The sequence below is a fragment of the Clostridium swellfunianum genome (assembly GCF_023656515.1).
GTDB lineage: Bacteria > Bacillota > Clostridia > Clostridiales > Clostridiaceae > Clostridium_AT > Clostridium_AT swellfunianum.
In genome coordinates this window covers 235,001-292,671 of sequence record NZ_JAMOFV010000006.1, presented here as the reverse complement: position 1 = coordinate 292,671, position 57,671 = coordinate 235,001, and the positions used below count along the sequence as shown (strand labels likewise).

Below are 57,671 nucleotides of genomic sequence, written 5' to 3'. Positions count from 1 at the left end.
ACAGTTTATAAAATTTATGCTTCATTAATTTATAATATGAAATATTTTAAAAATGGGAATTACATAGTTCTTTTTGCTTAAATAAAATTGAAGTAGTAAAAGAGAGTAGATGTGCTAGCATCAATAAGATAGAATTAACAATATCAGAAATCAAGTAAAAAAATATAAGGCTGCAAGTTTAAACTTGCAGCCTTAAACAACAAATATTATTCTGTTGTGAATGGTAGTAAAGCTATGTTTCTAGCAACCTTGATTGCTTGAGTAAGCGCTCTTTGGTGCTTAGCACAGTTACCGGAAATTCTTCTTGGAAGAATCTTTCCTCTTTCAGTAACGTACTTTCTTAGCTTCATTACATCTTTGTAATCTATATGAGTAGCTTTATCAGAGCAGAAAGCACAAACTTTCTTTCTAGCTCTTCTCATTCTTGAGCCGCCTCTTTTACCAAAATCTTTTCCATCTCTACCATTGTCTCTTGCGTTATCTCTTGGCATTTTTTCTTCCCTCCTTACCTATTTTTAAAATTAGAACGGAATGTCTCCATCATCAACTGGAGTCATTTCATCTTCATAAATGGACCCACTAAAGTCCATTCCTGGAAAACCTGAATTACCTTGTTGTGATGCTGCTCTGTTAGGTTGTGGACTTCCGCCTTGGCTTCCGTTTCCATTACCCCACTCAAGGAATTGTACTTCCTCAGCAACTATCTCTGTAACATATCTTTTACTACCATCTTTAGCGTCGTAGGATCTAGTCTGTATTCTACCGCTAACCCCCATAAGCTTTCCTTTGCTCATGTAATTAGCTGTAGATTCAGCCTGCTTTCCCCAAACAACTATTGGTACAAAGTCAGCTTCTCTTTGACCGTTTTTGTTAGGAAGTCTCCTATCAACAGCCAAAGTAAAGGTGGCAACAGCAGTTCCGGTTCCTGGAGTAAATTTAAGCTCCGGATCCTTAGTAAGTCTACCAATTAAAACTACTTTATTCACTTAAAACACCACCTATTTCTCTTCTTTGATTATGATATGTCTTATAACACCATCAGTAATTCTGAAGACTCTGTCTAATTCTTTAGGTAAGTCTGAATTTGCACTGAAGTTTACAAGAGTATAGAAACCTTCATTGATTTTGTTTATTTCGTAAGCAAGCTTTCTCTTACCCCAGAAATCAACATTATCAATAGTTCCTCCACCATTCTCTATTACACCTTTAAACTTTTCAATGTTAGCTTTAACAGCTTCCTCGTCTAATGATGGGTGTAATATGAATATAGTTTCATACTTTCTCATTAGATTTCACCTCCTCCCTCTGGACTAACGGCCGTGATTTTCACGGCAGGGACTACAAATAATAATTATAAGCTTAATTATTCATTAAATCAAGCATTTTCTTCAGGAATATTCTGTTTAATTATTTTTTTAACATCTTTTTCAAATTTGCTTCTCTCAAGCATAATTAGCCTGCCGCAACCACAGCACTTTATTTTAATATCTGCGCCTAGTCTCACAACTTCCCAGTTCTTGCTGCCACAAGGATGAACTTTTTTCATTTCCACTATATCACCTAGGTAAAATACTTTTGCCACAATCATTTCCTCCTATTACATATTAGAACTTAACTTTACTTCTGCATATAAACTCTTTTTGGATAAGGTATTTCAATATTTTCTCTTGTTAAGGCCTTCTTAATTTCTTTTCTAAGGGCTACTTCGCAGTCAAAGTTTGTTAGTGGTTTAGCTTTGCCAACAAGCCTTAGGGTTAACCCGTTGTCCTTTAAAGCAGTAACCCCTACAACTTTAGGTCCTTCCACCATATTCTCGCTGCTGTTTTTAAAAGCCTCACAGACACCTGATAAAACCTCAATAGCCTTATCAACATCTTCCTCATAAGCAATATCAACATCTACTAAGACCCTTGCATTGCCTCGAGAATGATTTGTAATCTTTGAAATTAGCCCATTAGGTATTATGTGAAGATCTCCGTTAAAATCTCTTATTTTCGTAACCCTAAGCTCTATACTCTCAACAATACCACCCTTATCTTCTATATTTATATAATCTCCAACAGCATACTGATCTTCAAACAGTATAAAGAAACCGTTAATTATATCTTTGACCAAACTCTGTGCTCCAAAACCTATTGCCACACCTCCGATACCTGCAAAGGTTAAAGTAATTGCGCTAAACAGCTGTGAAAATATAGCTACAATACCAAAAAAATATACTGCGTATCTTAATACGCTTTTTAAAATAGCCTCAAGAGTCTTGCTTCTTTTTTCATTTAAGGTGAATTTAAAATTGCTTTTTCTCTGCCTCTCCATGAACTTGTGTATTATTGTACTTCCAATTTTTATTGCTAAATACATCAATATAATTATTGCTGATACTCTTATTAACTTAACTAATGCATAGGTAAGCTGCTCCGAGGTTATATTAAGATTTCCTATGCCGATACCTCCCTTGTTTAACTCCAAACCTGCATCAAATATATTATTCAAACTCACCATCCTCCTTTGTAACTTTTACCTACTAATTCTATCATATTATAAGCTTTTAACTCAACCAAATGCCTCCAAATGGATAAACTTGACTTGTACTACAAAATCTAAAGTGGTATGCTTTTATATGGGTTTAAACTAATTATCTTTATGTAGGGAGGCATAATCATGTTTGTTCCAAAATTATTTACTTGCTTAAAAAATTATTCAAAGGAACAGTTCGTAAAGGACTTTGTGGCTGGTTTAATAGTGGCAATAATAGCTTTTCCACTTTCCATTGCTCTAGCAATAGCTTCTGGTGTTTCTCCTGAAAAAGGGCTTTATACCGCAGTTATAGGAGGTTTTATTATATCTCTTTTAGGCGGAAGCAGAGTTCAAATTGGAGGACCAACAGGAGCTTTTATTGTAATTATATATGGAATTATAAGCAAATACAGCTTTGAAGGTCTAATAGTAGCTACACTCATAGCTGGAATTATTTTAATACTAATGGGGCTTTTAAGGTTTGGAAATGTTATAAAATACATACCTTATACAATCGTAACAGGCTTTACAAGTGGTATAGCTATAACAATATTTTCTACTCAGATTAAAGACTTTTTAGGTCTTAACATAGAAAAGGTTTCTTCTGAATTTATTCCAAAGTGGGTTGAATATATTAAAGCGCTTCCCACTATGAACTATAAGATTTTGTTTATAGGTATTATTTCAATTTTTATAATTTTAATTTGGCCAAAGATAACTAATAAGATACCTGGAACACTTGCAGCAATCATTATTTCAACTATTATAAATCTGGTATTTAAACTTAATGTTGAAACCATAGGAAGTCGTTTTGGTTCCATATCAGCATCAATTCCAAGCTTTAACTTTCCAGACATTAACGCTGAATTAGTGTACAAGCTACTTATGCCTGGGATAACTATAGCAGTATTAGCTGGTATTGAATCTTTGCTTTCAGCCGTTGTAGCAGATGGAATGGTTGATGGCAATCATCGTTCAAATATGGAGCTTGTAGCTCAAGGAACAGCTAATATTTTCTCTGTTCTATTAGGTGGAATTCCAGTTACAGGTGCAATAGCGAGAACAGCAGCTAATGTGAAAAATGGCGGCAGAACTCCTATGGCAGGAATAATTCACTCAATAGCTTTATTTTTTATAATGCTTGTATTTCTTCCTTATATGAAACTTGTTCCCATGACTACTCTGGCAGCAATATTAATAATTGTATCTTATAACATGGGTGAATGGGAATTTTTCAAGAAACTTTCTACCTTATCAAAGGGCGATACTTTAGTTTTTCTAGTGACCTTTAGCTTAACAGTTTTAGTAGACCTAGTAGCAGCTATAACAACTGGAATAGCGCTTCACTTTGTTCTATTGTTTATTAATAATAAAGGAATTAGAGTTTCAGACTTAGCCCAAGAAAAACAATCCGCATAATTTGAATATAAAAAGGACTATATAGAAGTAGAATTTATGTTAAAATTCTACTTCTATATAGTCCTTTTTTGTTTATAATTAAAACAATTTAACTTCTCTAAAATTACTTCCATCTTTAAATATTGCTGACTTAACCTTAATCTTTTCCTCTGCTATAAGCGGCTTAACCTTTTCTACCTCTTCCTCAGTGAGCCTAAGACTTATGCCACAGCTCTTAGTTACAAAGGTTGGTGTAGGCATGACGATTGCCTTAATATTATTAGCTTTTAAAACACTTTCTCCGTTAATTGCACTGTGGGTGTTTTCAAAAGTTAGTATATAGTATTTATCCATTTAGGGCTTTCCTCCCCTCTATTGTTTAGCTATAGCTTAAAGCTTTATTGTATTTGATGCTGTGTTCATCTTTTCTATTATAGTATACATATTTGTTATCTCTCCAACAGCTAATTTTTCCTTTATTCCATAGTAGTCTAAGCATATTCCACAGCTTGCTATGTTAACTCCTCTTTCCTGAAGCTTATTTAAGCTATCTAAAACCGCTGATCCTTCTGCTACAAGCTTTACTCCCCCATTTAAAAACAATAAATCTGTTGGAAGCTTATCGCTTTCAGAAAGAGCATACATGTAGCTTTTCATCAGTGTTGCACCTAAGGTATCATCACCTTCTCCAAGTTTATCACTTGCAACTAATATAACTAAATTTTTATCATCAAAGTCCATAACTTCACAATTACAGTCTTCTTTTGTTATTTTAATGTAATAAAGTCCTTCTTTTTCATCTACTGCAAATTTTAGATTATTACTTTGGCAGAACTTTGATATATTATTCTTAGCTACCTCATTATCAACTATAACTTCTGCCTCACCTTTTTCTATTGAATCAAAATATTTCTTAGTATTTATAACTGGCTGTGGGCATCTTAGCCCTTTGCAATCTATCATGTTCATTCTGTACCCTCCATGTATTATTAAATTTACCTTAATATAATTGAAACTTCATATACAACCTTAAATTTTTGGTTTATAATAATGTCAGAATATTTTCCCATAGTTTATTATTTATAACACTTTATATTATATCAGATTAATTTTAAATAAAATAACTCATAAAAGCTACTATTAGTATTTCAAATATCCATCCATTGTAGTATTTGTATTCTTAATAATTGCAATCGATAAAGGAGATTTACATAATGAGAATTTATCTAGACAATGCAGCTACAACCTTTCCAAAACCTCCTGCTGTATATTCTTCTGTTATGAACTATATGATGAATATTGGTGCAAACCCAGGTCGTGGCGGCCATGCAGCTTCTCTTGAAGGAAGCAGAGTTGTTTTTAAGTGCAGAGAAGCTCTAATGAATTTATTTAGCTTTGATAAAATTGAAAATGTTATATTTACATCAAATATAACAGCCTCCTTAAATATACTTATAAAAAGCATCGTAAAGGATGGTTGGCATATTATTACTACCTCAATGGAACATAACTCTGTTCTAAGACCTCTTAGCAGTCTTCAAAACAGCAAAAATATTGAGGTTGATATACTGGAATGTTCAAAAGACGGTATTTTAGACGTTGAAATATTTAAAAACAAAATAAAAAGTAACACAAAACTCGTTATAATGTCACATGCTTCTAATGTTGTTGGAAGTATTCAGCCTTTAGAAGCTATAGGGAAAGTATGTAAGAGCCATGGTGTTTATTTTATAATCGATAGTGCTCAAACTGCAGGAGTTGTGCCTTTAGATTTTTATAAGCTTAATCTAAGTGCTTTAGCTTTTACTGGCCATAAAGGGCTCTTAGCTCCACAAGGCATTGGAGGCTTTTTAATATCTGATGAACTGAATCAGGAAGCTGAAGTGTTTATTGAAGGGGGAACTGGAAGTCTTTCAGAAAGTATACTTCAACCTACCTTTTTGCCTGACAAATTTGAAAGCGGAACTATGAATACTCCTGGTATTGCTGGGCTTCTTGAGGGAATCAATTATATAAATTCTGAAGGGATAGCAGCTGTAAGAGAAAGAGAAGAATATCTAACTCAGAAATTTTTAGATGCTGTGCTTAATATGAAGGATGTAGCTGTATATGGCACTAGAAATTCTAAGAATATGACTGCTACAATTTCTATCAATTCAACGAGAATAAATAATGCTGAGCTTGGCTATATTTTAGATAACGAGTATGGAATTATGACTAGAACTGGCCTTCACTGTGCTCCTCTTGCTCATAAAACTATTGGAACCTTCCCTGAAGGTACTTTGCGCCTTAGCTTTGGACCATTCAATGAATTAAGTGACATTAATTATGCCATAAATAGCCTTTACAATATTTTAGAAAGGAAGTGAAGCTTTTGGAAAAGCTCTTTGAAAAATTTGATAAGCTTATTGTGTTTTTTGTTCTTTATACTATTACAATAATAGTATTTGCCAAAACTTTAGGGTACACATTACCTTTCGTACTAGCTTTCATTTTTGCAATGATACTTCAGCGGCCAACAAAATATTTAGTAAAAAAGTTCAAAATGAAAAACTTTTTAGCATCTATTATTACTGTTATTACATTCTTTGCAATTATAACCTCACTGCTAACAGTAGCAATAACTTCTCTAATTACGGAATTAGTTCAATTAGGAAAAAACGCTCAAGTATATATTGCTAATAATACTCCTCTTCTATACAAGTACTTTGATATAGTTAGAGAGTATTATACTAATTTAGATCCAACTATAGCTCAAACTATTGAACAAAACCTGACAAAATCTATTAGTACCTTGCCAGATATAGCAAAGACAACTGCTGGTGTAATCTTATCAAGCGTACTTAACTTTGTTGGTTCTGTACCGTATATTATAATGGTTATACTATTTACCTTACTGGCAACATACTTTTTCACAAGAGATATGACATCTGCCAAAAATAAAATGTTGCATATACTACCATCTGAAAACAGCAGCAAAATGCTTCATATAGTTAATGAAGCAAAAAAAATGCTTGGTGGTTATGTATTCTCATATGCTTTTATTATATTTTGTACCTTTTTAGAAACTTTAATTGGTTTTTCAATTCTTGGAATAAAATATGCTGTACTTTTAAGTGTGGTTTCTGCTTTTGTTGATGTACTCCCTGTTCTAGGTGTTGGCAGCGTATATGTACCTCTAGCAATATTCCACTTTATATCTGGAAAGCCTGTTCTTGGGTTTGGTATTCTTATACTTTATGCTTTAGTATTTATTATAAGGCAAATCCTTGAGCCTAGAATACTTTCTTCCTCTCTTGGGCTGCATCCGGTAGCCGTACTTGCAGCAATATTTATTGGTCTAAAGGCAAATGGAGTTGCTGGAATGTTCTTTTGTATGTTTCTTGTAGTATTTTACACTATATTTAAAAAAGTTAATGTAATATAGGTTTTAATCTTTTTACAAATTATGTATAAAACACTTTCTTTATGGATAGAATTTCATATAGGAGGTGTTTTTATTTGAACGATAAACTTAGTATAGATTCAAGAGAGAGTGGCTCAGCCATTAAGTTAAGAGATATTCTATGCAATGAATTATATCCTATTATAAAAGAGGACAGACCAATTGTTTTTTTATGTATAGGAACTGACAGGTCTACAGGTGATAGCTTAGGACCATTAGTCGGGGATAAGCTTAGATTTTTAGTTAGAGACCGAATACATCTATATGGGAACTTAGAGTATCCAGTTCATGCTAAGAATCTGCGTGAAATTATTGATGAAATTAAACTTCAATATACTAATCCCTATATAGTTGCAATAGATGCATGTCTTGGAAGTCTTCAAAATATAGGAAAAATATTTGTAGAAAAAAAGCCTCTAACACCCGGAGCTGCCATGAATAAGGATCTTCCTCCTGTTGGAGATTTAAGCATAACTGGAATAGTTAATATATCTGGAACCTTAGAGTTTATGGTACTTCAAAACACTAGACTTTATACTGTAATGACATTAGCAGATGTCATATCAAAAGGGATTTATCATTTTGTTTTAAAATCTATTGGAGGCAGGAAACTTGAAGGTGAAAAAATAGCAGTAGATACCTTAGAATTACAGCTATAAATACTTTTTAAAACAATGAACTATATACTCTGTTGTTTAAAATATATTCGATTTCATCTATATTTTTGCTCCCTGAATCAATTATTAGTGTCCCTTCTCTTTTTGCATTGCTTTGAACATTTAAATTAACTAATCCACCATTTTTGAGATCACATATAATAACATCACAGGGCACATTAGTATTGGATACAATATGATAACCTCTATTTATTAATTCATCTCTAATATAATTTAAGTCAACAGATACGCATATTGTCATACAAAAAAACCTCCTTTATAGGTATTATTACCACAAAGGAGGTTTTTTATTCTAAAGCTTATTCATAGCTTCGTTTAGCACTTGTTGTTCTTCTTCTGACAAGTCATATCTTGATATACCTTTATCTATTGGCTTAGCATAGGTATTACTTGCATGTCTTCCATATATTCCTGTTAATATCACACCATTACTATTCTCATCTAACAATGCTATTGAAAAGCTTAAATCACTTCCCACATCATCAAATGCTCTGTATCTCACAACAGATATTTTTTGTATACAACCTTTAATTCTTTTATCTAATTCTTCATAAGAAATAGATAATTTTTCAGAGTTACTCTTAACCTCATCAATTTTATCTAAATATCCTACTATAAGCTCTTCTATGTTTTTATTACTTGCTCCTCGCATAAACTTTCTATATCTTTTTTCAAGATTACTGATAGATTTAAATAAAACCAGTATCATTATAAATAAAATTATTACAAGCGCAGCTAATCCTATAAGTATATAGGACTGAAAAGTATTTAATATACTCATAATTTCTTCCATTATGTTCTCCCTTCTAAATGTTTCACGTGAAACATCTTATTGCAATTCTAATATATCTAATATTCTTTGCAAATCTTCTTCAGAATAATATTCTATTTCAATTTTCCCTTTATTTTTCTTGCTAACTAAAGATACCTTTGTTCCAAAATAATTTTCTAACCTATCCTTAATATCTGTATGATAAATATTTTGCTGTTGTTTGTTAACTTTTTTTTCTTTTCCAAGAGACTTAATTAACTTTTCAGTATCTCTAACATTCAGACTTTCATCTATTATTTTTTGAGCAAAACTGTATTGAATATCCTTATCTAAAATTGCAAGCAAGGTTCTTCCATGGCCTTCGGTTATTACTCCATCAATAAGGTAATCTTGAACTCTTTCATCTAGATTCAAAAGCCTTAGGCAGTTAGTAACAGCAGTTCTAGATTTACCTATTCTTTTACTTAATTCCTCTTGAGTTAACTCAAATTCTTCTATAAGCTTCCTATATGCAATAGCTTCTTCAATCGGATTTAAGTCTTCTCTTTGGATATTTTCAATTAATGATATTTCTAAGACCTGTTTATCAGTTAAATCCATTACTACAGCAGGTATTTCCTTTAGCCCAATGCTTTTAGAAGCTCTCCATCTTCTTTCACCTGCTACTATTGTATATGTATTACCTTCTTTTTTGAGCACAATAGGCTGTACTACACCATGTTCTTTTATTGATTCAGCTAATTGCTCAATCTTCTCTTCGTCAAAGTTTTTTCTAGGTTGATTTTCGTTAGCCTTTATCAAATTCATCTCTATTTTCATTACTGCATTATCATCTATAGAGCTTTCTTCTTCAGGTATTAATGCCCCGAGCCCCTTACCCAAACCAAACTTTTTACTCAAGCTTTATACCCCCTTTTGTCGTTTTAAAAATTCTTTAGCTAAATTTTCATAACACTCTGCACCTTTACATTTATCATCGTATAACATAATAGGTAAACCAAAGCTTGGGCATTCTGCGAGTCTAATATTTCTTGGAATGGTTATATCATACACCTTTTCTTTAAAGTACTTTTTAACTTCTGATACAACTTCATTAGAAAGATTAGTTCTAGCATCGTACATTGTAAGAATAACCCCTTCAATTTCAAGGGTTTTATTTAATGACTTTTTAACTAGTTGTATTGTATTAATAAGTTGTCCAACACCTTCTAATGCATAAAATTCACATTGTATAGGAATGAGTACTGAGTCAGCTGCGCTTAGCGCATTTATAGTTAGGAACCCTAGAGATGGCGGGCAATCTATAAATATAAAATCATATTCATCTTTTAACTCAGCTATTTTATCTTTAAGAATACTTTCTCTTTTCTCTTGAGCTATGAGTTCTACTTCTGCACCAGCGAGTTCCATTGTAGATGGCGCTAAGTAAAAATTATTAACTACCTGACATTCTCTAATAACATCCTTCAGACTAACATCTGATGTTAGCACATCGTATACTGACTGATCAATTTTTCTCTTATCAAAACCAAGTCCACTTGTTGTATTCCCCTGCGGGTCCATATCTATAGCTAATACCTTGTAACCTTCTAAAGCTAAGTAGGAGCATAGGTTAATATTCGTTGTTGTCTTACCAACTCCGCCTTTTTGATTAAAAATACATATTGTTTTCAAAGTTTCACCCCTTTTTCTTGTGTACTCACTAAAAACCATAATATTATTATATAGTTTAATTATAAATTATTAAAGTGTTTAAAAGTGGAATTCATTAATAATTTGAAAAATAACCTAATAACTTTGAGAAAGATAGAAAAATATATCAATAATTTCTTGTAACATAAAAAACATCTTAAGCATTGCTTAAGATGTTTCACGTGAAACATTTTATTTTTTAGGTATTTTTACTGTAATCTCAATAAAATCATCTAAATCCTTAGATGCATATTGGGCATTGATTCCATACTTATCAAAAACTTGTCTTACAGTATTTATGTAAACCTTTGGTGAAAATACACCCTTAATTCTCTTTTTACCATCAGCTGCAACTTCTTGATGTGTTAGCTTTAATAATTCTTTTTCAATTAACTCTTCTGTCTTTTTTACGTTAAGGTTTTTAGCCAAAACAAGCTTCAATATTTTAACTTGAAGTTCTGGTGAAGGAAGTTTAAGTAACGCTCTAGCATGTCTTTCAGTTAACTTGTTTTCAAGTAATATTGCTCTAACTTCAGTATCAAGCTTTAACAATCTGATCTTATTTGCAATAGTAGATTGTTTTTTTCCTATAACTTCAGCAAGCTGTTCTTGAGTATAATCATGATCCTTTATTAAGTTATAGTAAGCTTCAGCTTCCTCCATAAAATTTAAATCCTCTCTTTGAAGATTTTCAAGAAGCGCTATTGCTGCAGAATCTTTGTCAGTTATATCTATTAATATAACCGGAACCTCCGACAAGCCTAGCTTTTTAGCAGCTCTTAACCTTCTTTCCCCAGCAACTAGCTCATACCTGTCTCCACCAAGCTTTCTAACTGAAAGCGGTTGTATGATTCCATACACACTGATTGATTGAGCTAATTCTTCAATAGTTTCTTCATTGAAATGCTTTCTCGGCTGATAAATATTTGGTGAAATAAGTTCAGGAGATATATAACAAATACTTTTTTCCATAGTGCCCTCATCCCTCTAACGTTTTCCTTATATTAACAAATTCTGTATAAAACCTTAAATTCCTTCTTTTTTTCTATTGTTTTCGTATGACAAATTACTACACCTATTACTATTTTATAGGTTTTTTTGCTGCTGTGCCAGCTTTTCTTGGATATGATTTAGGTGTATTTTTTACCTTTTTTACTACTACAAGATTATGATTCAAGTCTGTTCCTTCAACCTGAACTTCTATAACATCTTTAATAGTTCCACCCAAAGTTTCAACCGCTTTAGTTCCAGCTTTTATTTCCTCTTCAACAGCAGGTCCCTTAAGCGCTATAAAATAACCATTAACCTTTACAAAAGGGATGCAAAATTCGCTAAGTACAGCAAGGTTTGCTACAGCTCTTGATACTGCTGCATCAAATTTTTCTCTATAGCTTGGATTAGCTGCAAAATCTTCTGCCCTACCATGAACAGCAGTTATGTTTTTTAATCCTAAAGAATTTATAACTTCATTTAAAAAATTTACTCTTTTATTTAAAGAGTCTAAAAGCACTACTTCTAGCTCAGGTATAACTATTTTTAATGGGATTCCAGGGAACCCTGCCCCTGTACCCACATCAATTATTTTTTTTGCATTCTTAAGCTCAGTAGACTTTAAAGCTTTTATAGAGTCAATAAAGTGCTTCTTAATTATTTCTTCGTCTTCAGTTATTGCAGTTAAGTTTATTTTTTCATTCCATTCCTTAACCATATCTTTATATCTTATAAATTGATTATACTTTTGCTCATCAAAAGATAAACCCTCATTTCTACAGGCTTCATTTAAAATATCAAAGTAGTCCATTACTATTCTCCATCCCTTTACGTTAATTTTGCATACCCCTGTTCAAGATAAATAAGTAACACAGAAATATCCGCTGGAGATACACCCGATATTCTAGATGCTTGCCCAATGCTTATTGGTCTTATATGATTAAGCTTTTGCTTTGCCTCAGTACGAAGACCATAAACCTCATCATAATTTATATCAGTAGGTATAAGCTTCTTTTCAAATTTTTTAAATTGCTCTACCTGCTCCAACTGCTTCTCAATATATCCTTCATATTTGGAAATTATATTTACCTGCTCTTGAACATCTCTTCTAAGTTCTGACCTATCAACATCCAATGGCGCAACAAGATAATAATCAAGCTCTGTCCTCTTAATAAGCTCATAAAGGCTTGTAGGCTTCTTAAGTTCAGCAGAATCCAGTGTTGCTAGAAATTCATTGACTTCTCTCTTATTTGTAATTTGAACACCCTTTAATCTTTCAAGTTCACTATCAATTGCCTGCTTTCGCTCAATATAACGCTGATATCTATCTTCTGTAACCAAACCTACTCTATATCCCATTTCAGTTAATCTTAGGTCAGCGTTATCCTGCCTTAGTAAAAGCCTGTATTCTGAACGCGAAGTCATCATTCTATAAGGTTCAGAAGTTCCTTTAGTTACTAGGTCATCAATAAGCACTCCAATATATGCATCGCTTCTGCTTAATACCAAAGGTTCTTCTCCCTTAATTTTTAAAGCAGCATTTATTCCTGCTATAAGTCCTTGTGCCGCGGCTTCCTCATATCCCGAGCTTCCGTTCATTTGTCCAGCACTAAATAGTCCCTCTATGCTCTTCAATTCAAGCGTAGGCTTTAACTGAAGAGGATCTAAACAATCATACTCAATTGCATAACCTGTTCTCATTATCTCAACATTTTCGAGACCCTTAATAGTCCTAAGCATCTTTAACTGTACTTCTTCTGGAAGAGATGTTGACATACCTTGAACATAAAGTTCCTCTGTATCTTCTCCTTCTGGTTCAATAAACACCTGATGCTGTACCTTTTCAGGGAATCTCATTACTTTATCTTCTATTGACGGACAATATCTAGGTCCAACTCCTTCAATTGTTCCATTGTACATCGGGGAACGGTGAATATTTTCCCTTATAACATTGTGAGTTTCTTGGTTTGTATAAGTTAAATAACATGAAACCTGTTCTCTTTCAATATTTTCATTTAAAAAGGAGAATGGAACTACTTTTTCATCCCCTGGTTGCTCTATCATATTTGAAAAATCTATAGATCTCCTGTTTACTCGTACTGGAGTTCCAGTTTTAAACCTTCGTAGGCTTATTCCAAGTCTCATTAGGTTTTCTGAAAGCTCATTAGCTGGAAATAAACCATTTGGCCCACTGCTGTAGTCAATTTCACCTATAATAACTCTTCCTTTAAGATAAGTTCCACTAGCAAGCACTACAGTTTTGCAAGGAAAATACGCTCCATTTTTAGTTAAAACACCTTTAATTTTGCCCTCTTCAACCTCTATATCAATTGCTTCAAGCTGTCTTAAATATAAGTTTTCTTGTTTTTCTAATATATGTTTCATTCTAAATTGATATTTTTTCTTATCAGCTTGAACTCTTAGGGAGTGAACAGCCGGGCCCTTTGAGGTGTTTAACATTCTTGACTGAATATAACTGTTATCTATGTTAATACCCATTTCTCCGCCAAGAGCATCAATTTCACGCACCAAATGTCCCTTTGAGGTTCCTCCTATATTAGGATTACAAGGCATTAGAGCAACGCTATCTAAATTCATAGCTAAAACAAGTGTTTTTAAACCAAGTCTTGCTGAAGCTAATCCAGCTTCACAGCCTGCATGACCTGCTCCTATAACCACTACATCAAATTGTTCTGCAATATATTTCATAATCTCACCACTACTTTCCAATACAAAATTCTGAGAATATCTTATCTATTATATCTTCTTCCAAGGTTTCTCCTGTTATTTCTCCGAGACTCATCCACGCATCTCTAGCGTCAATCGAAGCTAAATCTATAGCAGAAGTATTTTTTAGTGCTTCAATCGCAGCAGCACATCCCTCTCTTGCTCTGATTAATGCCTGCTTATGCCTAGCATTTGTTATCATAGCATCCTTAGAGGAAACTTCACCACTAAAGAATAATGATTTAATAGCATCCTTTAATTTATCTATACCCTCTCCAGTTTTAGCTGAAAGCTCAATAATAAGCTCGGATTTTAAAGCTTCAAGCTTACTCCTATCAAGCTTGCTTGGAAGGTCGCTTTTATTTAATAAAACTATATACTTTCTATCCTTGATATAATCAAGGATTTCTATATCTTCAGTATCTAGTTCTCTACTTAAATCAAGCATTAGTATAATAAGGTCTGCCTCATTTATCTTTTCCTTTGATTTTTCAACACCAATTTTCTCAACAATATCCTGAGTTTCTCTTATACCAGCAGTATCTATAATCTTTACAGGAACACCGTCAAGATTGATATATTCTTCTATAACATCTCTAGTAGTTCCTGGTATATCCGTAACAATAGCCCTAGTTTCCATTAAAAGTGCATTTAACAAAGAGGACTTACCAACATTTGGTTTACCAACTATAACTGTATCCAAGCCTTCTCTTAATATTTTTCCTTCATTTGCAGAGCTTAAAAGCTTCTCAATTTCTTTGAGAACGCTATTTAATTGTGACGAAGTAATGACTGAGGTAGTTTCCTCCAAATCCTCTTCAGGATAGTCTACTGTTGCCTCAATATGAGCAATTATTCCTAAGAGCTTATGTCTTAAAGTCTTGATTTCCCGGGAAATCCTGCCCTCTGACTGTGCTAATGCAGACTTCATAGAAAGCTCAGTTTTTGCTCTTATAATATCTATAACTGCCTCTGCCTGGCTTAAGTCAATTCTTCCATTTAAAAAGGCTCTCTTTGTAAATTCTCCGGGTTCTGCGAGTCTTGCACCTGCTTTAATAACTTCCTCTAATACCCTATTTGTAGCTATAACTCCACCATGACAGTTAATTTCTACAGTATCCTCTGCTGTAAAACTTTTAGGCCCTTTCATGAAGCTTACTATAACTTCATCAATAACCTCAGAACTTTCTCTATCTATAACATGGCCATACCTCATAGTATAGCTCTTTATATCTTCAAGACCCCTATTATCTTTTCCTCTAAAAATAGACGAAACCAATTCTAAAGAATCCTTACCAGAAACTCTAATTATTGCTATGCCACTTTCTCCAAGACTTGTGGCAACAGCAGCAATAGTATCAAATTCCTTCATTTGTTTCACCACCATTCAATTTTGTTTTGTACTTTTTATTATTATATCCTAAAAAACGAAAAAAGAAAGCCCTTAGGCTTTCTTTAAGTCGATAACAACTCTTCTGTAGGGCTCATCGCCTTCACTATGTGTTTGGACATAACGGTCATCTTGAAGGGCAGAATGTATTACTCTTCTTTCATAAGGATTCATAGGCTCAAGCCTTATGAGCTTTCCTGTCCTTCTAACTGTACCAGCAACCTTTTGAGCGAGTCTCTTTAAGGTTTCTTCTCTCTTTGATCTATAGTTCTCTGTATCTAAAACAACTCTCTTATAAGCTGTTTCATGTCCCTTGTTTACAACAAGACTAACTAAGTACTGAAGAGAATCTAGAGTCTCCCCCCTGTAACCAATGAGAATGCCCATATCAGGACCTGTCATTGTAATATTTACAGTATCAGCCTCTTCTTTTATTCTAATTTCAGCTTTAATCCCCATCGTATTTAATACATCTCTTAAGAAGTTCTTTGCTTCGTAAATGTAATCTCTTTTAACTTTTACTCTTATTCTTGCTGGTTTTGCACCTATTAATTTGAACAAACCCTTACTGCCTTCGTCTAGAACTTCAACTTCAATTTTATCTTCAGTAAGCTTCAATTCCTGCAAGGCATTTTTTATAGCTTCTTCAACAGTTCTACCAGTCATTTCAATAATTTTCATACCCAAGACACCCGCCTTCCTATTTTAAAAATAATTTATAGCTTAAGCTTAATCTCGCTTTGCATCTAATCTCTTCATAAGAACAGTCTGGCCCATTTGAATTAAGTTATTAACTACCCAGTATAAAACAAGAGCAGCTGTAAATTTCCATGCCATGAACACCATAAATATTGACATACCTATATTCATGGTACTTGTCTGCTTTGCTTGAGCACTATCTGCTGCTGGTGTCATCATACGTGAAGACAAGTAGGTTGTTAAACCTGAAAGTATAGGAAGGATAAATAATGGGTCATAGTCAAATAGATTCTTTAGCCATAAAAATGAAACAGTAACAGCCTGACCTGTTGCAGGGTCTATTGGTTTAATGTTTCTAAATACATAGAAAAGCGCCCATAATATAGGAAGTTGGACTATTAAAGGCAGGCAGCCTCCCATAGGATTAACTCCCTTATCTTTATAAAGCTTCATCATTTCCTGCTGGGATTTTTGTGGATCATTTTTATATTTTTCCTGAAGCTTCTTAACCTCAGGTTGAATTTCTTGCATTCTAACCTGTGATCTTGTCTGCTTTATATTTAATGGAAGTAAAATTATTCTAACTATAATGGTAAATAAAATTATAGCCAACCCGTAAGATACATTAACATTATGTATTATTGCATACACGCCGCTATGTATAAAGTTAAAAAACCTTTCCAAACCAACATTTAAAAAGTTCAAATCATACCCTCCTAGTAGTTTTATTGTTGTATGAGCATTTGCAACCATTATACTGTAACCATATAAATATAAAAATATATAAAAAGATAACAAGTTATCTTTTTATAAAGAAATATTCTTAACTTCTTATATTTTTATATTTTTATATTTTTATATTTTTAACTTGTTGCACTGCATTAATTTTAGATATCTATCTAACCGGATCATATCCACCCTTATTAAAAGGATTACATCTTAAAATTCTTTTAGCAGCCATAAAGCTGCCCTTTAAAGCACCATACTTTTCTATAGCCTCTATTGCATACTGAGAACAAGTTGGATAAAATCTACAGCCAGCATGTTCCCCTGAGGTTGGTGAGAAAACATGAAGCAATAATCCCTTTACAGGCGAAAGAAACCTTCTATAAAATTTGATTATTAGAATCAACAGTTTTTTCATCAATTAATAAACCTGCCTTTTTGAACAGATTTTTTAAAGACTTCTCAATTTCAAAGTAGCTTTTATCATTTGAAGCTACTCTTGCTATAAATACTAAATCATAACCTTTTTTTATGCTATTATTATTAAGCCTGTAGCTTTCACTAATAAGCCTCTTAACTCTGCTTCTAATTACACTCTTACCTACTTTTTTACTGACGGATATTCCAACTCTATTAATTTCTTTCTTATTCTTAAAGATATAAAGAACTAACAATTGATTAGAAAAAGATTTGCCTCTTCTGTAAACAGTTCGAAACTCTATATTTTTTCTTATCTTCTCTTCCTTCATAGTGGCATTTTGCTCCTTTTTTTCTGCAATTACAGAAAAAGGCCACTAAAGCGGCCTTATGCTGTCAATCTTTTTCTTCCTTTTGCTCTTCTTCTCTTAAGAACGTTTCTTCCACCTTGAGAAGCCATTCTCTTTCTGAAGCCATGCTCTTTCTTTCTTTGTTTCTTTTTTGGTTGATAAGTCATGAACATCTGTGCTACACCCCCTTCTACTCTGAATATGTATAGCAAATTTCTTACTACCTAAATAAAACTTAAAAAATAACGCCTGTTGGATTATATTTAATTATATCCACATTTATCAAATTTTTTACAGACCTTAAAGTTTTACTATTAAATTATATATTTCAACGCTATTTCTGTCAAGAATAACAGTCTTGTTGATATTTTTTATATTTCTACACATTTTTTGTGGATAACTTCTTGAATAGCTTATGTTGTTTTGATATTATAGATAAAGGACTGTGAATAATTTAAAAATGTGACAAGTTATCCACACCTGTTGATAACTTTGTGCATAACTTGTTAAATACATTTGGATATTCTACTCAACGTCCTATATTTTTAGCTAAATATATAGTTTTATTCATAGTGTATAATGTTAATATAAAATATTCTTCACATTGTTAATAACTTCTGATTTCAAAAATAATCAACAATGTTATTTACATGTGAATATTTTTTTCAACATTTGTCAACAAATTATAAAGTACGTTTAACTATACTTATAAAGCTGTGGATTATTATTTTTCTAGTTAAAAATTATTTTTTTATATTTCTACTGGAGGATAAAAGATGGATGGCGGACACAAAGAACTTTGGGAAAAAACCTTAAATATAATGAAGGGCGAAATGTCAGAAGTAAGCTTTAACACATGGATAAAGAGTGCTGTTCCTCTGTCTATAAGCAATGATACTCTTAAATTAGGCGTTCCTAATAATTTCACGAAAGAAATATTAGAAACTAGATATGAGGATCTTCTTATTAATGCTCTAAAAATAGTTTCTTCTAAAAGATATAGGATAGAATTTACTATTGCTTCAGAGGAAAGCGCGGATCTAGATGAAAAGAAAAACAAGAGGGAATCAAAATCTGTAGTTACAGCAAGCGATGATATGTATGCAACATTAAATCCTAAGTATACATTTAATTCCTTCGTTATAGGTAATAGTAACAGATTTGCCCATGCAGCTTCTTTAGCCGTTGCAGAGTCTCCAGCCAAAGCATATAATCCACTATTTATTTATGGGGGTGTAGGGCTAGGAAAGACTCACTTAATGCATGCTATCGGCCACTACATTCTTGAAAATAACTCTAAGTCAAAGGTAGTTTACGTATCATCAGAAAAATTTACAAACGAACTTATTAATTCTATTAAGGATGATAAAAACGAAGACTTTAGAAATAAATATAGAAATGTAGATGTACTATTAATAGATGATATTCAATTTATTGCTGGAAAAGATGCTACACAACAGGAGTTTTTCCATACTTTCAATGCACTGCATGATGCAAACAAGCAGATAATTCTCTCAAGTGACAGACCTCCTAAGGAGATTCCTACACTAGAGGATAGGCTTAGATCCAGGTTCGAATGGGGTTTAATAGCAGATATCCAACCCCCAGATTTTGAGACAAGAATTGCAATATTAAAGAAGAAAGCAGATGTTGAAGGCATAAACGTTTCAAATGACGTTATGGTTTATATAGCAACTAAAATAAAGTCCAATATAAGAGAGCTTGAAGGCGCACTTATAAGAATTGTTGCTTATTCTTCTTTAACTAATAAAGAAATTACAGTAGATTTAGCTGCTGAAGCCTTGAAAGACATAATTTCAAACAAGCAAAGCAAGCACGTTACTATAGAACTTATACAAGATGTAGTCTCAAGCTACTACAATCTTAGAATTGAAGACTTTAAGTCTCAAAGAAGAACAAGAAATGTTGCCTTCCCAAGACAAGTAGCTATGTATCTTTGCAGAAAGCTTACAGATACCTCTCTTCCTAAGATAGGTGAAGAATTTGGAGGCAGAGATCATACAACAGTAATACATGCTTACGAAAAAATTAATGAAAATCTTAAAGAAGATGAAAGCTTGCAAGAGGCCATAAATGATATAACTAAAAAGATACAGCAAAAATAACTAACACTTGTTTTTAATTGTTTAGTTTTAACCTGTGGATAAAAAATAAATACTTAAATGTTTATAACAATGTGGATAAAGTATAAATAATTTGATTTACTTATCCACAATTATTTTTACTTAATTTAAGAGTGTTTTCTAAGGCTGGAAGTGGTTATCCACATATAAACAGCCCCTACTACTACTGTTACTAAATATTTTATTATCTATCTAATCTATCTAAAGAAAAATCTCTGTGAATAAAAGGAGCGGATAAGATGAAGTTTATATGCGAAAAAAGCAAATTACAAGAAGCTATATCTACAGTGCAAAAGGCTGTAACTGGAAAGTCTACAATGACCATATTAGAAGGAATACTTTTAATTGCTAAAAGTGGTGAACTAACACTTATAGGATCTGACATAGATTTAAGTATAGAAACAAAGATTCAAGTTGATGTTTTAGAAGAAGGCAGCATTGTTGTTGACTCTAAGCTTTTTGGTGAGCTTATTAAAAAGCTTCCTAATGCAGAAGTTCAAATTGAAACCATTGAAAACAGCTCTCTTGAAGTAATTTGTCAAAAATCAAAGGCAGTGCTTAAATATATGAGCCCTGATGAATTCCCTAGTCTACCGAAGATAAATGAAAATATGCTTTTTGCTGTTTCTCAAAAACTTCTTAAAAACATGATTAGAGGAACTATTTTTGCTACAGCTCAGGATGAAATAAGACCAATACTTACTGGAGTTAAGTTTGAAATAAAAGACGGAAAGCTTAATCTTGTTGCACTTGACGGATTAAGACTTGCTTTAAGAAGTGAACAAGTTGACAATGATAACACTATAAGTGCTGTAATTCCAGGAAAAACACTTAATGAAGTTTCTAAGATTTTTGATGATACAGAGGAATCAGTAAACATTACCTTCACTCCCAACCACATTCTTTTCAATCTTGGAGACACGAAGATGATTTCGAGACTTCTTGAAGGTGAGTTTATTAACTACAACTCAATCATACCTGACGAGTATAACTTAAAAGTTACAGTTAAACGAAACGAATTTTTAGATTGTATCGAAAGAGCTTCACTTATGGCTAAGGAAGGAAACACTAACCTTATCAAGCTTGATATTAAAGACGATCAAATAATTATAACTTCTGATTCTCAATTGGGAAAAGCTAGAGAAGAGTTGAATGTAATTATGCAAGGTGAACCTTTAAAAATTGCATTCAACGCAAGATTTTTAATAGATGTATTCAAAATTATAGACGAAGAAGAAATTATGCTTGAACTTACAAGTAGTGTAAGTCCTTGTGTTGTAAAAAACAAAGATAAAAATAATTGCACTTATCTAGTGCTGCCAGTAAGATTTGTTGGAAACTAAATGAAAATTAACTAAAAGGGGATACTATATACTGGTTAAATTTTTATCAGTGTATTATCCCTTGTTTTATTTATAACGAACTTGAAAGGATGAATGTACATGACAGAGGTAAAAATAAATACAGAAATGATAAAATTAGATTCCTTCCTAAAATGGGCTAGTATTGCAACAATGGGAACAGAAGCTAAGTTTTATATTCAGGAAGGCCAAATAAAGGTTAACGGAAGTATAGAACTTCAAAGAGGGAAAAAGCTTTATAAAGGCGATATTGTAGAATTTGAGGGCAAAAGCTATAAAATTATTTAAGTTTTTAAAGGTTTTTATGTTATAATATAATAGGTGTTTTGTATGTATATTAAAAATTTACAGTTATTAAATTTCAGAAACTATGATCAGCTTAGCATAGAGCTTACTAATGGAGTTAATATTTTTATAGGTGATAATGCCCAGGGAAAAACAAATATTCTTGAGAGCATTTATTATTGCAGCCTTGCTAAGTCACATAGAACGAGCAAGGATAAAGAACTTATAAACTGGGACAGTGAAGAAGCATACGTTAAGGCCTATATATCCAAAGAAAGATTGGATAAAAATATTGAGATTAAAATTTTCAAGGATGGAAAAAAGGGTATAAGAATAAATAGTATTAAAATTAGCAAGATTCAGGAGCTTATGGGTGTCTTTAATGTTGTTCTTTTTTCTCCGGAAGATCTTAAAATCGTCAAGGAATCGCCTTCACATAGAAGAAAATTTCTTGACATTGAGTTGTGTAAGTTAAACTCAAAATATTATTATTGTCTTGTACAGTATAATAAGGCTCTTAATGAGAGAAATTCTCTTTTAAAGAAATGGAATGAAAATATTGAAAGCATAATTGAGGTTTACGACAACCAGCTCTCAAAATTTGGAAGTTATATAATACGAGAAAGGTTAAAGTATTTAGACCTTTTAAATGAAAAGGGCAGCAAAATCCACAAGGATATCACATCAAGCTTAGAAGATATAAGCTTTAAGTATTTAACAACTTTAAAAAAATTTGAAGATGTAGAAGATGAGTTAAAGAATCTTCTTAAAAAAAACCTAAAGAACGATATGGATCGAAGAATCACTTCTCACGGACCGCATAGAGATGACTTTTCAATAAACATAAACAATATAGATACGAGAAACTTCGGTTCTCAAGGTCAGCAGAGAACTTCTGTATTGACAATTAAATTTTCTTCTTTAGAAATTATCAAGGAACAGACAGGAGAATACCCAGTGCTTCTTTTGGATGATGTGTTGTCAGAGCTTGACTTAAACAGGCAAAAATATATATTGAATTCAATAAATAATGTTCAGACTATTGTAACTGGCACCGGAATAGAAAATATTAAAAACTACTTAAACGAGAAGGCTAAGGTGTTTAGTATTGAAGGTGGTAAGGTTATAAAAGAATATGTATTAAATGAACTATAGCAATGTTTTTCTAATTATGGTTCTAGGTGGTCTTTAACTAGCAGTTTTCGATTAGGAGCTTAAGCTCTAATAGCCAGGTCCTACGAATGAAGGGAGGAGAGAGTATGTTTTTACACTTAGGAGAAAATGTAGTAGTTCCAATAAAGGATGTAATAGGAATATTTGATATGGAAACCTCCACTTACAATGCTGACACAGTTCAGTTTTTAAGAATGGCAGAAGAAGACGGCTTTGTAGAGAGGATCACTAAGGATAAACCTAAGTCCTTTATTGTAGCAGAAGTTAATAAAAAGAGCAGAATTTTTTTATCACCAATATCCTCAGCTACTTTGGGAAAAAGAACCGAAACAATATACGAAGAAGTATAAAGCAGTATAAGCTGTTCTATGGATTAGGATAGGAGGTTAACATATGTCAGAGAACAATCAAATATATGATGAAAATCAGATTCAGGTACTTGAAGGTCTAGAGGCTGTTAGAAAAAGACCAGGTATGTATATCGGCAGCACAGGACCAAGAGGTCTTCACCACCTGGTCTATGAGATAGTAGATAACAGTATTGACGAAGCTATGATTGGGGTATGTAAGAATATAAATGTTTTTATTCATGCTGATAACTCTATAACAGTTATTGATGATGGTAGGGGTATGCCTGTTGGGATACATCCTAAAATGGGGATACCAACTGTTGAAGTTATAATGACAGTGCTTCATGCCGGCGGAAAGTTTGGCGGAGGAGCCTACAAGGTTTCTGGAGGACTTCACGGCGTTGGTGCCTCAGTTGTAAATGCACTTTCTGAAGCTTGCGAAGTAATCGTTAAATCAGAGGGAAAACTTTTGAGACAGGGTTATGAGAGAGGAAAGCCTTTAACAGGACTTGACGTTATAGGTGAAGCTGAAGGGCATGGAACAAAAGTTCACTTTAAGCCTGATAACCAGATTTTTGAGGAATTAGAATATGACTATGATACTTTAGCTCAAAGACTTAGAGAATTAGCATTTTTAAATAAAGGAATAAGAATAACTCTTTCTGACGAAAGAGAAGGTGGAAAGAGCGAAGAGTTTTACTACGAGGGTGGTATAAAATCTTTTGTTGAATATTTGAATAGAAACAAAGAAGCTCTTCATGAAAAAACTATTTACGTTGAAGGCAAAAAGGATGAGTACACTGTTGAGGTTGCTCTGCAGTACAATGATACCTACAATGAAAATATATTCTCCTTCGCAAATAATATAGATACAGTAGAGGGTGGAACACACCTTGTTGGGTTTAAGGCAGCTTTAACCCGTGTATTCAATGACTATGGAAAGAAGTTTGGACATTTAAAAGATAATGATAAAAATCTTTCAGGAGAAGATATAAGAGAAGGGCTTACAGCTGTTGTATCTATTAAACTTATTGATCCTCAATTTGAAGGTCAGACAAAGACTAAGCTTGGCAACAGTGAGGTAAGAGGAATTGTTGATAACATAGTTGGCGAAGGGGTAAGCACCTTCCTTGAGGAAAACCCTGGTGTAGGAAAAATTATTATAGATAAAGCGCTTCTTGCTTCTAGAGCAAGAGATGCAGCTAGAAAAGCTAGAGAACTTACTAGAAAGTCTGTACTTGAAAGAAGTGCTCTTCCTGGAAAGCTTGCTGATTGTTCTTCAAAGGATCCTGAGGAATGTGAAATTTACATCGTTGAGGGTAATTCTGCAGGAGGGAGTGCTAAGGGCGGAAGAGACAGACGCTTCCAAGCAATACTTCCACTTCGTGGAAAAATAATGAATGTTGAAAAGCAAAGGCTTGATAAGATACTTAACTCTCAAGAAATAAGAAACATGGTAACTGCTTTTGGTGGTGGTATTGGCAAAGATTTCGATGTAGAAAAGCTTAGGTATAACAGAATTGTTCTAATGACAGATGCAGACGTAGATGGTGCTCACATAAGAACACTACTTTTAACTTTCTTTTACAGATATATGACTGAACTTGTTGAGAAAGGTCATGTATTTATAGCGCAGCCGCCTCTTTATAAGGTTACAAAGAGCAAAAAGGATTATTACTGCTATACAGATAAAGAACTTGAGAAGCTTCTTGCAGAGCTTGGTGGCAAAGATAATAATACAAGTATCCAAAGATATAAAGGTCTTGGAGAAATGAATGCGACACAGCTTTGGGAAACTACAATGGACCCTGAAAGAAGAACCCTTCTTCAAGTTAGTCTTGAGGATGCCATGGCCGCAGATGAAATATTTACTATCCTTATGGGCGATAAGGTAGAGCCTAGAAGAGAGTTTATACAGGAAAATGCTACTAAGGTAGTAAACTTAGATATTTAAATAGTTTTATTTACACGGGAGAAGAGGCTAAACATTGAATAATTGTTTAAGGCAGTATCAGGAATACGGAGGTGTAGTACGTGGAGAATGTTGGTAATGTTTTACAGGTTGATATTAAGCAGGAAATGAAAAAGTGTTATATAGATTACGCTATGAGCGTTATTGTAGGTCGTGCTCTTCCAGATGTAAGAGATGGTTTGAAGCCTGTACACAGAAGAATATTATATTCTATGCATGAATTAGGCTTATATTCTGATAAAGGCTATAGAAAATGTGCCAGAATCGTTGGTGACGTATTAGGTAAGTACCACCCTCACGGTGATACTTCAGTTTATGATGCGCTTGTAAGAATGGCACAAGATTTTAATATGAGATATCCACTTGTTGATGGGCACGGTAATTTTGGTTCTGTAGATGGCGACGGTGCAGCTGCAATGCGTTATACAGAAGCAAAGATGAGCAAAATAACAATGGAACTCTTAAGAGAAATAAATAAAAATACTGTAGATTTTATTCCTAACTTTGATGGTGAGGAAGAAGAACCGTTAGTGCTTCCATCAAGATTTCCCAATCTTTTGGTAAGCGGATCTTCAGGTATAGCTGTTGGTATGGCAACAAACATACCGCCTCATAATTTAGGCGAAGTTATAGATGGAATAGCTATGTATATAGATAATCCAGAAGTAACAGTACTAGATCTTATGACCAAGATAAAAGGACCAGACTTTCCAACTGCAGGTATTATTTTAGGAACTGCAGGTATTAGAGAGGCTTATGAAACAGGTAGGGGTAAGATATTAGTAAGAGCTAAAACTAATATCGAAGAGGAAAAAGGAAGACAAAGAATTATTGTTACAGAACTGCCATATCAAGTTAATAAGGCAAGGCTTGTTGAGAATATAGCTGAATTAGTTAGAGATAAAAAAATTGAAGGCATATCTGATCTAAGAGATGAATCTGATAGAGAAGGTATGAGAATGGTAATTGAGCTTAAAAAAGATGCAAATGCTAATGTTATCTTGAATCAATTATATAAGCATACTAAGCTTCAAGATACCTTTGGTGTAATTATGATTGCTCTTGTTAATAATGAGCCTCAAACATTGAATTTAAAGCAAGTTTTAGTTCACTATGTTGATTTCCAAAAGGAAGTTATAAGAAGAAGAACTCAATTTGATTTAGATAAAGCACTTGCCAGAGCTCATATTTTAGAGGGGCTTAGAATAGCTCTTGATCATATTGACGAGGTTATTGCGCTTATTCGTTCTTCAAGAACAACCGAGCAGGCTAGAACTGGTCTTATGGAGAGGTTCGGCTTATCTGAAAAGCAAGCACAAGCAATTCTAGACTTGAGACTTCAAAGACTTACTGGCCTTGAAAGAGATAAAATTGAAGAGGAATACAATGCCCTTATGAAGGATATTGCTTACTACAGAGAAGTACTTGCCAATGAGTCTTTAGTGTTAGGCATAATCAAAGATGAGCTAATAGAGATAAAAACTAGATATTCTGATGAAAGAAGGACTGTCATAGAAAGAAATCCTAATGATATTGATATTGAGGATTTAATTCAGGAGCAGAATGTTGTTATAACTCTTACTCACTCAGGATATATAAAGAGAATACTAGCTGATACCTACACTGCTCAAAGAAGAGGCGGAAGAGGAATTCAAGCTATGGCTACAAAGGAAGATGACTTTGTAGAGCATATCTTTATTACTTCTACGCATAATCATCTTTTATTCTTTACCAATGCGGGAAGAGTGTATAGATTAAAGGGTTACGAATTACCTGAAGCAGGAAGAACAGCAAAGGGTACAAACTTGGTTAATATACTCCCTTTAAATCCAGGTGAGAAGATTCAAGCTGTTATGCCTGTTAAGGAATTTGAAGCTGATAAATTCCTTGTTATGGCTACAAAAGATGGGGTAATAAAGAAGACAGATCTAACTGAATACTCCGCTATAAGAAAAAATGGCTTAACAGCTATAAATCTCAGAGAAGGTGATGAGCTTATAGGAGTTAAGATGACAGACGGTGAAAGTGAAATATTAATTGTTACTGAAAATGGATACTCTATGAGATTCCATGAGTCTGATGTTAGGCCTATGGGAAGAACAACCACTGGAGTTAAAGCTATAACCCTTAGAGAAGGTGATGTAGCTGTAAGTATGAATGTGGTTGCTCAAAGTGAGGATGTTTTAATAGTAAGTGAAAACGGATATGGAAAGAGAACAGGAATAGGTGAATATCCTGCCCACAGAAGAGGGGGTAAGGGTGTAATCACCTACAAGGTTACTGAAAAGACAGGTAAGATAGTTGGTGCAAGGATAGTTAAGGATGGAGATGAGATAATGCTCATCAACACTAGCGGTGTTGCTATCAGATTAAATGCTGAAAATATTTCAGTTACAGGTAGAAATACTATGGGTGTAACTCTTATGAAGACTACTGAAGAAGAAAAGGTAGTTGCTATTGCCAAAATCAACAAGGATGAATCAGTGGAAGCAGTAGAAGCAGAGGAAGAAAACTAAAAACTATTGATAAAAGTCCCTTAGGGGACTTTTTCTTTTATAGATTTTTATAAAACACTTGTGGCAAAATTCAATATTAATTTATACATTATTGTAAACTTTACCTAGTGTATCTTTATGTGGAAAAGTTAAATATACAGAGAAAAAAGAAGAAATAGCAATTTAATTTAACCTAATAGAAATATATGAAAAAGCATCAATGATTATTTCTGATAAAATAACTTTTGTCGCTGAGATATGTGACCACGATGAATTTCGTTGCAACATTTAAACTTCTTATCAATAACAAAAAAGTTGTTGACATTAAGAAGTTTAAATGATAAGATATAAAAGCTGTAACGAGCAAGTCAANCCGTAAAAGCCCATTTAGGGCTTTGGCTTCGCCCCGGGGAACTCTTATATCGCTCGTTCCCACTCGCAGAGTTCCCGTAAAAGCCCATTTAGGGCTTTTACCCTCCGATTTGGAACATGTTTCTTTTGTCTGAGCTTGAGCTTAGGCTGTTTTCGAGAAAGCCGTGCTCATAGGGCTTTAAGTATATACATTCTTCTATTACTTTTATTAAATCTTCGTCGGAAATGCCATGTCTCATAAGAGTTTCTAAATTTTTTCCTTTCTTCCAGTGAAGACACTGTTTTAAAAAGCCTTCAGCTGTGAGGCGAATCCTGTTGCAGCTTCTACAGAAGGAATGGCTCATAGGGCTTATAAATCCAATTTTCCCCAAACCTTTTTCCGTTTTGTAGTAGCAAGCAGGCCCATCATTGTTATTACCACTCTCACAGTGGAGTAACTGAAACTCCTCGCTGATTAAAGCTATTGCTTGGTCAGTTGTAACAGACCTAAAAGCTTTGCCAGCTCCTATAGGCATCATCTCGATAAATCTCACATCTATTGGATATCTCTCGGTAAGTTTAATAAATTCTAATATTTCCTTTTCATTATAATTTTTCATGAGCACAGTGTTCAGCTTTACTTTAAGTCCCTTTTCTACACATCGCTCTACTGCTCTAAGCACAGGCTTTATATCTCCACCACCTGTAATTTCTCTGAATAAAGTCTCATCAAGAGTATCAAGACTGATGTTAACCCTATCCAAACCTGCGCTAATGAGTCTTTCTAGATTTTCTTCCAACAAAATACCATTAGTAGTCATACAAACTTCTTCTATATTTTCAAGAGCTTTTATATCTCTTATAAGCTCTATAATTCCTTCTCTTACTAAAGGTTCTCCACCTGTTATTCTTATCTTCTTAACACCAAGCTCTGAGGTCAATTTAGCTACTCTAAAAATTTCATCAATGGTAAGCAAATCTTCCTTTGGCATAAACCTTACAGAATTTTTAGGCATACAGTATTTGCATCTTAGGTTGCATCTGTCAGTTATTGAAATCCTTAAATAATCTACGCTTCTCCCCCATTGATCTATCATCTTTTATACTCCCTTTCCAAAGCTGCAGTCAGGAAATCTGCAGACTTCACATTCCATACACAATCCGCCATGTCCATAAGCTGCTATATCTTCATTAGTAAGCTTTTCTCCCACAAGTATCCTTGGAAGAATTAAGTCGAAGGCAGTTCTGCTGTTATACATTACACAGCCTGGAAGTCCAAGAATTGGCATATCTCCCTGATAGGCTAAAAGCAGCATTGATCCTGGAAGTATAGGTGCTCCATAGGTTATGAGCTCTGCACCTGTATTTTTTATAGCTGTTGGAGTTAAATCATCTGGATCTACAGACATTCCACCTGTGCAAACTATCATCTCTGCACCTTGTTCCATCCAGCTTTTTATAGCAGCAGTAATCTGCTCTAAATTATCTGATACAATAGTTTGCCCTAAAACCTCACAATTGAACTCTTCTACCTTTCTTCTGATAACAGGTCCAAAGGCATCCTTAATTCTTCCATGATAAACTTCGCTTCCAGTGGTAACTATACCAACCTTTTTAGGCTTATATGGAAGCACTTTTATAACCGTATCCTTGATAAAGGATTCAGCTTTTTTAATCTTTTCTTCATCAATGACTAAGGGAATTATTCTTGTGCCCGCAACCTTTTGCCCCTTTTTTACAGGAAAATTATTATGAAGCGTTACTACAACAAGCTCTCCCATCGAATTAAGCTTCATTAGGGCTTCCTTGTCCACCTTTAAAAGCCCATCCTCTTTTGCTATGAAGTTAACTTTGCCTTCCCTAGGTTCGCCAAATTCGAGACCTTCTCCTGCTGTCAAATTCTTAAGCCTTTCAGCAGCCTCATCTTCATGAAGCATCCCTTCTTTCTTCTCCCAAACATATAAATGCTCCTTGCCTACTGAAAGCAGCACAGGAATGTCTTCTTCCCTTACAATATGTCCTTTTTTAAATACTACTCCCTTAACCTTACCTGGAATTATTTGTGTTATATCATGACAAATTACAGAGCCTACAGCTTCTTCAACTCTAATCTGTTTCATTTTTTATCCTCCTAGTAATTCTTAGTAATTATCTTCTCGCGCACTCCGATGTTCTATTCAAAAGTATTTCTATGCCGTGACCAACTGTATCTAAAATAAATTCTAAAGCTTCCTTTACTGCCTTAGGGCTTCCCGGAAGATTAACTATCAAGGTTTCTCCTCTAATTCCTGAAACAGCTCTTGAAAGCATTGCTCTAGGGGTTATCTGAAGGCTGTACCACCGTATTGCCTCTGCTATGCCGCTTGCTTCACGAGTAATAATATTTAAAGTTGCTTCGGGAGTAACATCTCTTTTGCTAAAGCCTGTCCCACCTGTAGTCAATATTAAATTAACCTTTAATTCATCCGACTGATAAATCATTTCTTTCTCAAGTTCATCTTGCTCATCTGGAAGCATTACATACCTCTTAACTTCGTACCCACAGGCTTCAACCATCTCTCTAATCACCAAGCCGCTTTTATCTTCTCTTTCTCCTCTTGATCCCTTATCACTTGCGGTTATTATTCCAACTGTAAACATTCCTTTATTTCACCTCCTGATTTTTTTCACAATCAAGCTTTTCTATTTGCTCATACTATAATTTATCTGCTGATGCCTCTTTATATGCACATATTTGAAATTTTAATTCATAAGATATAAAATCGCTTCTAATACTGCACCGCCTATTGCTCTAGCTTTGTCAGATATAGTGAAACAATTTTCCTTCTCAGAAAGCCTTGGGTCTATATCTGCAATTTTAAGCCACTTATTAACAAAGCTTCCATCTCTAATAATTCCTCTCAGTACCCCATCAAGGGTTGCCAATACCTCATCCTTTTCAACGTATGCAAGGAGATCGTCCTTCTTAACTACGTCCCCTATTTCTCTTATATTTTTTATAATTCCATTTGATGGACTATAAATAACTCTTTCCTTGGAAAAACCCTTTATTTCTCCTGGAATCCCAGTATTCTTTATAGCACATCCACTTAAGATAATCCTTCCCAAATTATGACCTCTCATTGTTTCTATTACAGCATGAACGTCTTTTCCTGCCTCAAAGCCTGGTCCTAAAGCAATAGTTATATCAGCCATTTCAATATGCGTACCTAAGTTTTTTTTAGCAAGTATAGCATCTACAACTATTCTAGGTTTCAAAACTTCTATAGAGTATCCTTCTTTATCTATAAGTACTGGAATCTTCCCCTGCATCCAAACCTCTTCAAGCTCATTAATATTTTTAATAAGCTTAGCTGTAGCTCCTTCTAAAGCAAATTCCTTTTCATAGATCGCTTCACCATAGCATACCTTACGCCTTATAAAAGTAGGCTTTTCTATTTCAAGCACTAAAACCTTAAAACCGCTTCTATGAAGCTTTTGAATTGTTCCAGAGGCTATATCTCCTCCTCCACGAATAATTACAAGCTCTTGAAACATATTTATCTCCTTTCCAAAGTAAAGGTGTTTTGCTAAAGCTCCAAGCTAAAAGTACTATGCTTTAAACTTCCAGCAATAATTTTATTTATTCTTCCTGAATTGTTTTTAGTTATGTTAAGAGCAAGCTGTTTAGCTCCCTTATCATCTTCTGGTGTTTCAACCTTGTTTATAAATAGTATCTTTTCCCCTAGAGAATTTTTAAATAGTCCTTTATGTGAGAATACTATCGTTTCTAAATGTTTTAATTCAACAGGCTGCTTCTCATGAGCATCTGTAAGCTCTAAAAACCTATCAAGCCTGTGTACTAAGCAATCGTTTATTTCTTTTCCTAAAACCTGAATATTTAAAACACCTACAGTTACATTTGTATTCTCCAATATAACAGGCTCTGTTTCCCGCCAGCCTTTAATTGGCTTTTTTTTCGAGCCGTCTGCCTCTATTAGAACGTAATCAAAATATTTACAAATATCTACTAGATTAATATTTTTTAAAACGGAAAGCTTATTTTCTTTTTCAATTAAGCTTCCAAAAACATAAATGCCCTTTTCTTTGCTAATGCAATAATTATTGATTAAATGTTTTTCATCATCTAACGCAATGTAATCATATTGACTTTTTTCAGGAGCATATATTTTCGTTGTAGTAGTCACAAGGACCTTATATCTGCATCTAAGCTCATTAGCCAGTGAAAAAATAAAAGAAGTTTTTCCTCCGGCACCTACTACAGAAATAACACTACCAGTTTTTATTCCGAGCAAAGAAATCAATTTCATAGCTTCCCTCATAAAGTATAAATATTTATTAATATAAATTTCTGAGCAATAATTGTGCCAATTCGTCAAAAGCATTTATGGTTTTTTGCAAAATTAAAAAGAGTGCTTAAAGCACTCTTTAAATATGAGAAACGCGTAGATAAGCCTTTCTCCCAAATTAATTATAAAAGATACAATTGTTATAATATACCTTTTTATTGCGTAGAATTACTAAACAGATTAATAATTTATCAAAATAATATCAGTTATCATTTTGATAACAAACCTATCAAACATATAAATCATATTAATTCAAACCCGCATTATCATTTTGATAATACTCAAAGCTATATTATAGCTTTGAATTTGTTTAAACGTAGTTTTTTAGTTCTTCTCCGCTTAAAATTTCTATATTATTCATGTAATAAGGATAATCTCTTATGATTGTTTCAGCAGTTAGTTCTAATTTGCTCTTATCTTCTTTTGAATTAGCAGTATAGATATATTCTTTTCCATCTTCTCTTAATAAGAAACTATCTTCTCCAACTCTTAATAATCCAGTATTTTTTGAGCTTTTATATTCTTCTAGATTTTGATAAATAGTTGTCTTCTTAAGGTATGGTCGTCCACCCTTTGGACAGAACATTTGGCAGTTGCCGCATTCATTGCACATATTCTCAACGTGGGCTATTTGATAATTAGCTGCAAGCCCTTCAACAACAACTCTCATGTTTGCTCTGTTTGGACATACATCAACACAAATTCCACAGCTCTTTAAGCAATCAAAGGTTTCCAATTTATCTTCTAAAACCTTGCCATTGCCTTTATTCTTATAGTTAACATCAACCTTAGCTTTATCAGCTAGTACACTTAAAGCTTCAAGGACTAACCCCTTAGGTGCTTGGCTAGCTTTTTTCATTTCATTTAATACAGCATTGTTGTTTATATATCCCTTTGGCTGCAAATACAATGTTGCTATTGTGATAGGAGCTATTCCGGAATTAAATACATCTAATACATTATTTTTGTCTATTCCGCCTGACATAGATATTGTTATGTCCTTAAATTCATTTGCAATTTTTTTAGCAACATTTATAGCTATTGGATATAGCGGCTTTCCAGACATGTACATAGCTTCGCCTGGCATAACTTTTCTAGTGTTAACAACAGGCAGTGTATTTGTCAACTTAACTCCGAAGACTACATTATTATCCTCACCTGTTTTTAACAGCTTGGCTATTATCTCTTTAGCCATATCAAATTGCAGGTCATGTTCAAAATCTTCTCTTTTTAACTCTATATCGTTATATCCAAGGTTGTCCAAGATTTCTCTTACTGCATCGTAGCCTAATAAAGTAGAATTGCATTTTAACAATGTATTTATTTTTTTATTTGTTATCAAGTGTGTTGCTATGTCTAAAATCTCACTTGGCTTGCAGCCGTGCATTGTAGAAAGTGTAACTATATTTGTGATCTTTGAAGTAATTTTATCTATATCCTCTAATTTAAATCTCTTGAAGTTATTTATATTTTTCTTCAGTACTTCTACGCACTCTTTAAATACTTCTGTATTCTTTGCATCTTTAAGATCATCAATAAAATCAGAAATCTTTTTGGATTGAATTCCTTTAAGGTCATAACCTACACTTATATTTAAAATAAAGTCTTTTACATCGGATAGACCAAGTTCAATACCCATAACTTGCATTAATACAGAAGCCTTTATATATTCTTCTTTAGCTTCTTCAACTGTTAACTCTGTAGACCATTCTACATTGTATCCTACATTTTTAGCGTCAATACATGGCCTTGCTATCATTTCCTGCATTTGCTTTCCATCCACAATTTGAACAGTTTTAGGCTCAAAATATCTGGATCCTGTTAGGTATGCCGCCAAAAAATTCTGTGTTAATTGTGTATGTGGACCAGCTGCAGGACCTACTGGAAATCTTAAATATTCTCCGCAAAAATTCATTTCTATACTATTATCAATATCTCTATAAAAATCTTTTTCTTCTACTCCAAATATTTTTTCTTTTGTGTAATAATCTTTAAGGGTAATCTCAAGAATTCTTTCGAAGGACATTGTCTTCATTACATCACTCATGATTGTTCCACCTTTCTTTTAATAAGTTTAATATGAATTATATGATAAAAATCATTTCAGTATATTATAATTCAGCAATTTTCATGCCAAAAAAACACACTAGTTTTCTTGTTTTTTCTTATATATATAATGCAAAAGTTCTAATATATTAATGGTGTCCCAAAAATCCTTAAATATTGGGTATTTTGTGACAGCATTAATGTAAGAACTTTATTGCATTATATATAATATGATGTAAGCACTATCATTTCCTTTAGATATTTATGACTTTACTTCTTATGATAGTTATAAATATATCAAATTGATAACCTTAACAGCGCTTGTATTATTGTCATAAAATATCAATTTGATAAAGTAAATATCATATTGATAAATGCAGTTTAACCTTAAGTTCCTTTATCAGACTAATGACCATGTGCAATACTGAAAAGGTATTCTTTTGTTTTTAGGTAAGGTTAGCAGCCTAAAGAAGTACTTCCTATGGTGCTTGGGGCTGCTAACTTTTTATAAATTCTATCATAATATTCCCTGAACTATATTCCCTTTAAAAATTGTAGCAACTCGTTCGGTTTTTCTTGCTACAGCTTCAGCAGAACAAGAGGCCTTTGTAAGTACAAAACTAGCTTCATCCCCTTCCTCTGGCCATATTCTCTCACCTTTAAAATTAAGCATAGTTTTGCCTCCTGTTATAAATTTAAGGGATTGAGCTAAAGAAAATTCATCAATCCATGCAAATCTTTCACAAAGTCTATTTGCCTTCTCTAGCATGTCCCCTGTACCAAAAGGAAACCAGTGGTCTGTTATGCTGTCGTTGACAGCTGCAATTCTCACACCTTTTGAAGCAAGCATTGAAACTGGTATTACTGGCATGTCTATGGGCACTGAAGTTGATATGCTTATTCCATTATGAGCCATACTCTCTGCAACATCCTCAACCTGATTTCTTGAAGCTTGCGCTAGGCAGTAGGCGTGACTTATGTTAACTCTTCCCTGCCACTTTACCTCCTCTACAAGCTTAATTAGTCTTTTTATAGTAAATATTCCAAGCTCTCCTCCATCGTGCAGATGTATGTCTATATCTTTATCAAACTCAACCGCAACATCCATTATCGTATGTAAGGATTTTTCAATATCACCGTCGATACTTGCAGGGTCTATGCCGCCCATTATATTTACACCCATTTTCATAGCTTCTTTTACCAGTGATACAACGTTTCCTTTTAATAGACCGTGCTGTGGAAATGCTGCAACTTCATAGGTCATTTTACCCTTGTAAGTTTCAAAGGCTTTAAAGGTTCCCTCAACGTTTTTAAGCCCGCAAACCTCATCAACATTGCAGTGGCTGCGAACATGAACCGCACCATTTTCTGATAATAACTTTAATATACTCTCCGCTCTATCAACAAGAGTTGGCAGCTGTTCTAACAGCAATTTTTTCTCTTCTGCTATACGACCTGCTACACCATTAAAAGGCCTGCAGGCTTTCCACGGACCGCCATAATAGGTTTTGTCTATATGTATATGATTTTCATGAAAGCCAGGCAAGAGTAGCAGTCCCTTAGAATCAATAATCTTAATATCATATTCCTTTGGGATTCCTTTTATTACAGCTTTAACTTTTCCATCCTCAACTAAAATACTGTACAGACCTGTATTGGTTCCAACTACCTCTTGTCCTTCAAATTGGTATGCTTCCTCCAGCAAAACATTTTTAAGCCAATATTTCCTGTCCATACTTCCTAAGCTCCTTCATATTTTTATTATTTCATTTTCACCTTAAAAATGTACTCCATTTTCATAATACATACTTTCCTCAAGCTTTGTAAAAATCACATCCACATTGCTTAGTTCAATAGCTTGGATATACTTTGTTATTATCTGTGCTGCCTTATCCTGAATTTCCTGTCCTCTATCAAACCAATGAACTTCTACCACTGGATTTCCTTGGACAATTTCTCCGTCATTAATAAAAGTTGAATTAATGACTTCAAGAGAAAAATAGTCTCTTGGGCATTTAAGAAGCTGCTCCAGCTCATCTACCATTTCCTTACTTATTTTTTGAATTCCTTTAGTTTCAATTGCTCTAAATCTTATCTGCGGCATAACTTACCCTCCAGCTTTTCTTATATTTTAATTATATAGTCTATTATGTACAAATATTATAAAGCAAATTCTGTGCCAACTACCCGGCCAATTTCTCTCGTAGAAGCAGCAAGTTAACTTGTTATATTTATATGTTTATATGTTTTTCTTTAAGCAAGCAGCCTCCTGTTAGATACATAAGTGGATATCTTACTAAATTGTAGCCTCATTAAAAAATAAACAGCCTCTGTCATAGTAGACAGAGGCTGCTTTAATTTATAGATATATTATTCTATACAGCTTGGTTTTCATCTTCACCAGCAAACTGACTGTTGTAAAGGTCAGCATAGAAGCCTTCCTTTTCAAGCAGGTGCTTGTGATTTCCCATTTCAATGATTGTTCCCTTATTCATAACAAGGATAAGCTCTGCATCACGAATAGTAGAAAGTCTGTGTGCTATTACAAAGCTCGTTCTTCCCTTCATAAGGTTAGCCATAGCCTTTTGTATTAATACTTCTGTTCTTGTATCAACGCTGCTTGTTGCTTCATCAAGTATTAATATTGTTGGATCAGCTAGTATTGCTCGGGCAATAGTAAGAAGCTGCTTTTGTCCCTGTGAAATGTTGCTTGCTTCTTCATTAAGAACTGTATCATAGCCCTGCGGCAGAGTTCTTATAAAGTGGTCTGCATGTGCCGCTTTAGCTGCACGAACAATGTCCTCCATGGCAGCCTCTTCTCTTCCATAGGCTATATTATCCTTGATCGTTCCGTTATACAGCCAAGTATCCTGAAGCACCATACCAAACATCTTTCTAAGTTCGCTTCTTTTGATGTTTCTAATATCAACATCGTCAATACTTATTTTACCTGCATTGATTTCATAGAATCTCATTAATAGGTTAACAAGAGTTGTTTTACCTGCTCCTGTAGGTCCAACAATGGCAATGGTATCACCTTGTTTTACATCAAGATTCATATTTTCTATAAGTGGAACATCTTCAACATATCTGAAGTCAACATGTTCAAACTGAACATTTCCTCTTGGATTTTCAAGCACTACTGCATCGCTGCTGTCTGCAATCTCCTCTTCTTCATCTAGAATCTGGAACACTCGCTCTGCGCAAGCTACAGTTGATTGAATTATATTTGCTATATTTGCAGTCTGAACAATAGGCATTGTGAAGGATCTTGAATATTGGATAAACGCAAGTATATCACCAAGACCTAAAAGGCTTCTTGTAATCCATATTCCACCTACAATACTTATACCTACATAACCAATATTGCTTATGAAGTTCATAAGGGGGAACATGATACCTGAAACAAACTGTGCTCTCCAGCCTGCATTCTTAAGTCTTCCGTTAATAGAATCAAATTCTTCAATTGCATCCTTCTCATGTCCAAAAGCCTTAACAATTTTGTGACCAGTATACATTTCCTCTACGTGTCCGCTAAGAGCACCAAGCTCCTTCTGCTGAACAGCAAAGTATTTTTGGGACTTCTTTGCAATAAGTGTTGTTGCTATTACATATAAAGGTAATGTTGCTATTACAATAACTGTAAGTATTGGACTTATAGTAAGCATCATTATGATGTAGCCTATTATTGTAATTACAGAAGTAATTATCTGAGTCAAGCTCTGCTGAAGTGTTGTAGCTATAGTATCAACGTCGTTTGTAACACGGCTTAGTATATCTCCGTGTGCATGCATATCGAAGTACTTTAATGGAAGTCTTGAAAGCTTATCATCAACCTCTCTTCTAAGGTCGCGTACTGTTTTTTGTGATACTCCAGACATTACAAGGCCCATAACTAAACTGAATAATGCACTTATTATATACATTCCTATTAATATTAAGGCAATGTGTCCAATGTATACAAAATCGTACTCTCCATTTGTTTCTCTTATGGCATCAATTACTTGATTTACCTGATCATCAGTAAACTTTATATTATTTGAAGGATTCTCAGGAGCATTTTCCATTGAACCCTGCATCTTCTTTCCAAGATCCATAACTTTTCTTGAAACGTCAGCCTTTTCATCTGCATCTGTAAGAGTATCAAGTCTTGGAAGAGCAAGGAATTCCTGAAGTGACTTTATGCCTTCAGTATCTATCTTTGTAGTTGTACTGCTGCTGTCATCTGTGCCCATATCAGGCATTCTGCTGAATACATCAAGCATTTGGTTTAAAACCTTAGTCTTTTCAGCAGAATCGGTTATTGAATTAATCATTGGAAGTTCTAATAATTCCTTAACTGTCTTAAGCTGCTCAGGGTCCATTGTACTGTCAGAATTCTTATCAGTCTCATCCTTATTCATATCAGGCATCTTATTAAATATATCAGTCAGCTTAATAACAGCTGTTGTTTTTTCCTTTGGGTCTGCAATGCTGCTTATGCTTGGTAAAGCTAAAAGTTCTTTTAAAGTGTCCAAATCAGCTTTATTTATTTTAGTATCAGTGCCTGCAGTATTGTTTTCATCTGAAATATCAGGCATGTCCTTAAAAATGTCTATAAGCTGATTTAAAGTATCCTTCTTTTGCTGTGGGTCTTCTATATCATTGATTGAAGGTAGCTTTAAAAGTTTATCAAGTGCATCCTGTGAACTTTTATCTATCTTGCCATTTGGACTTGTAGATTTAGTTGAAAAATCTGTTATTTCTGGAAGCTTTGCAAGTGCCTTATCCATTGTCTGCTTATCAAGCTGCATTGAAGAGCTTGAAGCACTTCCACCAGGCATAGTCTTCGCAATATCCATAAATTTCCTAATAATACTTGCTTTTTGATCCGCATTCTTTACAGATTCAAGCATAGGTAGCTTTAACATTTCCTTTATTGTATTTATGGATTTTGTGTCCATCTGACCACTTTGCCCAGTAGCAGGCATTATCTGAAGCACATCAATAAATTGAAGTGTTGCATTAACTTTTGCCTGTCTTCCGACCGCTGCATCAATCATTGGAAGCTTTAAAAGCTTCTGCATTGCTTCTACAGTCTTTGGATCAATCTGTGGAACTTGTGCAGTACCAGCCTGAGGCTGTTGTGCCTGCTGCATCTGCTGCAGCTTCTGCATTTGCTCCATCTGCTGTTGAATCTGTGCAACCATATTTTTTTGAACTCCTGCCATTTGAGAGGTTATCTTATCAACAGCAGTCTTTTGTCCGCTTGCCACTCCATTATGAAGCTGTATGGCCATAGCCTTGTAGATGGAATCTACAACTTTAACCTGTGCATCTCCCATGCTTGTAGTTATCTGGTCAACAGCCTTCTGCTGTCCCTCAGCCAGCTTATCATTAATCTTGTCGACAGCTTCCTTCTGCACATCTCCCATCTTATTCTTCATCTGGTTAACTGCTTCATTTTGACCTTTTGCCATTTCTGTAAGCATCTTACGAGCCATGTATGCATTTTGAAGCTTGTTCATAGCTTTACTTGTTACTTTAGGAGCTGCTATTGTAAAAGAAGTACTGGCAATCGCAAATATCACAACTACAAGAAGATTTATTCTGTGAGGTTTTAAATATCTCATCAGTCTTTTAAGGCTTCCTCTAAAATCCTTAGCCTTTTCTACAGGCCTTCCAAAGCCACCGCCCATTGGGCCGCCTCTTCTTTGACCTCCTTTTGGTCTATTTTCACTCATGCTATCTCCTCCTCTGAAAGCTGTGAGGATACAATTTCACGGTATACATCACAGGTGTCTAATAACTCTTTGTGGGTTCCAATGCCCACAACTTGTCCTTCATCAAGAACGATAATTCTATCTGCATCCATAACAGTACCAACTCTTTGAGCAACTATAATTACAGTTGATTCCATAGTCTCCTTCTTAAGAGCAGCTCTAAGCTTAGCATCTGTCTTAAAATCAAGAGCTGAGAAACTATCATCGAATATATATATTTCTGGCCTTCTGACAAGTGCACGAGCTATAGATAAACGCTGCTTCTGACCACCGGATACATTCGTTCCGCCTTGAGCAATCTCATGATCGTAGCCTCCATCCATAGTTCCTATAAAATCAGCCGCCTGTGCAACCTCAGCAGCATGTCTTATTTCTTCATCAGTGGCATCGTCATTGCCAAATCTAATATTTTCAGCTATTGTACCAGAGAAAAGTACAGCCTTTTGAGGTACGAAGCCAATCTTGCTTCTTAGTTCTTCCTGAGATATGTCTCTAACATCTACACCATCAACAAGAACATTCCCACTCTCTATATCATAAAATCTTGGAATAAGGTTTATTAAGGTAGATTTTCCAGAACCTGTACTTCCAATTATCGCAGTTACCTCGCCAGGATTAGCTGCAAAACTTATATTCCTTAGTGCAGGCTCTTCTGCTCCATGATAGCTAAAAGTCACATCCTTAAACTCTACATAACCTTTTCCCTTAAAGGAGCTGTTTGTTTCATTCTTATCATTTATGTCAGGTACTGTATCTAAAACTTCATTGATTCTTACAGCTGCAGCCTGAGCACGTGGAACCATTATAAACATCATTGCAAGCATAAGCATTGACATCATTATTTGCATTGCATATTGAGTAAAGGCTGCAAGAGCTCCTAAGTCCATGTTCCCTTCACTTATACGAATTCCTCCAAACCAAAGAATTGCAAGCGATGTAAAGTTCATTATAAGCATTATAGAAGGCATCATGAAGGCCATTATCTTGTTAACTCTTATATAGTTTCCTGTAAGATCAACGTTTGCTTCATCAAAACGCTTTTTTTCTCTCTCAACAGTATTGAAAGCACGAATAACTCTTATACCAGTAAGCTTCTCGCGAAGTACAAGGTTAATCCTGTCTATCTTTACCTGAACCTGTTTGAAAAGCGGCATCACTTTAAAAGCTAGAAAAGCTACAACTATAGCTAGTACAGGTATTGAAACTGCCAGCACCCAAGTAAGCTCCTTGTCCTTGCCCATGGCCATAATAATGCCCCCAGCAGCCATTATTGGGGCACTTATCATCATACGCATTATCATTACTGTAACCATTTGAATCTGTGTAATATCATTTGTTGTTCTTGTAATAAGGGTTGCTGTCCCTATCTTGTCAAATTCATGAAGAGAAAAGCTCTCCACCTTTCTGAAGACCTTGCTTCTAAGAATTGTTCCAAGACCTACTGAGATTCTTGCAGAAAGAAAGCTTGCAATTAAGGAACATATAACTCCTCCCCCTGCAACTAAAAGCATTGTTCCACCTATCTGCATTATCTTGTTTGTATCACCCTGCATAACTCCTTCATTAATTATATTAGACATCAAGGTTGGAAGATAAAGATCTCCAATTGACTGCAAGGCAACAAAAATAAGTACACCTATTACCATAGCGGTGTATGGTTTTAAAAATCTATATAATTTAAGCACAAATACTCATCTCCTTGATTAATTTACTTTATGTTTTAAAGGCTTTTGCTACTCTTGTCGCTTGACTACCTGTCTAAGCATGTCCATGCCTTTGAATATTATATCCAATTCCTCTTGAGTAGCTTTATTCATCATCTCTTCGATAAGCTTGTTAACTTCATCAAAGTGCTTTTGAGAATGTTTTCTAAACTCTTCCGTTATTTTAACATAAACTACTCTTCTGTCTTCCTTGCTTCTTATTCTCTCAACCAATCCCTGATTCTCAAGTCTGTCTAAAATTCCAGAAACAGTGCTGTTCGAAAGTCCAAGGCTTTCACTAAGTTCACTGACCTTCATTTCTCCCTGATGAGCTAAAGTTCCAAGCAGCATTCCCTGAGGTCTTGTAAGATTCAATTCCTTAAAGTGATTTCCTATCCTGTTTTTTATATTAGCCATTACTTCTTTCATGATTTGTACGATCATGATGGCTTTACTCATTTCTTCCAAAGTTTTTACACCTTCTTCCAATACTTTCGTGTTAGAAATGTTTGTACAGATATATTTCGTGCACAAAATTTATCATACTCATTTATTCATATACTGTCAACAGGTTAAAATCTAGTAAAATGTTTTCATAAAAAATATTTTTTTCTGACACTAAGCCATATAAAGCTTTTACTCTATTTTATATTTTCTATTTCTATATTAGCTGCTTTTGGGACAATAAGAAAAATAAAAAAGCGATACCCATACGGATATCGCCACCAAAACTAAACTATATTTTTTATCTGGTTATCTCTTATTGATTCATGCGCAATTAAGCCCGCCTGAATGGCTTCCAAGCCTGCTTCTCCACCACAGCTTGGTTGTTTACCTGAGTCAAGAGCCTGAATAAACTCCTCAAGAATATACTGGTCTCCACCTCCATGGCCGTCAGAGCTTTGAAGATTATCATATGTTATTTTTTCTTTTCTGTCATACATGCTATTTCTCAATTGAATTGTCATTAAATCACTAGCATCGTCCAATTTTAACTTACCCTTCGTGCCAATGAATATATATTCCCTATTGTCCTCTGGACTATAGTGACATTCCATGTAGCTTGCCTTTACTCCGTTTTCATATTCTAAAACAACCTGATGATTATCTAAAACATCTATTTCTTTTCTATATGCACACTTGTTTCGCCATTGATTGTAAAGCACCTCGGTTTGGGTTCCATCAACTCTCTTCCAGCTTATATTTCTATCTATAATAGCTTCACTGCAGGTATTTCTATCTTCACAGTTCTGACATTCAAGATCATTGGGTTTGTCTCCTCCAAAAAAATCTCTGCTGCCAAAGGCTGCAACTTTTTTAATCCGCGAACTAACAATCCAATTAATTATATCAAGGTCATGGCTTCCCTTTTGAAGTAAAAGCCCTCCTGTATTTGAAACTGTTCCATGCCAATCATGAAAATACCAATCACTTCCCGCACCAACAGAATGCAATACCCAGCCAGTTTTAAGATCGCCTATAACTCCACTGTCAATAAGCTCTTTCATTCTTTTGTAAGCCTTATTATATCTAAGTACAAAACCTATCATAAGTATTTTCCCGCTCTTGTCTCTGGCTTCTATAACCCTCTTTCCACCTTCAAAGCTCGTTGCTATAGGCTTCTCTAAAAACACGTGCTTTCCAGATTCGAAAGCTGCAAGGGCTTGTTCTTCGTGGACATAATCAGGACTTAATATAAACACAGCTTCTATATCTTCCCTCCTAAGCAAGTCCCTATAGTCAAGATATATATCCCACTTCATGTCATACCTGCTGCAAAGCTGGTCCAAGCTATGCTGACTAATATCGGATATAGCTGTAACTTCTAATTCGCTTCGTTTTAATATATCGTTAATAAAAAACATGGCTCGCATGCCAGCACCAATGATGCCTACTTTGTAGCTTCTCATAATTACCCCTTCCTCCATAAGTAAGCCTGCTCTATAATACAGACTAATCTTTACACATTAATTATATGGTTTAAGCAGGCTTTAGGTTTTTTACCAGCAATAAGTTCCTTTTCGTTTGTATATCCCTCTTCTCTTCCGGAAAGCTCTTTAATTAATATACTCTTTAAATACTCTATTCTTCCCGTATACTTTTCCTCCAAGGAAAGATTCTTAAGCTCCCTTGGATCCTTTATCAAATCAAAATACTGTTCCTCACCTGTCTGCGAGTACCAAATATACTTGTCTTCTTTGGTTACAATATAGTGATTTGAAATTGTTCCTCCGCTATGCTCTCCATGTATATATTCTCTAAATGTATTTTTTGTATTATCATTCAACAATTCTCTAACACTCTTACCTTCTACAGTGTCTGGTATGCTCAAACCCGCAAAGTCTAAAAGAGTAGGCATTATATCTCTAAGCTCTACAATCTCCGAAATTGCCTTTCCTCTCTTATTCTGCAGTATATTTCCAGGGTCATACACAATAAAAGGTATTGATATACTGCCCTGATATGGATATGTTTTTCTAAATAAATTATGATCTCCCATTAAGTCTCCATGATCTGACGTAAAGAGTATTATGGAGTTGTTTAAGCATCCATGCTCGTTAAGAGCCTGCAAAAACCTTCCTATCTGGTGATCAATATGAGTTATCAGAGCATAATAGGCTGCTTTTGCTCTTTTTAAGGCTTTTTTGTTAATAACACCTTTACTGCAGTCTACTATCCAGCCCGCTCTATCCTTATCCTCCACATCAGCCCAATTTCCTACTGGTGACTCTGGGATATCTTCATTTATATATTGGTTATAATAAACCTCAGGAGGGTCTAATGGTGAATGAGGCCTTACATAAGACATCTTAAGAAAAAATGGCTTTGAAGGATCACGTCTTCTTAAAAAATCTATCGACTGACTTGTTACCCAATTTGTAGGATGAAGCTCCTCATTATACATCCAAGGTCTTGCTACCCATGAATTGCAGTCAAGGCCTGAATCAAGTAAGTCAATATTTATGTTTCTATCCTTAAGCCAGTTTAGATAATCGTCACATTGATTAAAATGTTCACCATACTCAGTATTAGAGTTCCTGCAGTAGTGCAGATATCCATCATGAAGTATTACATTATGAAATCCACATAGACTCCTTGTAGGGTAAACATGCATTTTGCCTATGGCTTGAGTATGATAGCCACCCTTTGCGAATTCTGATGCAATTGTATTTTCATAGTTCCAGCTTACTCTCTCCATATATCCAACTCTGCCATGTGATTTTTGGGACATACCTGTTAATATTGCTGCTCTTGCAGGAATACAAGTTGGTGTAGCTGAGTAGGCTCTACTAAATAAATACCCATTTCTCGCCATATTATCTATATAGGGAGTCCCAACAACAGGATGTCCAGCAGCTCCCATGCAGTCGCCCCGCATCTGATCTACCTCTATCAAAATTATATTCGGTTTCATTTTGTTGTCCCTCCTAAGAAAAACTTATGTCTTTATCCTAAATTAGGCTTATCTAAAAACGACATCTCTTCCTTATCAGTTTTATGCAGTTCAAAAATCAAAACCTCATTCTTACCCTTCTTTATTATTGGCGCTGGTACATATAAGGTTTTTTGAGGGCCTATTTCCCAGTACCTTCCTATATTAAAACCATTAACAAATATTACTCCTTTTTCAAAGCCATCAAGAAGAGCAAAGGTATCTCCAACTTCTTCTGCATAAAACTCTCCTTTATAGAACATCGGTATTCCTTTACTGCTGCTTTTTCTGTTTTTATCAAAGCGAATATTTTCTATTTTGTCAAGAGGTATAGGGTATATATCCCAGTCATAGTGAAATTGATAGTCCAATCTTACATTTTCACTTATTCCTTTAAAATCCTTAAGCTTTGGCCCATAGTTTATTCTACCCATATTCTCAACAAGGATATCCAATGTATTTATTTCTTCAGTAAAATCTACATCTATCTTTTTACTTTCATCATTTCTATATACAGTACCTATGTACTTCTTGTTTACAAATACCTGTGCCCTATCATGCATATCGCTAAGATCAATTTTACAGTCTAGCCTTGGTCCTGCTACCTTTGTGCTGTACAAGATAAAACCATAATTTTGTCCGCATTCCTCCATAGTCTTTACATAAGAAGATTTTATAGGCTTAGATATACTGTCTAAAGTGTCAAAAATAGATACTTTCTCCGTAAGGATAACTTCTCCGTAGTTCACCTTTTTTATCTTCTCAGATAGACTGACCTCATTAAAAGCATGATATTTCTTAATTACATCCTTTACTGCATGATATTTAGGGGTAAGCTCTCCATCCTCCGTCAAAAGGCAGTCGTAGTCATAACTGGTTACTGTAGGTTGATAAATATCTGAGTGATTTGCTCCATTGAAAAATCCAAAATTAGTGCCTCCATGGAACATATAAAAGTTTACAGAACCGTCTTTTTTAAGCATTTCTTCAAAAACCTTTGCTGCTTCTTCTCCACCTCTTGTGTGATGCTTTTCTCCCCAATGATCAAACCAGCCGTTCCAATATTCCATGCACATTAAAGGTCCTTCCTTCTCATATTCTCTTAATTTATTAAAGGACTCTTCAACTCTAGAGCCAAAGTTTACAGTTTTATATACATCTGTGATGGTTCCACCTTGAAGCATCAAATCTCCAGGGCCGTCTGAAGTAAATAGTAGCACATCAACTCCTCTTTTTATTAAACCTTGCCTAAGATACTCTAAATATTTTTTGTCGTTTCCATAACTCCCATACTCATTCTCTATTTGCATACCTATAATAGGACCATCATTTGTACATAATAAAGGAACTAACCTCTTCATGAGCTCATCATAATATCTATCTATGCAGTCCAAAAAAGGTTTATAAAAACATCTTAGTCTCATATTCTTGTCCTTAAGCAGCCAAGCTGGCAGCCCACCAAATTCCCACTCACCACATATATAAGGTGAAGGTCTTACTATAACAAAAAGCCCTAGCTCCTGAGCAACTTTAATAAATCTTTCAATGTCAGCAATTCCTTCAAAATTAAATTTCCCTTCCTCAGGCTCGTGTAAATTCCATGCTACGTAGGTCTCAACAGTGTTAAAGCCACAATTTTTTAATTTCTCAAGCCTGTCTCTCCAATATTCAGGAACAACCCTGCAATAATGGATGCTTCCTGAAATAATTCTTACTGGGACATCATTATAAACAAATTTGCCGTTTTGTATTTTAAATGTTGACATAAGTAAACCTCCCTAAGTGAAAATAGGAGCCCCATCGCAGCGAGGATAGAGCTCTCCATTTATTAAAATTATACTATTTTTTATACATATTATCATAAGTAGTTTGATAGATTTTTACAGCTTCCTCTATCTTCATATCTTTTAACTTGGAAATTACTTTATCCCACTCACTAACGCTCATACTTCCGGTTATAACCTTTATTGCAGCCTCTTCAGTATAAGTTCTGATTGGAGTGAGTATGTTATTTACCTTTTCTCGGTCATCATCAGAGAAATTCACAGTAGGCTGTGGTTTTCCATAAGCTTTAGCATCTAGTATAAGCTTGTCCGCTTTAGCACTTGATTCATCTTTTAAACCTAAAGTATCTTTACTCTTAACACTGAAAATATTTTGGTTCTCAAGTCCTAAGTCAAATCTTGTTTTTTGTCCATTTGGATTATCAGGAGTCTTTATCATCCTTGTATATTTAACTTTGCTGTTTTCTCTTGTGAAGGTTTCTCCGTCTTTTCCTAGGTTAGTAATATCTATGCCCTCTGGACTATAGGTCCAGTCAAGGAACTTAACTATCTCGTCTTTGTACTTGCTTTTACTTGATATAACTTTATTAAAGCCAGTATAACAGCTGCTTAAAGTTTCTGCTCCTGTTACTTTTCCTTTATACTCAAGAGGAAGCATTCCGCTGTAATCAAAATTTGGATTAGCAGATAATCCTTGTGCCTTTATTTCTTGTGCACTGTTTATATAATCGTATGTAAAGAAGGCTTTTTCGCCTATCAATTTTTCTGTCCACTCACTATCTGCTTGAGTTGCAAATTCCTTGTCTAGCAAACCTTCTTTGTACATTTTTGCTAAAAATTCTAAGGATTCTTTGAAACCTTCCTCAAGCGGTCCAAAATTCCACTTTCCACTATCGTGGTTAAAGTACATATCTGATTCTGAGTGATGGAACCTGGATATCCCTGTCAATAGGTGCGCAACTTCCCATCTGTTCGTTAATGGAGCTGAATTAGGGTATATTTCCTTAAGCTTTTTGCATGCTGCATATAATTCATCAAAATTCTTAGGCACAGCAATATTATTTTTCTTTAATATATCGTATCTTGTCATAAAGGTCTCAGTTACCCAAGTAAAGTCATATATTCTTGGAGCGCCATAAATCCCTCCATCACCTGACTTTGCCATTTTATAAGAGTTCTCTATGTTATCCATAAGCTTTTTAAAGTTTGGCATTTTGCCTTTATCTATATATTCCTGAAGGTTTACAAAAGCACCTTGGGGGCCATACTGATGTACAGTTTTATTGCCTCTAATAGCCATTAAGTCAGGCAAATTACCTGAAGCTAGTGTAGTTCCAAGTTTTTCAGTATAGCTTGCAAGTGGTACAGGAATAACTTTTATCTTTACATTTGTCTTTTCAAATATTTCCTTAAAAACATACATATCGTCTGTAATAGGAACATTGTTATTTTCATCAGGCAGAAAATATGTTATTTCTATTGGCTTATCAAAAAGCTTTCCAGTATTTGAAGTTCCCTCCTGTACTGACACAGTCTGTTTTTTTGCACAGCCTATAAAACTTGAGGCTGCTAATGTCATAATCAATGACATTGCTAACATTTTCTTTTTCACTATAAATTCCCCCTTGTTTAATAATTAATATTTATATAATAGCAAATTTCTCGCTATCATACATTTCAATTTAGCAGTGCTTATCCTTTTATAGACCCTATCATAGCTCCCTTAACAAAATATTTCTGTATAAAAGGATACACACATAATACAGGTATAATTGTAACCATAATTGATGCTGTCTTAAGCGATAGAGTAGATATAGTATTGCTCACATCCCTAGCTGCACCCGGCTCCTTTGCAATCATCTCTGAATTAATTAATATATTTCTTAATATCATCTGAAGTGGAAATTTGTTTCTGTCATTTAAGTAAAGCAAGGCAGAGAAAAAGTCATTCCAAAAACCAACTATACTAAATAAAGCAAGTGTAGATATTACAGGCTTTGATAGCGGAAGTATAATCCTAAAAAGGATTGTCCAATCATTTGCTCCATCAATGTACGCAGATTCATGAAGGCTTTTGGGTATACCTTGAAAGAAGGATCGGCATATTATAATATTCCATGCACTCAATATTGAAGTTACTACTACAGCAGATCTTGTGTCTAATAGGTTCAAATTTTTAATAACTAAGAAGGTTGGTATCATCCCTCCACTGAAAAACATTGTAAATACATATAGAAAGGATATTGTACCTTTACTTCTGAATTTTTCCATAGATAGAGGATACGCTGCAAGCACAGTCATTAATAATGTAAGCATTGTGCCTATAGTGGCATAAAAAATTGTATTCAGATAAGATTTAACAAAGTATGGATAATTTAGTATCTGTTTATACGCTTCCAAACTAAATCCTTTTGGTAAAAGCACCACTTCTCCTCTTACAACGCTGCTAGGATTGCTTATAGATACTGAAACAACATATATAAAAGGATACAGCATTATTATGTTTACTAATATAAGAAGTGCTGCTACTGTAAAATTAAACACTTTATCATTTTTTGTCTCTTTAATTTTAGTTCTGCTCATTCTAACACCTCCTACCATAGACTTTCATTCATAGTTTTCTTTGAAAAATAATTAGATACCGTCAGCAGTATCAGTGAAATCACGCTGTTGAATAAGCCTACTGCAGTAGCAAAACTAAAGTTCTGGTCTTGTATTCCTTTTCTATAAACATAGGTAGATATGATATCTGCAGTTTGATAAGTTGCAGGACTATACATAAGGAAGACCTTTTCAAAACCTACTGATAAAACTGCACCAACTCTCAATATAAGAAGTACGGTTATTGTTGGTATAATTGAAGGAATTGTAATATATATTATATTTTGGAGTCTTGAAGCACCGTCAATTTTAGCTGCTTCATAGAGCTCAGGATCAATGCCTGTAATCGCTGCTAAATAGATGATGCTTCCATACCCAATGGTTGACCATATGTCTGAAGAAATATACAAAGTTCTAAACAAATCTGGGCTATTGAAAAAGGGTACAGAGGAGTGAAGAATATGATTAATAACTCCATCAGAAGCAAACATGCTTTTCATAATACCAACTATTACAACTGTAGATATAAAATAAGGCATATACGTAACTGTTTGGGTAAACTTCTTAAACCTTTTATTTTTAACTTCATTTAATAATAGAGCTAAAATTATTGGTGCTGGGAAACTCCATAACATATTATAAAGACCTAATAAAAAAGTATTCTTAAGCAATCTAAAGAAATATGGGTCTTCGAAAAACTGTATAAAGTATCTGAAGCCTACCCATTCTGATTTTAAAAAACCTTTAAATAAACTATACTTTTTAAAGGCTATCAGTACACCATACATAGGCACATACCTAAATATAAGAAGCCATAATAGACCAGGTATTGTCATGAGTAATATTGCTTTGTTATATTTAAAATCATATTTTAGATTTGAAATAAGACTACCTTTTTTCTTATCACTAGTTTTTTTTCTTTCTGCAATAACTATAGAGCTATTCATTTCTTCATCCTCCTATTAATTTTTAAAGTTTTAATAACTGGAACCTAAATTGCTTTAATCCCTATAACTGAATTTTATATCCTTATATCATATAAATAAATCAACAGTTCTTAATATTATCCTCATTTTATTATTTCTTAACGTTTACATTTCGTTATATTGTAAACCTTTAATTATATTTTTGTTTTTTATCCTAATCTAAGCTTTTGTTTTTATCAGAAAGAAATCAAAAAAGAACCTATATAACAGGTTCTTTTATAAAATCATTATTAATTTGCAAACTTTTTTCTCTATAAGCATTTGGAGTAAGTCCTTCTATTTGCTTAAACATGCGTATAAATGCGCTGGACTTGCTGAAGCCTAATTCCTGAGAGATTACTTCTATAGTCTTGTCAGTATTAATAAGCTTTTCCTTTGCAGCCGCAAATTTTTTATTGTTTATATAATTGCTGAAGGTTTCTCCAGTATGCTTTTTAAAATATTGAGATAAATAATTTGGATTCATGTTGAACCTGTCTGCAACTTCATTTAGGCATACGGTGCTTATATTATCGTCTATATATCTCACAATACTATCAACTGCAGAATTATTACACTGCTTGTTTTTTATATATATAATAATTTGTTTGTATACCTCTGTGCAGGCCTGTTCTATCTTATAAGTATTTTCAATCTTGTAAATGCTTTGGAGCAACTCCTTTGAACTGTCAAAAATACAGCAAGGATCTATGTGCTTCTGCTCAATCAAATCAATGGCAATTGATAAAAGTTCATCTGACACCTGACGAAACCTTATAAAGCTCATATTAACGTCTCTGCAGCTCTTAAATATTTTACTAAGAAGCAGAAGAGAATCCTTTTCATTTCCGTTAAAAGCATAATTCTTCAAATACCCAAACTCTGCTCTTGAATATGCATGGCCTGAATCGTTGCCCGCATCACATTTAGTATATATTAACTTTTCTTTATTTATACTTCTTATGTCCAATATATTATAAGCTTGCTGATAGTACTTATTGCTTAAAGTTATATCCTGAAATATTTCGCTTATACTCATGATAAGACCTAGCTCTGGCTTTAAGCCCATAAGTTTATTAGACTTCTCTTCTATAGCAGTAAGTGTTTTGGATAATTCCTCATGATCTTCAATATTCATAAAATTAGCAAAGATATATGAATTTATGCTTATAAGTTCTCCAAAAGGCTTAATTATACTTTTTATATCCTCTAATACAAGACTTTCCTGACATTCATTAAAATTCGCTTTAATTACCATAATAGCATAGTATTTCTTATTTAAAGGCAAACTGTACTGCCTAATAATTTCTTTTGCTTCTTCCGCTCTTAGATTCTGATTTATTGCCCTATAAATCAGCATATGCGCTACATTTGACATTGAGTTATTGTGAATTTCTCTCATTCTAGCAAAACTGTTTCTTAAATACTCATATTCATTTGGACTTTCCTGTTCATCCCCAATAAGGCCTTTGATATACCTTATAGTATCGCATAGTGGAGTATTAATTTTTTTAGCAAAAAATAGGGATAATATAATGCCAGCTATGCTAAAAACTATAATAACCAGAATTGAAATATTAGCCACCTTTTTCATATCTGCTGTGATAGCACTCTCTGAAGTAACTACCACATAGGAAATATGACTTAACTCAGATTTTTGATAGTCTATTAAATATTTTTTACCATCTAATTTAATACTTACATTACTCTTACCTTCTTTAATAGCTTTTAATAATAGTTCACTGTTATCTTTATTTGTTATTTCTAAGTCATCGGTACTATTTAAAAATTCTCCAGTTGCTTCGTTAAGAATATATACATGGGCACTGTCTGTAATGTTACTGCTCTTCATGTAACTAAATAGCAGTTTTTCATCTATATTAACAATCATGTATGTATTATGTGAAGTTGAGTAATGCTTTTTCACGACCATAGGAATTACCTTGCTTGTTCTTGTACCTCTATTGGTTGTTAAACTAGAGTATGGAAGCAGCTTTATAGAAAATTGATCCTTAACCATACTGTTCCAAAAGCCAGATCCATACTTCTCCTGCACGTTTATCTTGTCAAAGTAAACTGTAGAACCATTAGTTCCTTCAGCTGAAACTATGTATCCCTCCTTACTATCTTCATCATAAGATAGTATTAACATGTTATTAATATATGGGCTATTATTTACAATGTTTTTTATATCTCGACTTAGCTTAAGGGCGTATAGGGGAAAATCCTTATCATATTCTTTAAAGGAATCTATATACCTATCGTAATATTCTGTCCCCATAATACTGTAACAACTATTTCTAACGCTTTCAAATATATAATCCGTATCTTTTGATATATATTCTACATAGTTTTTATTTGCCTGAATTTGCTTTTTAACTATTACCTTATTAGCATATTTACTTACTATTACAGTAGGAATTAATAATAAAAGCATGGTGAGAATGAAATACATAAATATTTTATCAGAGTTATCTAACTGCTTATAATATCTATTGGTGATTTTATACATTTAATCATACCCCCATATTTTAATTACATCTATTAATATACTTGGTTTTTGAATTTATTACAAATAGAGCATTCATATATAGACAATCTACAAGGCTTCGCGGTAATATAATGTTTGAGGGGGGATACAGCCTTGAATAATGTTGTTGAAGAATATTTTAAAACATCTATAGAACCTGTAATTAACATAAACAAAATTGTTACTATTCATTATTTTGAATTTGCCTGTGATTATATCTTCAAAGGAGAAAAGCATGATTTTTGGGAATTTTTATATGTAGATAAAGGCGAAGTTGAAGTAATGGCTGATACTAAGGGCTATAAATTAACCCAAGGGGATATTATTTTTCATAAACCTAATGAGTTTCATAGTGAATGGGCTAACGGCAAAGTAGCCCCTAATCTTATGGTTATGAGTTTTGAATGTAAGGACTCCGCTATGAAATTTTTTGAAGATAAAATAATGCACGTAGAGTCTTCTGAAAGAAACTTAATTGCAGAAATTATAAAGGAAGCTAAAGAAGCTTACACTAATGCATTAGGCGGTCACAATAAGCTTATTAAACGTGAACCTTCTATATTTGGATCTGAACAGCTAGTTAAAATATATCTAGAAGTATTGCTAATTAGCTTAATAAGAAAATGCAGCTTTGTACACAACTCCGGAAGACTTAATAAAAATACTTTAGATAGAATGGAAAAGGATTTAATTAGAGATATTATTGAATATATGTACAATAATATAGGTTCTGAGTTAACCTTTGAAGAGATATGCAGCAAGTTTTGCCTAGGGAAAACTTATCTAAAAACCTTATTTAAAAGTAGAACTAACACAGGTGTTATGACTTACTACAAAAACCTTAAAATATCAGAAGCAAAAAAGCTAATTAGAGAACAACAGCATAACTTCACACAAATAGCATATATATTAGGTTATAAATCTGTACATACTTTCTCCCGTTCCTTTAAAGAGGCAACTTCTATGTCTCCTTCTGAATATGCTATATCAGTAAAAGCAAAGGCCAACCTATAAAAAGTTGGCCTTTGCTTTTATAATATTACTATTTCCCCGTCGTTGATAGCCTTATGTGCTGCAAGTCCAGCCTCTATAGCATAGTATCCTGCTTCTCCCCCTGCATTAGGCTGCTTACCAGTTTCTAGGGCATATACAAAATCGTCAAGAATGTACTTATCTCCACCTCCATGGCCTTCTGAAGATTGAAGATTTTCATAAACTATCTTTTCTTTTCTATCATACATTCCGTTTCTAATCTGTATAGTTATTGTATCATTTGCGTCATCAAGCTTAAGCTTTCCTTTTGTACCGATAAATATATATTCTCTATTATCATCTGGAGTGTAATGGCATTCTAAATAACTTATCTTAACTCCATTTTCGTATTCTAACAGCACTTGATGATTATCTGGAACATCAACCTCTTGTCTGTAAACGCATTTGTTTCTCCAAATATTATATAAAAGATTTGTCTGATTTCCATTTGGAGTTTTCCAACTCATCCACTTTTCTTTTATAGCTTCGCCGCAATTGTTTCTTTCAGAGCACTTTTCACATACAAGCTCATTTGGTTTGTCCCCTTTAAAGAAATCTCTGCTCCCCATTGCAGCTACTCTCTTAACCTTAGAATCCACAATCCAATTTATAATATCAAAATCATGACTTCCCTTTTGAAGTAGCAGCCCCCCTGTGTTTTCCATAAGCCCATGCCAATCGTGAAAGTACCAATCGCTACCTGCACCTACAGAATGAAGTATCCAGCCTGTTTTTAACTCTCCAATAACTCCACTTTCTATTAGCTCCTTCATCTTTTTGTAAAGCTTGTTATATCTTAAAACAAAGCCTACCAAAAGAGTTTTACCAGACTCATCTCTCTTTTTTAAAACCTTTTTTGCTCCCTCTACAGTTATAGCCACAGGCTTTTCAAGGAATATATGTTTACCAGCCTCAAAAGCGGCAATTGCCTGCTCTTCGTGGCAGTAGTCAGGACTTGCTATTATAACTCCTTCTATGTCTTCACGAGCCAGTAATTCCTTATAATCCTTATATTGATCCCAGCTAACTTTGTAGTTATCTGTTATCATGTTAAGGCTTTCTTGATTTATATCACATACAGCAACTACCTCAAGTTCCTCTCTTTTTAATATTTCATTCATGAGAAACATTGTCCTCATTCCAGTGCCAATTACTCCAATTTTAAATTTTTTCATTTCCAACCTCCTAAAAATGTTATTTATATGCAATTTAAAATGAGTTTTATTTTGTTAATAAAGAAATTTATTTAAACTTCAAGGATTATGTAAATATATTCACATCTTCCTTGAATATATTTTATTATTAGTCCTGCAAATATAATGTTACAGTGTTTTCATATTGTTGTATTTAGCAATTCCGTCACAAAATTTAATTAATTGGTCGCAAATTATTAAAAATTAATTATTACTTAAGTAAATCTTACAAAAAAATAAAAAACCGCTAAGCTTATCACTTAGCGGTTTCAACCTGGTAACGTCGTCTGCAACCACTGGGTATCTTATGAGCACTCGCGCTCGCTTGCAAGACACCCGTAAAAGTTCATTTAGACCTTTTACCTCTTCCACTCAGTTTCCCAAGTAAAACAAAAAGCTCTAGATATTCATCTAGAGCTTAATTATTGGCAACTATCTACTCTTCCACTTAGTCTCCCAAGCAGTACCATCGACATCTCAGAGCTTAACTTGCGTGTTCGGTATGGGAACGAGTGTACCCTCTGCATCATCATCACCAATTATGTAGTTAGAAAGAACATTATTCTTTCAAAATTGCACAGATTAAAATATATTTGGTCAAGCCCTCGACCTATTAGTATCAGTCAGCTAAATATGTTACCACACTTACACCTCTGACCTATCAACCTTGTGTTCTTCAAGGGGTCTTACTAGCTTACGCTATGAGAAGTCTTATCTTGAGGTGGGCTTCACGCTTAGATGCTTTCAGCGTTTATCCCGTCCTAACATAGCTACCCAGCCGTGCCACTGGCGTGACAACTGGTGCACCAGAGGTTAGTCCATCCCGGTCCTCTCGTACTAAGGACAGCTCCTCTCAAACTTCTTGCGCCCGCGACGGATAGGGACCGAACTGTCTCACGACGTTCTGAACCCAGCTCGCGTGCCGCTTTAATGGGCGAACAGCCCAACCCTTGGGACCTACTTCAGCCCCAGGATGCGACGAGCCGACATCGAGGTGCCAAACCTCCCCGTCGATGTGGACTCTTGGGGGAGATCAGCCTGTTATCCCCGAGGTAGCTTTTATCCGTTGAGCGATGGCCCTCCCACGAGGAACCACCGGATCACTAAGTCCTACTTTCGTACCTGCTCCACTTGTAAGTGTCGCAGTCAGGCTCCCTTCTGCCTTTACACTCTTCGAGCGATTTCCAACCGCTCTGAGGGAACCTTTGAGCGCCTCCGTTACATTTTAGGAGGCGACCGCCCCAGTCAAACTGCCCACCTAACAATGTCCTGTGACCAGATTCATGGCCGCCAGTTAGAAACTCAGTACTGTCAGGGTGGTATCCCAAGGATGACTCCGCAGGGCCTAACGACCCTGTTTCCCAGTCTCCCACCTATCCTGTACAGACAATACCGAATCTCAATGCTAAGCTACAGTAAAGCTCTACGGGGTCTTTCCGTCCAATCGCGGGTAGCGAGCATCTTCACTCGCAATACAATTTCGCCGGATTCGTTGTTGAGACAGTTCCCAAGTCATTACGCCATTCGTGCGGGTCAGAACTTACCTGACAAGGAATTTCGCTACCTTAGGACCGTTATAGTTACGGCCGCCGTTTACTGGGGCTTAAGTTCATGGCTTCGCCTTACGGCTAACCAATCCCCTTAACCTTCCAGCACCGGGCAGGCGTCAGCCCCTATACATCAGCTTTCGCTTTAGCAGAGACCTGTGTTTTTGCTAAACAGTTGCTTGGGACTATTCTCTGCGGCCACATTGCTGTGGCACCCCTTCTCCCGAAGTTACGGGGTCAATTTGCCGAGTTCCTTAACAACGATTCTTCCGCTGGTCTTAGGATTCTCTCCTCACCTACCTGTGTCGGTTTGCGGTACGGGCACCAATTACCTCGATAGAAGCTTTTCTTGACAGTGTGGAATCAGATACTTCGCTACTTAAATTTCGCTCCCCATCGCACCTCAGCTAATCCAGGCGGATTTGCCTACCTGAATACCTAAATGCTTAGACAGACTAATCCAACAGTCTGCACATCCTATCCTTCTGTGTCACTCCATCTCTAATAACGCCATTGGTGGTATCGGAATATCAACCGATTGTCCATCACCTACGCCTTTCGGCCTCGGCTTAGGTCCCGACTAACCCTGAGCGGACGAGCCTTCCTCAGGAAACCTTAGGTTTTCGACCAATGAGATTCTCACTCATTTCTCGCTACTTATGCCAGCATACTCACTCCTGTACAGTCCACCACTCCTTACGGTATGACTTCTGCCCATACAGGAAGCTCCTCTACCACGTACCTTACGGTACATTCATAGCTTCGGTGGTAAGTTTTAGCCCCGGACATCTTCGG

The 57,671-nt window shown here is 34.5% G+C and carries 50 protein-coding genes, 2 rRNA genes and 1 pseudogene (1 of these 53 cut by a window edge); 12 read left to right on the top strand and 41 right to left on the bottom strand.

From position 1 onward, the window contains the following. Window positions 1–206: 206 nt before the first annotated feature. The 5 genes from rpsR to NBE98_RS01450 form a co-directional block, all read right to left on the bottom strand. On the bottom strand, window positions 207–422 hold the full coding sequence (rpsR, locus tag NBE98_RS01470; RefSeq protein ID WP_432432675.1) for a 30S ribosomal protein S18: 216 nt from the start codon (window positions 420–422) through the stop codon (window positions 207–209). A 99-nt stretch (window positions 423–521) separates the two neighbouring features. Further along, complete coding sequence (locus tag NBE98_RS01465; protein WP_250811633.1) at window positions 522–986, bottom strand: single-stranded DNA-binding protein; 465 nt, start codon at window positions 984–986, stop codon at window positions 522–524. Between the two features lie 12 nt (window positions 987–998). Further along, window positions 999–1,286 carry a 30S ribosomal protein S6 gene (rpsF, locus tag NBE98_RS01460; protein WP_250811632.1) on the bottom strand — a complete coding sequence of 96 codons (288 nt, stop codon included), beginning with the start codon at window positions 1,284–1,286 and terminating at the stop codon, window positions 999–1,001. A gap of 89 nt (window positions 1,287–1,375) precedes the next feature. After that, window positions 1,376–1,582: a DUF951 domain-containing protein gene (locus NBE98_RS01455; protein ID WP_250811631.1), complete on the bottom strand. Its 207-nt coding sequence runs from the start codon at window positions 1,580–1,582 to the stop codon at window positions 1,376–1,378. A 35-nt stretch (window positions 1,583–1,617) separates the two neighbouring features. Next, on the bottom strand, window positions 1,618–2,502 hold the full coding sequence (locus NBE98_RS01450) for a mechanosensitive ion channel family protein (RefSeq protein ID WP_432432660.1): 885 nt from the start codon (window positions 2,500–2,502) through the stop codon (window positions 1,618–1,620). Window positions 2,503–2,661: 159 nt separating this feature from the next. Between NBE98_RS01450 and NBE98_RS01445 the strand changes: the two are divergent. Further along, window positions 2,662–3,873, top strand: a pseudogene (locus tag NBE98_RS01445) (SulP family inorganic anion transporter); the annotation flags it as partial. Window positions 3,874–4,014: 141 nt separating this feature from the next. Here NBE98_RS01445 and NBE98_RS01440 read toward each other — a convergent pair. Both NBE98_RS01440 and yedF read right to left on the bottom strand, forming a co-directional pair. Beyond that, a complete protein-coding gene (locus tag NBE98_RS01440) occupies window positions 4,015–4,269 on the bottom strand; it encodes a putative Se/S carrier protein (RefSeq protein ID WP_250811629.1) in 255 nt (84 codons plus the stop codon). Between the two features lie 36 nt (window positions 4,270–4,305). Beyond that, the gene (yedF, locus tag NBE98_RS01435) at window positions 4,306–4,884 is read right to left on the bottom strand and encodes a sulfurtransferase-like selenium metabolism protein YedF (RefSeq protein ID WP_250811625.1); all 579 of its coding nucleotides are present in this window, start codon (window positions 4,882–4,884) and stop codon (window positions 4,306–4,308) included. A 245-nt stretch (window positions 4,885–5,129) separates the two neighbouring features. Here yedF and NBE98_RS01430 point away from each other — a divergent pair, with 245 nt between their 5' ends. The 3 genes from NBE98_RS01430 to yyaC all read left to right on the top strand — a co-directional run bounded on the left by NBE98_RS01430 (window position 5,130) and on the right by yyaC (window position 8,019). Next, the gene (locus tag NBE98_RS01430) at window positions 5,130–6,284 is read left to right on the top strand and encodes an aminotransferase class V-fold PLP-dependent enzyme (protein ID WP_250811624.1); all 1,155 of its coding nucleotides are present in this window, start codon (window positions 5,130–5,132) and stop codon (window positions 6,282–6,284) included. A gap of 5 nt (window positions 6,285–6,289) precedes the next feature. After that, window positions 6,290–7,342: a sporulation integral membrane protein YtvI gene (ytvI, locus tag NBE98_RS01425; RefSeq protein ID WP_250811621.1), complete on the top strand. Its 1,053-nt coding sequence runs from the start codon at window positions 6,290–6,292 to the stop codon at window positions 7,340–7,342. A 74-nt stretch (window positions 7,343–7,416) separates the two neighbouring features. Next, window positions 7,417–8,019 carry a spore protease YyaC gene (gene yyaC, locus NBE98_RS01420; RefSeq protein WP_250811619.1) on the top strand — a complete coding sequence of 201 codons (603 nt, stop codon included), beginning with the start codon at window positions 7,417–7,419 and terminating at the stop codon, window positions 8,017–8,019. A 7-nt stretch (window positions 8,020–8,026) separates the two neighbouring features. On the opposite strand, the gene NBE98_RS01415 is transcribed toward yyaC, so the two are convergent. The 13 genes from NBE98_RS01415 to rpmH form a co-directional block, all read right to left on the bottom strand. Then, entirely contained in the window at window positions 8,027–8,278 is a 252-nt protein-coding gene (locus NBE98_RS01415) for a YkuS family protein (RefSeq protein WP_250811617.1), read from the bottom strand. Between the two features lie 51 nt (window positions 8,279–8,329). Continuing rightward, complete coding sequence (locus NBE98_RS01410; protein ID WP_250811615.1) at window positions 8,330–8,830, bottom strand: DUF4446 family protein; 501 nt, start codon at window positions 8,828–8,830, stop codon at window positions 8,330–8,332. 36 nt (window positions 8,831–8,866) lie between these two features. Further along, window positions 8,867–9,709 carry a ParB/RepB/Spo0J family partition protein gene (locus tag NBE98_RS01405; RefSeq protein ID WP_250811614.1) on the bottom strand — a complete coding sequence of 281 codons (843 nt, stop codon included), beginning with the start codon at window positions 9,707–9,709 and terminating at the stop codon, window positions 8,867–8,869. A gap of 3 nt (window positions 9,710–9,712) precedes the next feature. Next, complete coding sequence (locus NBE98_RS01400; protein ID WP_284703584.1) at window positions 9,713–10,483, bottom strand: ParA family protein; 771 nt, start codon at window positions 10,481–10,483, stop codon at window positions 9,713–9,715. 210 nt (window positions 10,484–10,693) lie between these two features. Beyond that, on the bottom strand, window positions 10,694–11,473 hold the full coding sequence (noc, locus tag NBE98_RS01395; RefSeq protein WP_250811612.1) for a nucleoid occlusion protein: 780 nt from the start codon (window positions 11,471–11,473) through the stop codon (window positions 10,694–10,696). 109 nt (window positions 11,474–11,582) lie between these two features. Then, the gene (gene rsmG, locus NBE98_RS01390) at window positions 11,583–12,302 is read right to left on the bottom strand and encodes a 16S rRNA (guanine(527)-N(7))-methyltransferase RsmG (protein WP_250811604.1); all 720 of its coding nucleotides are present in this window, start codon (window positions 12,300–12,302) and stop codon (window positions 11,583–11,585) included. 17 nt (window positions 12,303–12,319) lie between these two features. After that, window positions 12,320–14,200 (bottom strand): tRNA uridine-5-carboxymethylaminomethyl(34) synthesis enzyme MnmG, encoded by a 1,881-nt coding sequence (mnmG, locus tag NBE98_RS01385; RefSeq protein WP_250811598.1) that lies wholly within the window; start codon window positions 14,198–14,200, stop codon window positions 12,320–12,322. Between the two features lie 10 nt (window positions 14,201–14,210). After that, window positions 14,211–15,590 (bottom strand): tRNA uridine-5-carboxymethylaminomethyl(34) synthesis GTPase MnmE, encoded by a 1,380-nt coding sequence (gene mnmE, locus NBE98_RS01380; RefSeq protein ID WP_250811597.1) that lies wholly within the window; start codon window positions 15,588–15,590, stop codon window positions 14,211–14,213. 72 nt (window positions 15,591–15,662) lie between these two features. Then, the gene (jag, locus tag NBE98_RS01375) at window positions 15,663–16,289 is read right to left on the bottom strand and encodes an RNA-binding cell elongation regulator Jag/EloR (protein ID WP_250811596.1); all 627 of its coding nucleotides are present in this window, start codon (window positions 16,287–16,289) and stop codon (window positions 15,663–15,665) included. A gap of 48 nt (window positions 16,290–16,337) precedes the next feature. Further along, the gene (locus NBE98_RS01370; protein WP_250811595.1) at window positions 16,338–17,012 is read right to left on the bottom strand and encodes a membrane protein insertase YidC; all 675 of its coding nucleotides are present in this window, start codon (window positions 17,010–17,012) and stop codon (window positions 16,338–16,340) included. Between the two features lie 190 nt (window positions 17,013–17,202). Next, window positions 17,203–17,451: a membrane protein insertion efficiency factor YidD gene (yidD, locus tag NBE98_RS01365; protein WP_250817425.1), complete on the bottom strand. Its 249-nt coding sequence runs from the start codon at window positions 17,449–17,451 to the stop codon at window positions 17,203–17,205. Beyond that, window positions 17,414–17,782 (bottom strand): ribonuclease P protein component, encoded by a 369-nt coding sequence (rnpA, locus tag NBE98_RS01360; protein ID WP_250811594.1) that lies wholly within the window; start codon window positions 17,780–17,782, stop codon window positions 17,414–17,416. The genes yidD and rnpA overlap by 38 nt, the downstream gene beginning before the upstream one ends. A 56-nt stretch (window positions 17,783–17,838) precedes the next feature. Continuing rightward, entirely contained in the window at window positions 17,839–17,973 is a 135-nt protein-coding gene (gene rpmH / locus NBE98_RS01355; RefSeq protein ID WP_034572126.1) for a 50S ribosomal protein L34, read from the bottom strand. A 603-nt stretch (window positions 17,974–18,576) separates the two neighbouring features. Here rpmH and dnaA point away from each other — a divergent pair. The 7 genes from dnaA to gyrA all read left to right on the top strand — a co-directional run bounded on the left by dnaA (window position 18,577) and on the right by gyrA (window position 27,601). Then, window positions 18,577–19,926 carry a chromosomal replication initiator protein DnaA gene (gene dnaA / locus NBE98_RS01350; protein WP_250811593.1) on the top strand — a complete coding sequence of 450 codons (1,350 nt, stop codon included), beginning with the start codon at window positions 18,577–18,579 and terminating at the stop codon, window positions 19,924–19,926. Between the two features lie 257 nt (window positions 19,927–20,183). Next, window positions 20,184–21,287, top strand: coding sequence for a DNA polymerase III subunit beta (gene dnaN, locus NBE98_RS01345; RefSeq protein WP_250811592.1), 1,104 nt, complete (start codon window positions 20,184–20,186; stop codon window positions 21,285–21,287). Window positions 21,288–21,386: 99 nt separating this feature from the next. After that, entirely contained in the window at window positions 21,387–21,593 is a 207-nt protein-coding gene (gene yaaA / locus NBE98_RS01340) for a S4 domain-containing protein YaaA (RefSeq protein WP_250811591.1), read from the top strand. Window positions 21,594–21,635: 42 nt separating this feature from the next. Beyond that, a complete protein-coding gene (gene recF / locus NBE98_RS01335; protein ID WP_250811588.1) occupies window positions 21,636–22,745 on the top strand; it encodes a DNA replication/repair protein RecF in 1,110 nt (369 codons plus the stop codon). A 104-nt stretch (window positions 22,746–22,849) separates the two neighbouring features. Further along, a complete protein-coding gene (gene remB / locus NBE98_RS01330; protein WP_250811586.1) occupies window positions 22,850–23,113 on the top strand; it encodes an extracellular matrix regulator RemB in 264 nt (87 codons plus the stop codon). Window positions 23,114–23,156: 43 nt separating this feature from the next. Continuing rightward, on the top strand, window positions 23,157–25,067 hold the full coding sequence (gene gyrB / locus NBE98_RS01325) for a DNA topoisomerase (ATP-hydrolyzing) subunit B (protein WP_250811583.1): 1,911 nt from the start codon (window positions 23,157–23,159) through the stop codon (window positions 25,065–25,067). Between the two features lie 80 nt (window positions 25,068–25,147). After that, complete coding sequence (gene gyrA / locus NBE98_RS01320) at window positions 25,148–27,601, top strand: DNA gyrase subunit A (protein WP_349305880.1); 2,454 nt, start codon at window positions 25,148–25,150, stop codon at window positions 27,599–27,601. Between the two features lie 449 nt (window positions 27,602–28,050). Here gyrA and moaA read toward each other — a convergent pair whose 3' ends face one another. From moaA to NBE98_RS01230, 18 genes are all read right to left on the bottom strand, one after another. Continuing rightward, window positions 28,051–29,028, bottom strand: coding sequence for a GTP 3',8-cyclase MoaA (gene moaA / locus NBE98_RS01315; RefSeq protein ID WP_250811581.1), 978 nt, complete (start codon window positions 29,026–29,028; stop codon window positions 28,051–28,053). Window positions 29,029–29,031: 3 nt separating this feature from the next. Further along, window positions 29,032–30,051 (bottom strand): molybdopterin-binding protein, encoded by a 1,020-nt coding sequence (locus NBE98_RS01310; protein WP_250811577.1) that lies wholly within the window; start codon window positions 30,049–30,051, stop codon window positions 29,032–29,034. Between the two features lie 28 nt (window positions 30,052–30,079). After that, complete coding sequence (locus tag NBE98_RS01305) at window positions 30,080–30,571, bottom strand: MogA/MoaB family molybdenum cofactor biosynthesis protein (RefSeq protein WP_250811576.1); 492 nt, start codon at window positions 30,569–30,571, stop codon at window positions 30,080–30,082. A gap of 102 nt (window positions 30,572–30,673) precedes the next feature. After that, complete coding sequence (yqeB, locus tag NBE98_RS01300) at window positions 30,674–31,468, bottom strand: selenium-dependent molybdenum cofactor biosynthesis protein YqeB (RefSeq protein ID WP_250811575.1); 795 nt, start codon at window positions 31,466–31,468, stop codon at window positions 30,674–30,676. A gap of 32 nt (window positions 31,469–31,500) precedes the next feature. Next, the gene (yqeC, locus tag NBE98_RS01295; protein WP_250811573.1) at window positions 31,501–32,241 is read right to left on the bottom strand and encodes a selenium cofactor biosynthesis protein YqeC; all 741 of its coding nucleotides are present in this window, start codon (window positions 32,239–32,241) and stop codon (window positions 31,501–31,503) included. A 349-nt stretch (window positions 32,242–32,590) separates the two neighbouring features. After that, window positions 32,591–34,327, bottom strand: coding sequence for a 4Fe-4S dicluster domain-containing protein (locus NBE98_RS01290; protein ID WP_250811572.1), 1,737 nt, complete (start codon window positions 34,325–34,327; stop codon window positions 32,591–32,593). A 516-nt stretch (window positions 34,328–34,843) separates the two neighbouring features. Beyond that, window positions 34,844–36,061 carry an amidohydrolase family protein gene (locus tag NBE98_RS01285; protein WP_250811571.1) on the bottom strand — a complete coding sequence of 406 codons (1,218 nt, stop codon included), beginning with the start codon at window positions 36,059–36,061 and terminating at the stop codon, window positions 34,844–34,846. A gap of 42 nt (window positions 36,062–36,103) precedes the next feature. Next, window positions 36,104–36,430, bottom strand: coding sequence for a DUF1904 domain-containing protein (locus tag NBE98_RS01280; protein ID WP_250811570.1), 327 nt, complete (start codon window positions 36,428–36,430; stop codon window positions 36,104–36,106). A gap of 271 nt (window positions 36,431–36,701) precedes the next feature. Beyond that, a complete protein-coding gene (locus NBE98_RS01275) occupies window positions 36,702–38,561 on the bottom strand; it encodes an ABC transporter ATP-binding protein (protein WP_432432674.1) in 1,860 nt (619 codons plus the stop codon). A gap of 1,484 nt (window positions 38,562–40,045) precedes the next feature. Beyond that, window positions 40,046–41,773, bottom strand: coding sequence for an ABC transporter ATP-binding protein (locus NBE98_RS01270; RefSeq protein ID WP_250811568.1), 1,728 nt, complete (start codon window positions 41,771–41,773; stop codon window positions 40,046–40,048). A 48-nt stretch (window positions 41,774–41,821) separates the two neighbouring features. Next, window positions 41,822–42,250 (bottom strand): MarR family winged helix-turn-helix transcriptional regulator, encoded by a 429-nt coding sequence (locus tag NBE98_RS01265; protein WP_250817420.1) that lies wholly within the window; start codon window positions 42,248–42,250, stop codon window positions 41,822–41,824. A 272-nt stretch (window positions 42,251–42,522) separates the two neighbouring features. Then, the gene (locus NBE98_RS01260) at window positions 42,523–43,701 is read right to left on the bottom strand and encodes a Gfo/Idh/MocA family protein (RefSeq protein WP_250811567.1); all 1,179 of its coding nucleotides are present in this window, start codon (window positions 43,699–43,701) and stop codon (window positions 42,523–42,525) included. Between the two features lie 50 nt (window positions 43,702–43,751). Further along, window positions 43,752–45,206, bottom strand: a complete 1,455-nt coding sequence (locus NBE98_RS01255; protein WP_250811566.1) for an arylsulfatase — start codon at window positions 45,204–45,206, stop codon at window positions 43,752–43,754. Window positions 45,207–45,238: 32 nt separating this feature from the next. Then, window positions 45,239–46,990 (bottom strand): glycoside hydrolase family 35 protein, encoded by a 1,752-nt coding sequence (locus tag NBE98_RS01250; protein WP_250811565.1) that lies wholly within the window; start codon window positions 46,988–46,990, stop codon window positions 45,239–45,241. Between the two features lie 73 nt (window positions 46,991–47,063). Continuing rightward, window positions 47,064–48,620, bottom strand: coding sequence for an extracellular solute-binding protein (locus NBE98_RS01245; RefSeq protein ID WP_250811560.1), 1,557 nt, complete (start codon window positions 48,618–48,620; stop codon window positions 47,064–47,066). An 80-nt stretch (window positions 48,621–48,700) separates the two neighbouring features. Then, the gene (locus NBE98_RS01240; RefSeq protein ID WP_250811558.1) at window positions 48,701–49,591 is read right to left on the bottom strand and encodes a carbohydrate ABC transporter permease; all 891 of its coding nucleotides are present in this window, start codon (window positions 49,589–49,591) and stop codon (window positions 48,701–48,703) included. Window positions 49,592–49,602: 11 nt separating this feature from the next. Then, complete coding sequence (locus NBE98_RS01235; protein ID WP_250811556.1) at window positions 49,603–50,556, bottom strand: ABC transporter permease; 954 nt, start codon at window positions 50,554–50,556, stop codon at window positions 49,603–49,605. Between the two features lie 238 nt (window positions 50,557–50,794). Beyond that, window positions 50,795–53,086 carry a helix-turn-helix domain-containing protein gene (locus tag NBE98_RS01230; protein WP_250811554.1) on the bottom strand — a complete coding sequence of 764 codons (2,292 nt, stop codon included), beginning with the start codon at window positions 53,084–53,086 and terminating at the stop codon, window positions 50,795–50,797. Between the two features lie 132 nt (window positions 53,087–53,218). On the opposite strand from NBE98_RS01230, the gene NBE98_RS01225 reads away from it, so the two are divergent. Then, on the top strand, window positions 53,219–54,118 hold the full coding sequence (locus NBE98_RS01225; RefSeq protein WP_250811552.1) for an AraC family transcriptional regulator: 900 nt from the start codon (window positions 53,219–53,221) through the stop codon (window positions 54,116–54,118). Between the two features lie 17 nt (window positions 54,119–54,135). On the opposite strand, the gene NBE98_RS01220 is transcribed toward NBE98_RS01225, so the two are convergent. From NBE98_RS01220 to NBE98_RS01210, 3 genes are all read right to left on the bottom strand, one after another. Continuing rightward, the gene (locus tag NBE98_RS01220) at window positions 54,136–55,311 is read right to left on the bottom strand and encodes a Gfo/Idh/MocA family protein (RefSeq protein ID WP_250811550.1); all 1,176 of its coding nucleotides are present in this window, start codon (window positions 55,309–55,311) and stop codon (window positions 54,136–54,138) included. Between the two features lie 441 nt (window positions 55,312–55,752). Beyond that, window positions 55,753–55,869, bottom strand: a 5S ribosomal RNA gene (rrf, locus tag NBE98_RS01215). 53 nt (window positions 55,870–55,922) lie between these two features. After that, window positions 55,923–57,671: ribosomal RNA gene (locus NBE98_RS01210) — 23S ribosomal RNA — on the bottom strand; it runs 1,157 nt beyond the window's last position.

Bases quoted from the DNA above. Each gene is read 5' to 3' on its own strand.
- rpsR (WP_432432675.1), bottom strand. From the start codon at position 422: ATGAGAAGAGCTAGAAAGAAAGTTTGTGCTTTCTGCTCTGATAAAGCT.
- rpsF (WP_250811632.1), bottom strand. From the start codon at position 1,286: ATGAGAAAGTATGAAACTATATTCATATTACACCCATCATTAGACGAG.
- NBE98_RS01450 (WP_432432660.1), bottom strand. From the start codon at position 2,502: ATGGTGAGTTTGAATAATATATTTGATGCAGGTTTGGAGTTAAACAAG.
- NBE98_RS01440 (WP_250811629.1), bottom strand. From the start codon at position 4,269: ATGGATAAATACTATATACTAACTTTTGAAAACACCCACAGTGCAATT.
- yedF (WP_250811625.1), bottom strand. From the start codon at position 4,884: ATGAACATGATAGATTGCAAAGGGCTAAGATGCCCACAGCCAGTTATA.
- NBE98_RS01430 (WP_250811624.1), top strand. From the start codon at position 5,130: ATGAGAATTTATCTAGACAATGCAGCTACAACCTTTCCAAAACCTCCT.
- NBE98_RS01415 (WP_250811617.1), bottom strand. From the start codon at position 8,278: ATGACAATATGCGTATCTGTTGACTTAAATTATATTAGAGATGAATTA.
- NBE98_RS01410 (WP_250811615.1), bottom strand. From the start codon at position 8,830: ATGGAAGAAATTATGAGTATATTAAATACTTTTCAGTCCTATATACTT.
- noc (WP_250811612.1), bottom strand. From the start codon at position 11,473: ATGGAAAAAAGTATTTGTTATATATCTCCTGAACTTATTTCACCAAAT.
- rsmG (WP_250811604.1), bottom strand. From the start codon at position 12,302: ATGGACTACTTTGATATTTTAAATGAAGCCTGTAGAAATGAGGGTTTA.
- mnmG (WP_250811598.1), bottom strand. From the start codon at position 14,200: ATGAAATATATTGCAGAACAATTTGATGTAGTGGTTATAGGAGCAGGT.
- mnmE (WP_250811597.1), bottom strand. From the start codon at position 15,590: ATGAAGGAATTTGATACTATTGCTGCTGTTGCCACAAGTCTTGGAGAA.
- jag (WP_250811596.1), bottom strand. From the start codon at position 16,289: ATGAAAATTATTGAAATGACTGGTAGAACTGTTGAAGAAGCTATAAAA.
- yidD (WP_250817425.1), bottom strand. From the start codon at position 17,451: ATGAAAAAACTGTTGATTCTAATAATCAAATTTTATAGAAGGTTTCTT.
- rnpA (WP_250811594.1), bottom strand. From the start codon at position 17,782: ATGAAGGAAGAGAAGATAAGAAAAAATATAGAGTTTCGAACTGTTTAC.
- rpmH (WP_034572126.1), bottom strand. From the start codon at position 17,973: ATGTTCATGACTTATCAACCAAAAAAGAAACAAAGAAAGAAAGAGCAT.
- dnaA (WP_250811593.1), top strand. From the start codon at position 18,577: ATGGATGGCGGACACAAAGAACTTTGGGAAAAAACCTTAAATATAATG.
- dnaN (WP_250811592.1), top strand. From the start codon at position 20,184: ATGAAGTTTATATGCGAAAAAAGCAAATTACAAGAAGCTATATCTACA.
- yaaA (WP_250811591.1), top strand. From the start codon at position 21,387: ATGACAGAGGTAAAAATAAATACAGAAATGATAAAATTAGATTCCTTC.
- recF (WP_250811588.1), top strand. From the start codon at position 21,636: ATGTATATTAAAAATTTACAGTTATTAAATTTCAGAAACTATGATCAG.
- remB (WP_250811586.1), top strand. From the start codon at position 22,850: ATGTTTTTACACTTAGGAGAAAATGTAGTAGTTCCAATAAAGGATGTA.
- gyrB (WP_250811583.1), top strand. From the start codon at position 23,157: ATGTCAGAGAACAATCAAATATATGATGAAAATCAGATTCAGGTACTT.
- moaA (WP_250811581.1), bottom strand. From the start codon at position 29,028: ATGATAGATCAATGGGGGAGAAGCGTAGATTATTTAAGGATTTCAATA.
- NBE98_RS01310 (WP_250811577.1), bottom strand. From the start codon at position 30,051: ATGAAACAGATTAGAGTTGAAGAAGCTGTAGGCTCTGTAATTTGTCAT.
- NBE98_RS01305 (WP_250811576.1), bottom strand. From the start codon at position 30,571: ATGTTTACAGTTGGAATAATAACCGCAAGTGATAAGGGATCAAGAGGA.
- yqeB (WP_250811575.1), bottom strand. From the start codon at position 31,468: ATGTTTCAAGAGCTTGTAATTATTCGTGGAGGAGGAGATATAGCCTCT.
- yqeC (WP_250811573.1), bottom strand. From the start codon at position 32,241: ATGAAATTGATTTCTTTGCTCGGAATAAAAACTGGTAGTGTTATTTCT.
- NBE98_RS01290 (WP_250811572.1), bottom strand. From the start codon at position 34,327: ATGAGTGATGTAATGAAGACAATGTCCTTCGAAAGAATTCTTGAGATT.
- NBE98_RS01285 (WP_250811571.1), bottom strand. From the start codon at position 36,061: ATGGACAGGAAATATTGGCTTAAAAATGTTTTGCTGGAGGAAGCATAC.
- NBE98_RS01280 (WP_250811570.1), bottom strand. From the start codon at position 36,430: ATGCCGCAGATAAGATTTAGAGCAATTGAAACTAAAGGAATTCAAAAA.
- NBE98_RS01275 (WP_432432674.1), bottom strand. From the start codon at position 38,561: ATGGGCACAGATGACAGCAGCAGTACAACTACAAAGATAGATACTGAA.
- NBE98_RS01265 (WP_250817420.1), bottom strand. From the start codon at position 42,250: ATGAGTAAAGCCATCATGATCGTACAAATCATGAAAGAAGTAATGGCT.
- NBE98_RS01260 (WP_250811567.1), bottom strand. From the start codon at position 43,701: ATGAGAAGCTACAAAGTAGGCATCATTGGTGCTGGCATGCGAGCCATG.
- NBE98_RS01255 (WP_250811566.1), bottom strand. From the start codon at position 45,206: ATGAAACCGAATATAATTTTGATAGAGGTAGATCAGATGCGGGGCGAC.
- NBE98_RS01250 (WP_250811565.1), bottom strand. From the start codon at position 46,990: ATGTCAACATTTAAAATACAAAACGGCAAATTTGTTTATAATGATGTC.
- NBE98_RS01240 (WP_250811558.1), bottom strand. From the start codon at position 49,591: ATGAGCAGAACTAAAATTAAAGAGACAAAAAATGATAAAGTGTTTAAT.
- NBE98_RS01235 (WP_250811556.1), bottom strand. From the start codon at position 50,556: ATGAATAGCTCTATAGTTATTGCAGAAAGAAAAAAAACTAGTGATAAG.
- NBE98_RS01230 (WP_250811554.1), bottom strand. From the start codon at position 53,086: ATGTATAAAATCACCAATAGATATTATAAGCAGTTAGATAACTCTGAT.
- NBE98_RS01220 (WP_250811550.1), bottom strand. From the start codon at position 55,311: ATGAAAAAATTTAAAATTGGAGTAATTGGCACTGGAATGAGGACAATG.